53 protein-coding genes, 1 tRNA gene and 1 pseudogene are annotated in these 51,604 nt (G+C 48.9%); 25 read left to right on the plus strand and 30 right to left on the minus strand.

Translation table 11 applies throughout. The annotated features are described in order from the left end of the window. From IQ256_RS12105 to IQ256_RS30390, 3 genes and pseudogenes are all read right to left on the minus strand, one after another. Positions 1-307: pseudogene (locus IQ256_RS12105) on the minus strand (phosphorylase); the annotation flags it as partial. A 113-nt stretch (positions 308-420) separates the two neighbouring features. Beyond that, a complete protein-coding gene (aroC, locus tag IQ256_RS12110) occupies positions 421-1,509 on the minus strand; it encodes a chorismate synthase (protein ID WP_193855806.1) in 1,089 nt (362 codons plus the stop codon). 146 nt (positions 1,510-1,655) lie between these two features. Beyond that, positions 1,656-2,573, minus strand: a complete 918-nt coding sequence (locus IQ256_RS30390) for a M23 family metallopeptidase (protein WP_193855807.1) — start codon at positions 2,571-2,573, stop codon at positions 1,656-1,658. A gap of 396 nt (positions 2,574-2,969) precedes the next feature. Here IQ256_RS30390 and IQ256_RS12120 point away from each other — a divergent pair, with 396 nt between their 5' ends. Then, positions 2,970-3,818 carry an MBL fold metallo-hydrolase gene (locus IQ256_RS12120; protein WP_193855808.1) on the plus strand — a complete coding sequence of 283 codons (849 nt, stop codon included), beginning with the start codon at positions 2,970-2,972 and terminating at the stop codon, positions 3,816-3,818. A gap of 81 nt (positions 3,819-3,899) precedes the next feature. Here the strand turns inward: IQ256_RS12120 and IQ256_RS12125 are convergent, their stop codons facing one another. Then, complete coding sequence (locus IQ256_RS12125; RefSeq protein WP_193855809.1) at positions 3,900-4,352, minus strand: hypothetical protein; 453 nt, start codon at positions 4,350-4,352, stop codon at positions 3,900-3,902. Positions 4,353-4,506: 154 nt separating this feature from the next. On the opposite strand from IQ256_RS12125, the gene IQ256_RS12130 reads away from it, so the two are divergent. Next, positions 4,507-4,995, plus strand: a complete 489-nt coding sequence (locus tag IQ256_RS12130; RefSeq protein ID WP_228024816.1) for a DUF1499 domain-containing protein — start codon at positions 4,507-4,509, stop codon at positions 4,993-4,995. Between the two features lie 29 nt (positions 4,996-5,024). Here IQ256_RS12130 and IQ256_RS12135 read toward each other — a convergent pair whose 3' ends face one another. Both IQ256_RS12135 and recA read right to left on the minus strand, forming a co-directional pair. Next, on the minus strand, positions 5,025-5,837 hold the full coding sequence (locus tag IQ256_RS12135; protein WP_193855810.1) for a tetratricopeptide repeat protein: 813 nt from the start codon (positions 5,835-5,837) through the stop codon (positions 5,025-5,027). 301 nt (positions 5,838-6,138) lie between these two features. Then, positions 6,139-7,275, minus strand: coding sequence for a recombinase RecA (gene recA / locus IQ256_RS12140; RefSeq protein WP_193855811.1), 1,137 nt, complete (start codon positions 7,273-7,275; stop codon positions 6,139-6,141). A 462-nt stretch (positions 7,276-7,737) separates the two neighbouring features. Between recA and IQ256_RS12145 the strand changes: the two genes are divergently transcribed. From IQ256_RS12145 to IQ256_RS12155, 3 genes are read left to right on the plus strand one after another with little or no spacing between them, the layout of a single operon-like run. Beyond that, complete coding sequence (locus IQ256_RS12145; RefSeq protein WP_193855812.1) at positions 7,738-7,932, plus strand: hypothetical protein; 195 nt, start codon at positions 7,738-7,740, stop codon at positions 7,930-7,932. Positions 7,933-7,991: 59 nt separating this feature from the next. Then, positions 7,992-8,222 (plus strand): hypothetical protein, encoded by a 231-nt coding sequence (locus IQ256_RS12150; RefSeq protein ID WP_193855813.1) that lies wholly within the window; start codon positions 7,992-7,994, stop codon positions 8,220-8,222. Beyond that, a complete protein-coding gene (locus tag IQ256_RS12155) occupies positions 8,219-8,488 on the plus strand; it encodes a type II toxin-antitoxin system RelE/ParE family toxin (RefSeq protein ID WP_193855814.1) in 270 nt (89 codons plus the stop codon). The genes IQ256_RS12150 and IQ256_RS12155 overlap by 4 nt, the downstream gene beginning before the upstream one ends. A gap of 150 nt (positions 8,489-8,638) precedes the next feature. Here the strand turns inward: IQ256_RS12155 and IQ256_RS12160 are convergent, their stop codons facing one another. From IQ256_RS12160 to malQ, 5 genes are all read right to left on the minus strand, one after another. Beyond that, a complete protein-coding gene (locus IQ256_RS12160; RefSeq protein WP_193855815.1) occupies positions 8,639-10,534 on the minus strand; it encodes a glycoside hydrolase family 15 protein in 1,896 nt (631 codons plus the stop codon). Between the two features lie 199 nt (positions 10,535-10,733). Beyond that, positions 10,734-12,245 carry a carotenoid oxygenase family protein gene (locus tag IQ256_RS12165; protein WP_193855816.1) on the minus strand — a complete coding sequence of 504 codons (1,512 nt, stop codon included), beginning with the start codon at positions 12,243-12,245 and terminating at the stop codon, positions 10,734-10,736. 9 nt (positions 12,246-12,254) lie between these two features. Then, positions 12,255-13,706, minus strand: coding sequence for an ATP-binding protein (locus IQ256_RS12170; RefSeq protein WP_193855817.1), 1,452 nt, complete (start codon positions 13,704-13,706; stop codon positions 12,255-12,257). A gap of 29 nt (positions 13,707-13,735) precedes the next feature. Continuing rightward, positions 13,736-14,797 (minus strand): DnaJ C-terminal domain-containing protein, encoded by a 1,062-nt coding sequence (locus IQ256_RS12175; RefSeq protein ID WP_193855818.1) that lies wholly within the window; start codon positions 14,795-14,797, stop codon positions 13,736-13,738. A 170-nt stretch (positions 14,798-14,967) separates the two neighbouring features. Further along, positions 14,968-16,482, minus strand: a complete 1,515-nt coding sequence (malQ, locus tag IQ256_RS12180) for a 4-alpha-glucanotransferase (RefSeq protein ID WP_193855819.1) — start codon at positions 16,480-16,482, stop codon at positions 14,968-14,970. An 84-nt stretch (positions 16,483-16,566) separates the two neighbouring features. On the opposite strand from malQ, the gene IQ256_RS12185 reads away from it, so the two are divergent. The 3 genes from IQ256_RS12185 (at position 16,567) to glmU (ending at position 19,110) form a co-directional block, all read left to right on the plus strand. Then, on the plus strand, positions 16,567-17,070 hold the full coding sequence (locus IQ256_RS12185; RefSeq protein WP_370623426.1) for an NUDIX domain-containing protein: 504 nt from the start codon (positions 16,567-16,569) through the stop codon (positions 17,068-17,070). A 189-nt stretch (positions 17,071-17,259) separates the two neighbouring features. Beyond that, complete coding sequence (locus tag IQ256_RS12190) at positions 17,260-17,649, plus strand: RidA family protein (protein WP_193855821.1); 390 nt, start codon at positions 17,260-17,262, stop codon at positions 17,647-17,649. 90 nt (positions 17,650-17,739) lie between these two features. Further along, complete coding sequence (glmU, locus tag IQ256_RS12195; protein ID WP_193855822.1) at positions 17,740-19,110, plus strand: bifunctional UDP-N-acetylglucosamine diphosphorylase/glucosamine-1-phosphate N-acetyltransferase GlmU; 1,371 nt, start codon at positions 17,740-17,742, stop codon at positions 19,108-19,110. Between the two features lie 228 nt (positions 19,111-19,338). Here glmU and IQ256_RS12200 read toward each other — a convergent pair whose 3' ends face one another. The 4 genes from IQ256_RS12200 to IQ256_RS12215 form a co-directional block, all read right to left on the minus strand. Continuing rightward, positions 19,339-19,539: a hypothetical protein gene (locus IQ256_RS12200; protein ID WP_193855823.1), complete on the minus strand. Its 201-nt coding sequence runs from the start codon at positions 19,537-19,539 to the stop codon at positions 19,339-19,341. 87 nt (positions 19,540-19,626) lie between these two features. After that, a complete protein-coding gene (locus IQ256_RS12205; protein WP_193855824.1) occupies positions 19,627-19,971 on the minus strand; it encodes a hypothetical protein in 345 nt (114 codons plus the stop codon). Further along, positions 19,965-20,315 carry a DUF5615 family PIN-like protein gene (locus tag IQ256_RS12210; RefSeq protein WP_193855825.1) on the minus strand — a complete coding sequence of 117 codons (351 nt, stop codon included), beginning with the start codon at positions 20,313-20,315 and terminating at the stop codon, positions 19,965-19,967. Before IQ256_RS12210 ends, IQ256_RS12205 begins: the two co-directional genes overlap by 7 nt. Beyond that, positions 20,309-20,647, minus strand: coding sequence for a DUF433 domain-containing protein (locus IQ256_RS12215; protein ID WP_193855826.1), 339 nt, complete (start codon positions 20,645-20,647; stop codon positions 20,309-20,311). Before IQ256_RS12215 ends, IQ256_RS12210 begins: the two co-directional genes overlap by 7 nt. A 363-nt stretch (positions 20,648-21,010) precedes the next feature. Here IQ256_RS12215 and fbp point away from each other — a divergent pair, with 363 nt between their 5' ends. The 3 genes from fbp (at position 21,011) to opcA (ending at position 25,123) form a co-directional block, all read left to right on the plus strand. Continuing rightward, positions 21,011-22,078 (plus strand): class 1 fructose-bisphosphatase, encoded by a 1,068-nt coding sequence (fbp, locus tag IQ256_RS12220; protein ID WP_193855827.1) that lies wholly within the window; start codon positions 21,011-21,013, stop codon positions 22,076-22,078. A 60-nt stretch (positions 22,079-22,138) separates the two neighbouring features. Further along, positions 22,139-23,674 carry a glucose-6-phosphate dehydrogenase gene (gene zwf, locus IQ256_RS12225; protein ID WP_193855828.1) on the plus strand — a complete coding sequence of 512 codons (1,536 nt, stop codon included), beginning with the start codon at positions 22,139-22,141 and terminating at the stop codon, positions 23,672-23,674. Between the two features lie 123 nt (positions 23,675-23,797). Then, entirely contained in the window at positions 23,798-25,123 is a 1,326-nt protein-coding gene (gene opcA, locus IQ256_RS12230; RefSeq protein ID WP_193855829.1) for a glucose-6-phosphate dehydrogenase assembly protein OpcA, read from the plus strand. A 183-nt stretch (positions 25,124-25,306) separates the two neighbouring features. Here the strand turns inward: opcA and IQ256_RS12235 are convergent, their stop codons facing one another. The 3 genes from IQ256_RS12235 to IQ256_RS12245 all read right to left on the minus strand — a co-directional run bounded on the left by IQ256_RS12235 (position 25,307) and on the right by IQ256_RS12245 (position 26,880). Next, positions 25,307-25,582 (minus strand): metalloregulator ArsR/SmtB family transcription factor, encoded by a 276-nt coding sequence (locus tag IQ256_RS12235; RefSeq protein WP_193855830.1) that lies wholly within the window; start codon positions 25,580-25,582, stop codon positions 25,307-25,309. 136 nt (positions 25,583-25,718) lie between these two features. Continuing rightward, positions 25,719-26,453: a 16S rRNA (uracil(1498)-N(3))-methyltransferase gene (locus IQ256_RS12240; protein WP_193855831.1), complete on the minus strand. Its 735-nt coding sequence runs from the start codon at positions 26,451-26,453 to the stop codon at positions 25,719-25,721. 43 nt (positions 26,454-26,496) lie between these two features. Beyond that, positions 26,497-26,880: a septal ring lytic transglycosylase RlpA family protein gene (locus tag IQ256_RS12245; RefSeq protein ID WP_193855832.1), complete on the minus strand. Its 384-nt coding sequence runs from the start codon at positions 26,878-26,880 to the stop codon at positions 26,497-26,499. A gap of 113 nt (positions 26,881-26,993) precedes the next feature. Here IQ256_RS12245 and hppD point away from each other — a divergent pair, with 113 nt between their 5' ends. After that, the gene (gene hppD, locus IQ256_RS12250) at positions 26,994-28,145 is read left to right on the plus strand and encodes a 4-hydroxyphenylpyruvate dioxygenase (RefSeq protein WP_193855833.1); all 1,152 of its coding nucleotides are present in this window, start codon (positions 26,994-26,996) and stop codon (positions 28,143-28,145) included. 205 nt (positions 28,146-28,350) lie between these two features. Here the strand turns inward: hppD and IQ256_RS12255 are convergent, their stop codons facing one another. Beyond that, positions 28,351-28,995, minus strand: coding sequence for a CPP1-like family protein (locus IQ256_RS12255; RefSeq protein ID WP_193855834.1), 645 nt, complete (start codon positions 28,993-28,995; stop codon positions 28,351-28,353). Between the two features lie 599 nt (positions 28,996-29,594). Here IQ256_RS12255 and IQ256_RS12260 point away from each other — a divergent pair. Continuing rightward, a complete protein-coding gene (locus tag IQ256_RS12260; RefSeq protein WP_193855835.1) occupies positions 29,595-30,302 on the plus strand; it encodes a response regulator transcription factor in 708 nt (235 codons plus the stop codon). Positions 30,303-30,452: 150 nt separating this feature from the next. Here the strand turns inward: IQ256_RS12260 and IQ256_RS12265 are convergent, their stop codons facing one another. Both IQ256_RS12265 and IQ256_RS12270 read right to left on the minus strand, forming a co-directional pair. Then, the gene (locus tag IQ256_RS12265) at positions 30,453-31,910 is read right to left on the minus strand and encodes a hypothetical protein (RefSeq protein ID WP_228024818.1); all 1,458 of its coding nucleotides are present in this window, start codon (positions 31,908-31,910) and stop codon (positions 30,453-30,455) included. Positions 31,911-32,254: 344 nt separating this feature from the next. After that, positions 32,255-32,914: an L-threonylcarbamoyladenylate synthase gene (locus IQ256_RS12270; protein ID WP_193855836.1), complete on the minus strand. Its 660-nt coding sequence runs from the start codon at positions 32,912-32,914 to the stop codon at positions 32,255-32,257. 143 nt (positions 32,915-33,057) lie between these two features. Here IQ256_RS12270 and larC (IQ256_RS12275) point away from each other — a divergent pair, with 143 nt between their 5' ends. Both larC (IQ256_RS12275) and larC (IQ256_RS12280) read left to right on the plus strand, forming a co-directional pair. After that, positions 33,058-33,906, plus strand: a complete 849-nt coding sequence (gene larC, locus IQ256_RS12275) for a nickel pincer cofactor biosynthesis protein LarC (protein WP_193855837.1) — start codon at positions 33,058-33,060, stop codon at positions 33,904-33,906. A 17-nt stretch (positions 33,907-33,923) separates the two neighbouring features. Beyond that, complete coding sequence (gene larC / locus IQ256_RS12280) at positions 33,924-34,445, plus strand: nickel insertion protein (protein WP_193855838.1); 522 nt, start codon at positions 33,924-33,926, stop codon at positions 34,443-34,445. A 20-nt stretch (positions 34,446-34,465) separates the two neighbouring features. Here larC (IQ256_RS12280) and IQ256_RS12285 read toward each other — a convergent pair whose 3' ends face one another. Further along, entirely contained in the window at positions 34,466-35,887 is a 1,422-nt protein-coding gene (locus IQ256_RS12285) for a hypothetical protein (protein ID WP_193855839.1), read from the minus strand. A gap of 126 nt (positions 35,888-36,013) precedes the next feature. Further along, positions 36,014-36,097 (minus strand) — tRNA-Leu (locus tag IQ256_RS12290). A gap of 265 nt (positions 36,098-36,362) precedes the next feature. Here IQ256_RS12290 and ndhL point away from each other — a divergent pair. The 5 genes from ndhL (at position 36,363) to IQ256_RS29625 (ending at position 38,417) form a co-directional block, all read left to right on the plus strand. Further along, positions 36,363-36,599: an NAD(P)H-quinone oxidoreductase subunit L gene (gene ndhL, locus IQ256_RS12295; RefSeq protein WP_193855840.1), complete on the plus strand. Its 237-nt coding sequence runs from the start codon at positions 36,363-36,365 to the stop codon at positions 36,597-36,599. Between the two features lie 60 nt (positions 36,600-36,659). Then, entirely contained in the window at positions 36,660-36,986 is a 327-nt protein-coding gene (locus tag IQ256_RS12300) for a DUF3007 family protein (RefSeq protein WP_193855841.1), read from the plus strand. 15 nt (positions 36,987-37,001) lie between these two features. Further along, positions 37,002-37,796: a tryptophan synthase subunit alpha gene (gene trpA / locus IQ256_RS12305; RefSeq protein WP_193855842.1), complete on the plus strand. Its 795-nt coding sequence runs from the start codon at positions 37,002-37,004 to the stop codon at positions 37,794-37,796. A 71-nt stretch (positions 37,797-37,867) separates the two neighbouring features. Next, positions 37,868-38,125 (plus strand): hypothetical protein, encoded by a 258-nt coding sequence (locus IQ256_RS29620; RefSeq protein ID WP_228024819.1) that lies wholly within the window; start codon positions 37,868-37,870, stop codon positions 38,123-38,125. 28 nt (positions 38,126-38,153) lie between these two features. After that, on the plus strand, positions 38,154-38,417 hold the full coding sequence (locus tag IQ256_RS29625; protein WP_228024820.1) for a hypothetical protein: 264 nt from the start codon (positions 38,154-38,156) through the stop codon (positions 38,415-38,417). 47 nt (positions 38,418-38,464) lie between these two features. On the opposite strand, the gene IQ256_RS12315 is transcribed toward IQ256_RS29625, so the two are convergent. Further along, entirely contained in the window at positions 38,465-38,779 is a 315-nt protein-coding gene (locus IQ256_RS12315; RefSeq protein ID WP_193855843.1) for a HigA family addiction module antitoxin, read from the minus strand. Positions 38,780-38,797: 18 nt separating this feature from the next. Then, positions 38,798-39,091 carry a type II toxin-antitoxin system RelE/ParE family toxin gene (locus tag IQ256_RS12320; protein ID WP_193855844.1) on the minus strand — a complete coding sequence of 98 codons (294 nt, stop codon included), beginning with the start codon at positions 39,089-39,091 and terminating at the stop codon, positions 38,798-38,800. 70 nt (positions 39,092-39,161) lie between these two features. On the opposite strand from IQ256_RS12320, the gene IQ256_RS12325 reads away from it, so the two are divergent. Further along, positions 39,162-41,015, plus strand: coding sequence for a pentapeptide repeat-containing protein (locus IQ256_RS12325; RefSeq protein WP_193855845.1), 1,854 nt, complete (start codon positions 39,162-39,164; stop codon positions 41,013-41,015). A 94-nt stretch (positions 41,016-41,109) separates the two neighbouring features. On the opposite strand, the gene IQ256_RS12330 is transcribed toward IQ256_RS12325, so the two are convergent. From IQ256_RS12330 to IQ256_RS12340, 3 genes are all read right to left on the minus strand, one after another. Continuing rightward, positions 41,110-42,186: a class I fructose-bisphosphate aldolase gene (locus tag IQ256_RS12330; RefSeq protein ID WP_193855846.1), complete on the minus strand. Its 1,077-nt coding sequence runs from the start codon at positions 42,184-42,186 to the stop codon at positions 41,110-41,112. 188 nt (positions 42,187-42,374) lie between these two features. After that, positions 42,375-42,605 (minus strand): DUF6737 family protein, encoded by a 231-nt coding sequence (locus IQ256_RS12335; RefSeq protein ID WP_228024821.1) that lies wholly within the window; start codon positions 42,603-42,605, stop codon positions 42,375-42,377. Positions 42,606-42,697: 92 nt separating this feature from the next. Then, positions 42,698-44,644 carry a S9 family peptidase gene (locus tag IQ256_RS12340; RefSeq protein ID WP_193855847.1) on the minus strand — a complete coding sequence of 649 codons (1,947 nt, stop codon included), beginning with the start codon at positions 44,642-44,644 and terminating at the stop codon, positions 42,698-42,700. Between the two features lie 287 nt (positions 44,645-44,931). Between IQ256_RS12340 and IQ256_RS12345 the strand changes: the two genes are divergently transcribed. After that, entirely contained in the window at positions 44,932-45,681 is a 750-nt protein-coding gene (locus tag IQ256_RS12345) for a COP23 domain-containing protein (RefSeq protein WP_228024822.1), read from the plus strand. A 156-nt stretch (positions 45,682-45,837) separates the two neighbouring features. On the opposite strand, the gene IQ256_RS12350 is transcribed toward IQ256_RS12345, so the two are convergent. Further along, positions 45,838-46,800, minus strand: a complete 963-nt coding sequence (locus tag IQ256_RS12350) for a hypothetical protein (RefSeq protein ID WP_193855848.1) — start codon at positions 46,798-46,800, stop codon at positions 45,838-45,840. A 358-nt stretch (positions 46,801-47,158) separates the two neighbouring features. After that, on the minus strand, positions 47,159-48,295 hold the full coding sequence (locus tag IQ256_RS12355) for a nucleotidyltransferase family protein (RefSeq protein ID WP_193855849.1): 1,137 nt from the start codon (positions 48,293-48,295) through the stop codon (positions 47,159-47,161). Positions 48,296-48,412: 117 nt separating this feature from the next. On the opposite strand from IQ256_RS12355, the gene IQ256_RS12360 reads away from it, so the two are divergent. From IQ256_RS12360 to IQ256_RS12370, 3 genes are all read left to right on the plus strand, one after another. After that, on the plus strand, positions 48,413-49,594 hold the full coding sequence (locus IQ256_RS12360; RefSeq protein ID WP_193855850.1) for a glycosyltransferase family 2 protein: 1,182 nt from the start codon (positions 48,413-48,415) through the stop codon (positions 49,592-49,594). A 34-nt stretch (positions 49,595-49,628) separates the two neighbouring features. Then, positions 49,629-50,822, plus strand: coding sequence for a tetratricopeptide repeat protein (locus IQ256_RS12365; protein ID WP_193855851.1), 1,194 nt, complete (start codon positions 49,629-49,631; stop codon positions 50,820-50,822). Further along, positions 50,819-51,604, plus strand: a 786-nt coding sequence (locus tag IQ256_RS12370; RefSeq protein WP_193855852.1) for a tetratricopeptide repeat protein, incomplete at its 3' end; no start/stop codon positions are given. The genes IQ256_RS12365 and IQ256_RS12370, both read left to right, overlap by 4 nt.

Genomic DNA, 51,604 nt, shown 5'->3' on the forward strand with positions numbered 1-51,604 from the left:
CGTTAAATTTGTTCAACAAACAAACATGCGTTGCGGAAATATCGGTTACATACAAATCCTGTTCGTACGGTAAAAATGGATTGGCGGGCGTCGTCTTCCCTTGCTGTTTTCGAGCTTTCTCTTTTCGAGATAGATTTGCCAGCACCCGTACCAAAAAACGAATGCTCTTTTCTTCTATATACTCGGCATCTGTTTCAATCGACTGTAGCGCCCCCGTATCTAGACCATGCTGAGTCTGTGCCTTCAGCTTTTGCCAAAGACTGCCTGCTTCCCACGCTTGTCTACCAACTGTCTGGTCTACTGGCATCTAGCTCACTTATGTCTGACTCACTTGCGTCTGACTCACTTGCGTCTGACTCCGTGTCTGATCCTACGTCTAAGTCTACTTAGCGAATTACTCAGGCGAATTACCCAAAGGCCTTATAGCGTACCGCACTGCGCCTGCTGTCGCATTAGATGATCGCACAAAACTAGCGCTACCATCGCTTCTACCATAGGAACTGCTCTAGGCAGCACGCAAGGATCATGTCGCCCTTTGCCAGCTAGCGTCGTTTCTTGTCCCGCATTGTCTACGGTTTTTTGTTCTTTGCGAATGGTGGCTGTGGGCTTAAAGGCAACGCGCAGCACAATATTCTCACCGTTGGAGATACCACCTTGGGTGCCGCCTGCCCTGTTCGTGCGGGTGCGAAAAGTGCCGTCTTCGCCGCGATACATTTCATCGTTGTGCTGACTACCGGTTAAAAAAGTGCCAGCAAACCCAGAGCCCATTTCAAAGCCTTTGGTCGCGGGTAAAGACATTGCCGCTTTCGCTAGATCGGCAGTGAGCTTATCAAAGACAGGTTCGCCTAGCCCTTTTGGCACCTGGCGAGCCACACATTCAACCACGCCGCCGATAGAATCTCCTTCTTTGCGAATCTGATCGATTCGCTCAATCATTTGCTCAGCGACATCCTGATTCGGGCAGCGAACGATGTTGCTTTCTACCTGCTCTAAAGTAACTGTGTTCGGATCGAGCGGGGCTTCGATGTCTTGAATGCGCTTAACGTAGCCAATAATTTCTACCCCGGCGGCCTGCTTGAGGATTTTGCGGGCGATCGCACCTGCGGCTACTCGGCCAATCGTTTCCCTAGCTGAAGATCTGCCCCCCCCTTGCCAGTTGCGAATACCATACTTCGCGTCGTAGGTGGCATCTGCATGCGATGGCCGATACTTTTTCGCCATCTCGTCATAATCTTGCGACCTGGCATCTTTATTTCGCACCAAGATTGAAATTGGCGTGCCCGTTGTCTTGCCTTCAAATACGCCAGATAAAATCTCGCAGGTATCTGTTTCTTTTCTAGGTGTCGTGATCCGGCTTTGCCCTGGACGCCGCCGATCGAGATCTTTTTGAATTTCTTCAGCCGAAATTTCTAGCAGCGGCGGGCAGCCATCAATGGTCACCCCTACCCCGCCTCCATGGGATTCGCCAAACGTTGTAATCCGAAAAAGCTGTCCGAAAGAGTTGCCCATAAGCCGCTACTAGGTGGGTGCGATCGCCGCACAGCCGCTGAAAAATCAATTTCGATCCTACCGTATTAAGAGAACAGCAGCCGGGCGATCGCATCAGGACAGCGCCAGCGCCTAATCTTTAGACATAGCGCTGTCCTAGTCAGTCATTAATCGGCTAGTTTCAAGAGCTGGCGCGGATTGATCGGCTGTTCATCTTTATAGAGGCTGTAGTGTAGATGTGGCCCAGAGGAGCGGCCCGTGCTACCGATATAGCCAATCACCTCTCCTCGACGGATGGACTGACCGATCTCGACATCTGCTTTCGACATATGAGCATACAAACTCTCGTAGCCATTCCCATGATCGATAGTTACGACAATGCCATAGCCGCCATTATGACCTGAGAGGGTAACGACCCCGTCGCCCGTTGCCACAATTTCCGCGCCGACAGAACCCACAAAGTCTATGCCCTCGTGCATCTCATAGCCACCGCCGCCGAAGGGGTTACTACGGACCCCATATTCAGAGGAAATGTCCACCTTGCCCAAAACAGGTATGCCACTGGGATAGGCTGCTTCTTTGGCGATCGCCTCTTCCACGGCAGGCTTAATTTGAGAGTCCAGCGTTCGGTCAAGTGTAGGAACCTGCTGACGTACGCTCTTCAATAGCTCAAGCGAATCAATCGCCAAAGCCGGACCGCCTCTAGGTGGCAAATCTTCCTGACTAACTCGGTCTGCATTGCTTCTACTAAGGCTCTGAGCAGCTGACTCTGACTCAGCGCCTGCCCACTCTCGCAAGTCTTCAATTTCCTCACCGAGCGAATCTACTTCTGCTTTGACTTCAGAGGCGATCTTATCTAGTTCCTGATTCTCTTCGTTCAGTTTTAGATTGTTCTTAGCGAGAGACAGACAGACAGCACCTAGAGATACTGTCGGAATGCCAACACACAGCAGCGTTAGAAGAACTCCTTTTAGCGGCGTGACTGTGATTCCCCGGCGAGCGCTGCTGCTGAAAATTCGGGTGTTTCTGATGTTTCTGGTTCGTAGCTTCTGGCGCATGAATGGTTGAGCAACGTCTGTTTGCACAGCGCTGTTACAAAAATACGATCAGCTTTTCTTTTCTTTACAACTCAAAAAGTATACGGGGATCGCGGAGTCAACTGGTTGACACTTTTAGTTTTTTGTATGTCTTGCTACAAACCCATAAGTAAAAGAAAAGACAGTCAAAACCTTCTCAAGATATGCGTTCTCTCTACCTTTCAATATATTTTTAACGATGGAAAATTCTCTGATCCCCAGCTCGTGGCAAATAGACAGAATTTATCCATGTATCTAAAGCTACCTCGTCAGTCGGTATAGGTACTTATTGACAAATCCGCGCTGATACAAAAAATAATTCGCAAAAGCTACCTAAAGAAGCTAGACGGCTCTCATCAAAATTAGTCACACTAAAAGGGTTGCGCTCACGTCCTATAGAAATTTATGAAGCTAACTTGGTTCGATGCAAACACTTGGCTGATCGAAGCGGCTGGTAAACGAGTTCTAATAGATCCTTGGTTTGTAGACGATTTAACTTTTGGTGATTTGCCGTGGCTAGTGCGCGGTATCAAGACCGATCCGCCGCCGATACCGGGCGAGATCGATTTGATCTTGCTGTCACAAGGTTTAGCTGACCATGCCCATCCTCCAACGCTCAAGCAGCTAGACAAGTCAATTCCTGTGATGGCCTCGCCTGATGGTGCCGCTGTTGCCGAGTCGCTAGGATTCAGACAGGTCACTACCCTCACTCATGGAGAGTCAGCCGCATTGTCTGATGGAACGGTGAAGGTTCAGACTTTCATAGGCGCGATTGTCGGTATGAATAAAAAAGAGAATGCCTACGTACTGACTTTCAAGGCGAATGCGTCTAGCTCAACAAATGGCTCTAGCTCAAACGGTGCTCATACAGACGAAGCTGATTCAGACAGAACGCTATATTACGAGCCCCATGGCTACCCTGACACTAAGCATCTGAAAGAGTTAGGCCAAGTTGATGTCGCGATCGCGCCTATGGCCAACATCACACTAATGGGACTAGCGCCTGTCGTTCGAGGTGGAGAGGTCGCCTTGCAGCTCGCTGAGCTGTTGCGGCCCCAAGTAATGCTGCCAACAGCCGAGGCGGGAAAGGTGACTTACGACGGTCTGATCGCAGGGGCAATCAAAGCTGCGGGTGGGGTAGATGAGGTGCGATCGCTACTAGCTGCTAAGGGACTGAAAACGCAGGTGATTCAGCCAGTGTCGGGTGAGGCAGTAGATTTGACATTGCAGCGAACAGTACAGGCGGGAGCGTAGGGTAGATTTGTAACCGCCTTTCAGCAAGACGCCTTTCAGCAAACCGCCATCAAGCAGAAAGATAGATCGAGAATGGTCGCACTAGGGAGTTGGAGATGCGGGGACTTGGGAAGAGTTTGATTCGTCAAGCGGCAGGGGCGAAGCAGTCGGTGCTGGCGATGAAGACAACAACGGCTTTAATTCTGCAATTACCTGATCTTGCTCTTGGCGTAAGGTTTCTAGGCGATTGAGCAATTGATTGATTTGGGCCTGCTTGGTTTCAGGGTTGGTGGTGATCTGTTTCCACAGGCGCTGACTGAGCATTAGCGGCAGCGTCAAGATAAAGCGTAGGCTAGCTTGGATAGTTCTTTTGACCAGGTCAGCGGCTAGTTGAATCAAACCGATGCTCAGCAAGAGAGTAATCACAGCCCAGATAGGATGGGATATGGCTACTGTGATCAGCCGCTGTAGCTGAACAGCCAGGTTTCCTAGGGTCTCTAGAGAATCGGGTAAGTCAATCCACGGCAGTGCTAAAAGCTGTTTTTCTAACCCCATAACCTCATCCGTACGCTTATTTGCAAACGTATAGCAGAATACGCGCAAGAGAATTTATAGTCTTGCAATTGAACACATACCCTATCTTAAGGAGTACGCAGTTATCGTGAGTTTTGTTTTGTCTACTTTTTTTACAATTGCCTTATCGATACTGATGGTTCTAGGCAGTCCGATGGTTACGCAGGCGGCAGCGTTCTCTGATGTGGCCGTATTGCCCGGCTTAAAAGGCGTCTTTACAGGCGATCGCCCCAGCGATATAGGGATCACCAATGGCCAGCTAGCAGACTGTCCGACGACGCCAAACTGTGTGATGAGCCAGAGCGTGGATGAAGAACATGCGATCGCACCTATCACCTACACAGGTGACTTAGAAACTGCAAAGGCAAACATCGTCGATATCCTCAGCGTGGTTCCTCGAACCAAAATCATTGAGGAAACAGAGCGTTATATTTTGGCACAATCTGAAAGCCGACTGATGGGCTTTGTTGACGACACTGAATTCTACTTTCCAGCAGATGAGAACGTGATTCAAGTCCGGGCGGCTGCACGCATGGGTGAATCGGATCTAGGCGTCAATCGTCGTCGGATTGAGCAGATTCGACTTGCCTTAGCTGATCTTGCGCGGCGAAAGTCATCTGATTAATAGTTAGTTCTATTGGTTATTTCTAATAGTTAGTTGGCAGCTGCAGGCGTTTCTATCCTAGCCGCTGCTTGATAGGCTGATTCTGCTGCCGACTGCTGTCCTAGTTTGGTAAGAGCACTGCCCATTCTTCGATAGGCATCAGCGTAATTACTGTCTAGTCGAATGGCAGACTGGTAAGCGGTGATCGCCTCTTCCCAGCGCTCCTGCCGGTCTAGAGCCGCGCCTAATCGATAGTGCCATTCGGGATGATTCGGTTCAAGCTGGGCTGCTGCTTGCAATAGGCCAACTGTATGATCAAACCGATGTAGGGTGCAGATAGAACCCAAACCCAGCTTTTTGGCAAACGCATAGTCTGGATCGATGGTCAGCGCTGTGGCAGCCGCTTCCATAGAAGCCTCGAACTGATACTGTGATTGCAATGTGTTCGACAGGTCGCAGTAGGCGGCTGCATCGTATAGATACAGATCGACGGCGGCACGTAGGATAGTGTCCGCCTCGCTGTGTTTGGCCTGGGCACCTAGAGCGGTGGCTAGATTGTAGTGGGCGATCGCATTTCTTTGATTTAGCTGAATCGATTGCCGATAGGCCGTTTCTGCCTCTGCAAACCGACCCTGCTCTGCTAGCGCCAAACCTAGATAGTAATAGCCAGCCGAATTGTCGGGCACCTGCTGAACCATCTCTCGCCAGATCGATTCAGCTCGCCTAGCGTCAAACACCGCTGCGGCAGTCCCCTGCTGAAATAGTTGATAAACAGATTGAAGCTGGGCCTGATTCTGGGTCTGCGCTCGACTGGCCGAAGAAACCCCGCTCCAGATCAGTAGGGCAAGAACACTAGAAGCCATCAAACGCATGGATAGTAAGGGGAGAACAACTGTTCCCACCCTACTCAGTAGAAATGCGTACGAGAATAGGCTTGCCTAGTCATCAATATCACTTTAGAGATGACTTACAGCTTCTTTATCAGCAATAATTCTTGATAGCAAGATGGCTACCTCATCCATAGGTTAGCTGCGCCTAGGCAGAGCTATCACCAAACTAACCTCAACGCAGCGGTGTGTAATTCTACGTACTATAGCTTTCCGCGCTTTGCTATGTGAACCCATTGCCTTCTACGGGTATCTATAAAGTTACTTCTTCGCCAGGTTACTTCTTTGCTTTGCTGCGGCTGCTTCTCGTTTTAGTAGCCTTCACGGCTTCCGTTTCAGCCTCAGTCGCCTCGGCAGCGACATCGACTTCTTTCGGTGGTACAACCACGCTCTCTACCTCGGGCTCGATGGGAATAGCTTCTGGCTTAATCTTCTCCATCACCTGCGCTTTCACCTTGGCTGCAAACTCAGGATCTTCCTTCATCCGAATAATGGTATTGTCGCGGCCTTGGGCTACGTTATTGCCTTCGTAGCTGTACCAGGCACCTTTACGCACTACAATCTCATGCTCTTCAGCAATATCTAGCAAGCAGCCCAGAATAGAAATACCTTCGCCAAAGATAATATCGAACTCAGCAATGCGAAAAGGCGGTGCTACCTTGTTTTTGGCAACTTTTACCTTTACGCGGATACCAAATTGATCGTTGCCTTTCTTCAGCGTTTGAATTCGGCGAATGTCTAAACGCACGGAGGCATAGAACTTGAGCGCATTACCACCCGTGGTAGTCTCTGGGTTGCCGTAGGTGACGCCGATCTTTAGACGGAGCTGGTTGAGAAAGATAACGGTGCATTTCGATTTGCCAATGTTGCCAGTAATTTTTCGCAGTGCCTGACTCATCAACCGGGCCTGAAGACCCATATGCGAGTCGCCCATTTCACCTTCGATTTCGGCGCGAGGAGTGAGGGCTGCAACCGAATCGACAACGATTAGATCAACTGCTGAAGAGCGCACAAGCTGATCGCAAATTTCTAGGCCCATTTCGCCGGTATCGGGCTGAGAGATCAGCAGATTTTCGACATCGACGCCTAGATTAGCTGCATAGTACGGATCGAGAGCATGTTCTGCATCGACAAAGGCCGCTACCCCACCCTGACGCTGAATTTCGGCGATCGCATGCAAAGCCAGCGTCGTCTTACCCGAACTCTCCGGGCCATATATCTCAATTACTCGGCCCTTGGGCAGGCCACCGCCCAACGCCATATCTAGAGTCAGTGCGCCAGTGGGAATGGTCTCTACCTGCATACGGCTAGCTTCGCCCAACCGCATGATGGAGCCCTTACCAAAGTTGCGCTCAATTTGGCTAAGCACAGAAGTTAGGGCTTTTTGCTTTTCAGAAGAGGCGTTAGCAGCCATAAGGAGTTCCGCAGAGTTGTTTTGATTGAAGTTAAAAAAGTTAGAAGGCTTGTGAAGTTAGCCAGATGTGAACTTAATTTAGGTGAAATTCGTTATACTAATTTTAGTACACCTGAACTAAATTGACATCTCTAAAACATATATCTCTGAAATATATATCGGTGGGTGACGGCTGTGCCGCTCGAAGGTGTCTAAGCCTAACGTAATCTACATCTTTATCGCATAGAGTCAATCTATAGATAAATTCGAGATGAACCCAGGGAGGAAATTGAGGCAGTCAAGCGCTGATCTTGAGATGCTGATGGGATGTTGAGCTTAGCGTAGAGACCTAGAGATCGGGTTTCTGACATTGGGCTTCTACAGATAGGTTCTTGTAGACAGGTTCTGGGTACAGACAGGTTCTAGGTACTAGCTTCTATTCGCGGCGACCTGCGCGACATCAATTTAGGCATCCGTTTAACTATGCAATACTGTCAACTCGTCGATATCTTGACCCAGCCTGATTGGGTAATTGCGATCGCCCGCACGGAACTCGGCTATCGCTGCTGGGTTTTCACCCCAGATTTTACAGTTCTAGACGATGGCGAAGTCCACCCCACCCGAGAAGCCGCCGCCCAATCTGCTCGTGGATTGATCATCGATTCTAGAGAGTATTGATGTCTGTGATAGAGTCGCAGCTATATTAAGTCACAAGTTAACTTTTAGAGCTAGAAAAGATGGTCAGCAATACTATTGAGTACACAAGAGACTCAGAAGGCAAGCTGAGGGCTGTGGTTATCCCGATTGACCTTTGGGTGAAAATTTTCCCTGATGCTGCTAGTTCAGTAGAAGACGTTGCTGAAGGTCTTGAGGACTACTGTTTAGGCAAAGCTATGGACGAAGCCGCTGAAACACCCTTGTTGGGTATAGAGGAAGCGGTGGCCTTTTTGGAGCAAGGCAGCGATTGAAAGTTGCGTATAGAAAGCTTTTCCTAAAGGATCTGCAAAAGCTGAAAAGGCAGCCAGTTTACAAACTTGTCTATAAACTAGCCTTTGAGACTATACCAAAAGCGCAATCGCTTGAGGAACTGCCCAGCATCAAGGCATTAAGTGGGACAACCAATCGATATCGCCTGCGCGTAGGTAGTTATCGGATAGGTATTGAAACTACAGAGCAGGGGGTAGAGCTGTTTAGAGTTTTGCATAGGAGGGAGTTTTATCGTTACTTTCCGTAGCTATCTGAAGATGTTCTATCCGGCGATGAGTACGCCACCGACAGCAATCTGAATCTATCGCCTTGGCTTTTAGACTGCGACAAATTTTCAATTAAGGATGTTGATTAGGTCTGCACTCTCATCAAATACATTTCTGGCTGGACGCCGTGCCTATTGCCCTAGTGCTTCACTAAGGTTCCAGGCGGCGCTGATCAGCGCAATGTGGGTGAAGGCTTGCGGAAAGTTACCGAGACCTTCTCCGCTAGTGCCAGTTTCTTCGGCATATAGTCCTACATGGTTCGCATAGGTAAGCATCTCTTCAAAGATTCTTCTAGCTTCGTTCAGCAAGACGGGATTAGCAGAGCCAGCTCGGGTTAGGGCTTCTACCAACCAGAAAGTACAGAGGTTGAAGGTGCCTTCTTCGCCTTCTAGTCCGTCGCTCGATTCACCGTCAGAATTTAGCGGATTATAGCGATATACCAGGCTGTTTGCGGTCAAACCACCTTCTCTTGGTGGCTTTCTCACTGCTTCGATGGTGCTCAGCATCTTTGGATCGCTAGCCGACATGAAGAACACCAGCGGCATAATTAAGCAGCCTGCGTCTAGGTCTTTTTCACCATAGGCTTGGACAAAAGCGCCTCGTTCTTCATCCCAACCTTTTTCTAGGATCTCTTCAAAGATTTCATCTCTCACGGTTTGCCAGCGCGAGCGATCGGCAGGGAAAGATCGCTCTTCTGCAAGGCGCAGCGCCCGATCAACCGCGACCCAGCACATCAAACGAGAATAGACATGATCTTTCGCACCGCCTCTCGACTCCCAGACGCCTTGATCCTGGCGCTGCCAGTTGTCGCAAACCCAGTTAGTCAAATAGCGCAGATGCGTCCAAAAAGAATAAGAGATAAATTCTCCATACTTGTTGTAGAGATAGACAGAATCCATCAGCTCGCCACAGATATCTAGCTGTAGCTGATCGTAGGCACCGTTGCCGATACGTACAGGACCAGACCCTTTGTATCCTTCTAGATGGTCTAGGTGTTCTTCTTCGAGGTCCAGCTCACCATCTATGCGGTACATAATTTTCAGACTACCGCCCTCTCCTAGCTCCTGACAGCGAGCCTCTAGCCAGCCCATGAAGGCTCTTGCTTCTTCTGTGAATCCAATTCGAATCAGGGCATATACCGTAAAGGCGGCGTCGCGAATCCAGGTGTAGCGATAGTCCCAGTTGCGCTCACCGCCAATCTGTTCTGGCAGGCTGGTGGTAGGGGCGGCGACTATTGCGCCGGTAGGCTCGTAGGTCAATAGCTTTAGTGCCAGCGCCGAACGCTCTACTCGGCGTCTCCAGCGTCCGGTGTAAACGCACTGAGATAGCCAGTTTCTCCAGTAATCTGTCGTTTCATGAAAGAAGGTTTCAGCAGTCTGCTCAAGGTCGTCGAACTGCTCGCTTGAGGCTGCTTGCCCAGCGGGGCGAAAAATGAAGACGGCGTTTTCACCTTCTTTGAGAGTAAATTCGGCAAAAGCCCCTTTATCGTTCTTTTGAAGGGGGACGTCGGTAATCAGCTCAAAGTACTGACATTCGACTTCATCAGAATCATCGTTGGGATCGAGCGGACGAGTGTCTTTGCAGGGGTTGCGATCGCAGACAAAAGTCATCCCGTTATCAATTTCCTTAGTCTGGTGCGTAGCGCGGCCATAGTCAAAGGCCGGATAGCATTCGGCCCTGAAGGTGATTTCTCGGCGAACAGTGCGGACCTGACGAATGATCCAGTTACGCATATGAGAATTGCCAAGCGGCATAAAATCAACCACTTCTCCTACGCCGCAGTCACAGAGAAAGCGAGTAACTAAGATATTGGTCTCAGGGTAGTAAAACTGTTTGTGGTGATCGTTTTCTACTAGCGACTCAATTTTGAAATGGCCTCCCTTTTCAGCATCCAAAATAGAGCCGAAGATGCTAGGAGAATCGTGGCGAGGATGACAGAACCAGTCGATCGATCCATTTAGCCCAATTAACGCAGTAGTCCGCATGTTACCGATCAGGCCGTAGTCTTCGATTGGCTGGTATTTCACTAATTTTTTGCCGACAGCTAGGCTGCCAGAACGCAACTTCGACCTTATACTAAGACAATTTTTGGGCCGACTTTTGAGATTTTTATAAGATCTTCGACAGTTCTGTGACTCGACAGGAGCAAGTTCTGTCTTTGAACATAGCTTCTATAGCGTTTCTCACTTGGCTGAAGTCATAATCTTAGGTTAGAAGCCTGACCGCCTAAGACGATTGCCAAGTGCCATGAAATCCAATTGGAATTACACCTGGTAGAGCCAAGCGACAGACGGGTTCACCGAGCCCCTTAGCCTCAAAAATCCACAGCTCGCTGCGGCTATCTACTGAGTTGTAGACCACCATCAAAAGCCAGCCTTCTGAAGCATTCTCTGCTGTTTGCCCGTCTGCAACATGTAGCGGTTCGCTGCCGTAAATACCAGTGCCTAGATCTGCCTGGGTTAGCTGCTGCGTTTTATAGTCAAATCGACCTACCGCGCCGAACCAGTCTTCGCCAGTTTTGACGCCTTCACGGTGCATCAGCACGTAGGTTTGCTCCCACGGCTGGCCCACCTTGCTATCGGGCACTTGAGGAAATTCACAGTCTCGCTCTACCACGCACTCATGGCTCAATACGCGGCCCGTCTTTGGATCTAGCCGAAGCTGCCAAAGCCTGCCGTATGCCTGGGTTTTCATCCGCCCAGAGGGCACTTCTCTTAGGACTTCGTTGATATGGGTAAAGTCGTCAAACCGAGCATAGTCTAGGCGAATGCTGCCGTCTGCTTCTGTGCAGCCGTTGCCATAGTGCCACTGAAACCACGGATCAGCGTAGCTATCAGAAACAATTTCTAAGCTCTCGCGCGCTACAACGATAATGCGCGTTCCTTGGTTTGGGTCCCATTTCACTGCGTCGGCATAGGCGAGCTGGTTCAACAGCAGCGGCAGCGGGTTCACTTTTACCGGTGAAACCAGAAACACTAGATACGGTCCGGCGATGACAAAGCTGTGGACTAACGGGATGTTTTTGAGCGCGATCGCCTGCTGCTTGATCAGCCCGCCGCTAGCGTCACATCGATAAATCGATAGCTCACACAGAGAATTCACGCCGATACTATAAATTTCACCGCTGATTGGATCTCGTAAAGGGTGAGCAGAGAAGGGCTGAGTGGGCTTCAACCAGCCTAAAGACTCCATGCCGATAGTTTCTAGCGTCTCTAGATCTAGGCTGTGAGGATTACCCGCCTCCCACAGCGCTAGCAGTTTGTCTTCTAAAGCGAGAACAGATGTGTTGGCTGAATTTTTGATGGTGGTGCCGTTGAACAAGCCCAACATGTGCTTCCACAAAGGGCCGGGCGATCGCATCCCATAATTGCCAAATAAAAACCGATCTGCTTTGCTCTCTGCTTTGTATCCCGTTGTTTGCACGTAGCGGTAAGTGGCCTTTGCCCCAGCCGCTGAGAGCTGCACTCGTAAAATTGCGCCATCGCCATCAAACCAGTGGCCCACGGGCTGTCCACCTCGTTCTAATCGCCCGGTACCGTTTTGATAGAACGTTCCTTGCAGTCCTTCAGGAATCCGACCAGCTAGAACTTCTAAATCAGTCGGTGGAAACTCTTTGGCGGGCTTGGCGAAGGCCCCATGCCAAGGCTGCGGTTCGCGCTTATAGACTGTTTCATCGCCGATTGCACTATCAGCCGTCTCGGTAGCGGCAGCCGAACTAGTCAGCGAGGATGAAGTCATAGCGGCAGCTCAAGATTGGGTTGGCAACACCAGTGTAAAAGCTACGAAGCCGGGTTGAGTGCTATCTAGATACAGATCGCCTTTGTGCGCTCTCGCAATTTCTCTAGCCAGGCTTAGCCCTAGACCAAAGCCTTCTCTTTTGCGGTTGCGAGAAAGATCGCCGCGATAGAATCGATCAAAGATGCGATCGCGATCTTCATCAGGAATGCCCCTAGATGAATTGGCCACGTTAATCTCGATTCTCTTTCCTATTTCTTTGCCTGTGATCGCCAGCCATCGGTTGGCTGTACCTTCTGGAAGATTGTATTTGATCGCATTGTCAATCAAATTTTGCAGCACCTGGGTGAGTAGGTCGCGATCGCCCTGCACATTCAGTTCTGTTATTAGATCCACTTTCACTAGCAAATCGGGCGCTAGCAATTCCACATCCTCTAGCAGCAAGGTCAAAATCTTGCCGATTTCTACCCGGTTCTGACGCAGACTCATCTGCCCAGCGTCCGCTAATGACAGCAGCAACAGCTTTCTTACGATCGTACTTAGCCGTGACACCTCATCCATTAGCTGGCTTAAGCTCTGCTGCAGATCAGATCCAGGCTCAGCCTGCTGCATCACCCGCTCTAGCTCACCTCGCAGAATTGCCAGAGGCGTTTTCAGCTCATGCGCCGCATCACCACTAAAGCGAGAAGACTGCTTAAAGCTACGGGCTAAGCGAGTCAGCATTTGGTTGAATACTTCGATTAACTCAACAAATTCCACATCGCTGCTGCCTACCGGAACTTGCTGATCTAGCCCGGTTGCCGTCACCTGCTTGATAGCACCAGTGAGCTTGTTGACTGGCTTCAGAGCGCTACCCGAGAGCACCCAAGCGCCAATCGCAATCAACAGCGTTGTTCCTGGAATCGCCACCAGAAAAATATTGCGAATAACGGTCATGTCTTGATCAATCGTTTGTAGACTGACGGCAATGACACCTCTACCCGCTTCAGAATGCACAACGCCTACTCGCCAGCTACCTGTAGCGGTATTACTTGTCAGCACGGTTTTGGCACTGCTGCTGCGAAAGGTAGCAGCTCCTGCTGCTACGGCTGCGGCGATGTCGTCAGCCAGCCTGCCACCCACCGTCTTTACCAGCTCGTCTGTGTCCAAGGGTTCATCACCCAACTGGGCACCTCTGACAGAATAGTGCTGCGTATTACCCTGCGAATCGGTGGCTAGCAAAATAATAGATGTGCCGCTCTGCGTTTCAATTTCACTGGGCAGCTCTTGGCTAAAGCTTTGAAACCAGTCAGGCGATCGCACCACCGTCATCTGCTGCAGCTGTTCTCTGAGTTTGGCGCTCAAGCTGCCGATCTTGGCCACATAGATCAACCGCCAAGCCACAAAAGTGAAGCCAATCAGCGCGCTACCTGCTAGCGCGACAGAAAGTAGAGCAATGCGAATGCGGAAGGATTGAAGCTGCACCAGAAACCGATGCCTCTACGATTTAATACTTACAGTTTTATATTAGAGATTTCTGCTCTAGGATCGCTTTGGCGGCTGTCTTTGATCTGCTCATACAAAGATCTTTCTTTCTCACTCAATTCTTTAGAAGGCGTGATCACTACTTTGACTAGCTGATCACTGCGGCTAGCACCTTTTTTCTTCGGCCATCCCTTGCCGCGCAGCCGTAGAGACTGACCTGATTTCACCCCAGCTGGGATGCTCACTGTAACGGCACCGTCTGGCGTTGGCACTTCCACCTTAGCCCCTAGAACGGCTTCATCGGGCGCAATCGGCACTTCACACACTAGATTATCACCGTCGAACTGAAAAAAGCTATGGGATGCAATCTCAACGGTTAGATAGACATCTCCACGCTGCTGCGTCTGGGGATTTCTTGCCCCTTTCCCTTTTAGCCGGATCTTACTACCTGGCTTCACACCCGCCGGAATTCGAACCTTTACCGACTCGCTACCAATGCTAAACCGCTTTTCCACACCGTGAAATGCCTCAGACATCGTTAGCTTTAGCTCGGCGGTTTGGTCATACAGTCCTCGGCTAGATGAAGCGCCGCTGGCTGTCCTAGGATCAAAGCCAAAGCCACTGCTGCCAAAGCCACTAGTATCAAAGCCTGCACTGCCAAAGCCACCAGTACCGGGCCTCGCCTGATAGCGCGTCTGTGTCCGCGCACCGCCAGGGCCACCTGCTCCACCAAAGCCGCTTTTACGACCTAGCAGCTCAAAAATAAATTCTTCAAAACTACCATACGAGCCAAAGTCAAATCCGCCCGCACCGCCAGGAACACCGCCCCCTGGAACGCCGCCCCCCGCTCGGCTAGCCTGCTGCCAATACTGTCCAAACTGGTCGTATTTCTTACGCTTGTCCGAATCCGAAAGTACCTCGTAGGCTTCGCTGACTTCCTTGAACTTGGCTTCAGCTGCCTTATTGTCTGGGTTGACATCCGGGTGGTACTTTCTCGCCAGCTTGCGAAACGAACGCTTAATTTCGGCAGCCTCTGCTGTTTTACTAACCCCTAAAATGGCGTAGTAGTCTTTAAAGTCAGTTGCTGCCATACGAATTTTGCTCTCTTGCTCACTAAACTTTCTTCAAGCTCAGCGTAGCAAAGCCCATCCGGTTTAAAGGTTCGGTTTTCTGGTTCGGGTGATCCGGTCTTTCTAACCATCAAGCCAGCTCCATAAAGATAACGCCACGAAAGCAGTACCACCCAAACAGCAAAGAAGACTTAAGCCGAAGGCTGGTCGCGAGCTCGTCCGTAAAGCTCAGTGAGATCTTTCAAATACGTCTTGAGCGTGGGCGTGAGCATTGCTTCTGAATAACGCCAGCCCCAGTTACCTTCACCGACACCAGGCGTATTCATTCGAGCCTGAGAACCTAAGCCCAGGATATCTTGCATGGGCACAATTGCCTGATTCGCAACCGAGCTCATGGCCAAGCGAATAATGCCCCAGTGAACCGAGATCGGATCGAAAGCGCCTAGATAAGTCGCTATTCTTTGTTTCTCAAAGTCGCCGGCTTTTTCGTACCAGCCGACGGTAGTGTCGTTGTCATGAGTGCCTGTATAAATCAGAGAGTTTTGACTGACGTTGTATGGCAAGTAGGGATTGAGATGGTCGGAGCCAAAGGCAAATTGAAGGATCTTCATGCCTGGAAAATCAAAGCGATCGCGCAACGCCTCGACCGCCTCATCAATCAATCCCAAATCTTCTGCCAAAAAAGGCAGTTGACCCAAGTCCGCTTCTACCTTTTCAAAAAACTCTATTCCTGGCGCTTTAACCCATTCACCGTGCATTGCCGTATCTTGTCCTTCAGGTACGGCCCAAAATGCTTCAAACCCTCTGAAGTGATCGATCCGAATCAAATCGACAAAGCCTAGTAGCGACTGAATTCGCCGCATCCACCAGTCAAAGCCATCCGCCTGCATCACTTCCCAGTTGTAAGTAGGGTTGCCCCAGAGCTGACCTGTCTCACTAAAGTAATCTGGCGGCACCCCGGCCATCTGAGAGGGCTGCCGTGTCTCTGGATCTATCATGAACTTTTGGGGATAGGCCCACACATCAGCGCTGTCATGCGCGACGTAGATAGGCATGTCACCTACAATCTGAATACCGCGCTGGTTAGCGTAGGTTTTGATCGCGCACCACTGCCGATAAAACTCGAACTGCATATATTCGTGAAAGAAGATATCGGTCGCCAGATCGACGCGGGCTCGGTTGAGCGCATCAGCATCGCGACCTGCTACAGCATCATTCCACTCAGACCATGGCACTCCACCGTTAGACCCCTTGAGAGCCATGAACAGCGCATAGTCATCTAGCCAGCTAGCCTGCTCTACCCTAAACCGGCTGAATGCTGCCTTCGTCTCCTCACTAGCGGCCTGCTTAAAGCGCTCCGCCGCCTTCCACAGTAGCGATAGCTTGAAAGCACTGACTTGGTCATAATCCACCCTATCAATCGGGAAAAACTGAGACGGCATCAGCTCATCGGTATGCAGCAGTCCTTCCTCTTGCACCCTGTCTAAGCTAATCAGCATGGGATTTCCCGCCATCGCTGAATAAGACATGTAAGGCGAATTCCCATGACCTGTAGGCCCTAGCGGTAGGATCTGCCACAGCGTCTGCTGAGTCGCCTCTAGAAAGTCAACAAATTCATACGCATGTCGGCCTAGATCCCCAATCCCAAATCGGCCTGGGAGCGAGGTAGGATGTAGCAAAATGCCGCTAGCTCTGGGAAAAGACATTAGGTAGTTTGTAAGGATTGCTCAGACTCTATCACGGGTAGATATCAGCGAAACTCTGCTTTTTGAAATAACTGTGAAGGAAGGATGAGAGAATGCTTGAATCCCTATGCAACTGTTCTTACCACTGCGGTTATGGCCTACAGAAATCCTGCGCCTACGGTCGATTTGATCATCGAAATGGTCGATCGTCCTCATCGTCCTATTTTGCTAATTGAACGGCTGAATGAACCTTACGGGTGGGCGCTACCGGGTGGATTTGTAGACTACGGCGAGTCAGTAGAAACTGCCGCTAGGAGAGAGGCTAAAGAAGAAACCGATCTATCCGTCACGCTAATTGAGCAGTTTCAGGTATATTCCGACCCGGCCAGAGACGAACGTCAGCACACACTCAGCATTGTCTTCATCGCGACTGCTACAGGCCAGCCGACCGCCCAAGACGATGCTAAAAGCTTGACGGTTGTCAGCCCCTGGGAAGTACCGTCAGAATTATGCTTCGATCACGGCAAAATTCTGCAAGACTACTGGCGCTACCGTCACTATGGCCATCGGCCTAGATTGCAGAGTGCCTCTAACGATCTAGAGACATGAATAGAGACGACTTGAACAGAGAGATTTGGACGTTAGCCCACTCGATTTTTATGCGGATCGAATTTAGCGCCAAGTAGCGCTCAACCCTATAGAATTGTTCCGTGATTCTGGCCTAATCGAGGATTCTTATCTAACCGAGCTGGCTCCATTAACCCTATTAGTTGGCTGACCCCAAAAGTGCAAAAAACCGTGCGAAAAATCATTCAGACAGACCGAGCGCCTGCCCCTGTCGGGCCTTACAACCAAGGCATCGTAGCTACTGGCGCTATGCTCTTCGTAGCTGGCCAAATTCCGTTAGATGCCAAAACTGGCGGGCTAGTGGGATCGACAGTTGGAGAGCAAACCGAAAAATCTCTACAAAATCTAGCCGCTGTTGTTGAAGCCGCGAATTCAGATTTTTCTCAGGTGGTCAAGACAACCGTGTTCCTGAAAGATATGAACGACTTTGCGGCCATGAACGAAGTCTACGCCAAGCACTTTGATAGTGAGACTGGCCCTGCAAGAGCCTGCGTGGAAGTGGCTAGATTGCCAAAAGATGTGCTGGTAGAAATTGACTGTATCGCTGTAGTGACGGGTTAACTGTCTTTGATGACCGGCCTTGGTTACTGGCTTTGATTGCTGACTTTAATGACTGGCGCTAACTACTAGAGGAAACGTAAGAAGGGAAATATGACTGATTCACTTGCGATCGCAATTCTAGCGGCAGGCAAAGGCACCCGAATGCGCTCGTCCCTGCCCAAAGTGCTGCACCGTCTTAGCGGCCTGACGCTAGTAGAAAACGTCATCGCCAGCACTAGCCTAGTAAACCCTACCCGTAAGATCGCGATTGTGGGCTACGCCGCCGAGCAAGTGAAGACGACCTTAGCCGCTGTTCCCAATCTGGAATTTGCCATGCAAACCGAGCAGCTAGGCACAGGTCACGCCGTGCAGCAGGTGATCCCGTCTTTAGAAGGCTTCACAGGGAACTTGCTGGTGCTCAATGGCGACGTGCCCCTGCTAAAGCCAGAAACCATTAAAAATATGGTTGAGACCCATATAGAACGTGGAAACGCAGCGACTATCTTGACCGCGCAGATAGCAGATCCAACGGGCTATGGCAGAGTGTTCTGTGACGATAGCCTCATCGTTCAAGAGATTATTGAACATCGAGACTGTACAGATGATCAAAGAGAAAATAATCGCATCAACGCAGGTATCTACTGCTTTAGCTGGTCAGCGCTGATGACTATCTTGCCGCATCTCAAGGCAGACAATGACCAGCAAGAGTACTATCTCACTGACGTGATCAAAGACCTCTCTCCTGTGATGGCGGTTGATGCCTCGCCTTCAGAGATTGCAGGTATCAACAACCGCAAGCAGATGGCAGAAGCAGAAGCGGTAATGCAAAAGCGCATCAAAGACGAGCTGTTACTCTCGGGAGTCACGTTAATTAATCCTGAGAGCATCACTATCGACGCCACAGTCACTGTAGAGCCGGATGTAATTATTGAGCCGCAAACTAACTTGCGGGGACATTCCGTGATTAGAACAGGCTGTCGAATTGGACCGGGCAGCCTGATCGAAGACAGCACTATTGGTAAAAATACAACAGTTCTTCATTCTGTTGTAACTGACAGTGAAATAAGGCCGGGTGGCAGAGTTGGGCCGTTTGCTCACCTGCGTGGGCAAGCCCAAATTGGAGAGAATTGTCGAATTGGCAACTTTGTTGAGGTGAAGAAATCGACTGTAGGGGCTAATAGCAACGCTGCACATCTCTCTTATATTGGTGATGCTGAGCTAGGGAGTCAGGTGAACGTAGGAGCGGGAACGATCACGGTGAACTACGACGGCAAAAATAAGCATAAAACGGTGGTGGGCGATCGCGCCAAAACCGGCGCTAACAGCTGCCTAGTTGCCCCCATCACCATCGGCGAAGACGTTACCATTGGCGCAGGCTCAGTGCTCACCAAAGATGTAGACCCTGACTGCCTCGTTTTTACCCGGACTCCGCAAAAATCTATTCCTGGCTGGAAACCAAAATATCTTAGACAAGAATCATAGCCTTGCCGACATTCAACAGCAGACAAAGAGCGTAATGGCCAGCCCACACATTTGCTAGACGATTTTTTCTTTATCCGAAAGACCTCGTCTCCGAAAAACTGCTATTTCTCTGCTAGCTGTGGTAACCAAAGCTAACCACTCTTTACACTCCTTGAGGTCATCGAGTCTCCAAGTGCTTGGAATTTCTTGATAGACACTTTCTAGAAAGTTGTGAAAGCGCTTGATCGCCTACAGCTCTTCAGCGCTGAACACTGGCTCATCATAGAAATCAAAACTATCTTCATCCGTGTAGTCATACCACATCTCGATAAGTTCATCAGTTCCGATTGCTTCAACAGTTCCTTTGTTAGCGAATGCATCAAGAAGCTCAATAAATCGGTTCCTCAGTCTTTGCCTCAGAAGAGTATCAGAAAGCTCGGATTCGATCATAAAAAACTTGCCATGAAAAGCTTCTTATCCAAAAATGTCATCCAATAAGTGAGGCATACATGACTCGAAGACTTCGCTGGTATGATTCTAAATTAATTCAACCTCCGCCCACCGAATTTCAGGCATGAGGAAGATCAATTCGCCAGAATGGTTCCATACCGAGCAATTTGAATTAACCTGAGTCCAACCAGCCTGCGGTTGGGAAACCAAAGTACTATAAACCGACTGCACATCTTCCGAGATATAAAACTCAAAACTAAAGTATTTAGGAATTTTCCAATATTGAGTAGAAGCAGTTCCTACGCAGGATTTGTACTCTAAAAGCTTGCTCAAAAGGTTTCTTTGCAGAATTGTTGCCTGAATTTTATCTTTGCACTTTGCATATAGACGAATATTCAACTTCATTTTTACGCCTTCGCCGTGCTTCACCACGGGAGATACTGGATTTGATCTTCTATCTCTCCCTCCTTACTACACTCTACAAATATGAGAATATCTTCAATGACCCGCCCAACCAGAGCATTTGTGCTGACTTCGATTACTCCTGGCATAGTCTGACGGGCCTTGACTCTGTCGTAGGCATAGCGAGTGATCGTAGTGACATCATGTGTTAACAAGATGCGCCCTTCCTGTGCTGCCCACTCTAAGATGGTTGGATCATCCTTACCCGATAGGCCAACATCTTGTACGCGAACGATATCTAGTATCGAGTTACGGCGAAGTAAGCCTCGAATAATCGTATTGTCAAAGTTCTCATCAGCGAGAAAGCTCAGCATATTTCTTGCTGCGTTTTGCGAGCAAGTAAGCGATCACGTAATCCCTGTGGGTCAAACCGCGCTTGATTCATTGCTCGAATCTCCGTCGATTGCTGCTGCCGCTGTTGCAAATAGGCTTCTACTTCTAGCTGGTGATTCAAGTAAAAGGCAATTGTGGCATAGACATCAGCTAGCTTCAGCGATGGATACCGACAAACAATCTCCTCTGCCGTCGTGCCTTGCTTGAAGACAGCGACTACAGTATCTAATGTAACGCGAGTATTTCCGACAAGAATCACACCATCTTTACTAGTACTTAAAGGAGTAGGCTCAGCCACGATCGTCAGGGTCATAAGCGCCTTCGCATTCACTATCTTGGATTCTAGCAAATATCTATATAGCTCAATTCTATATAGACCAATGACTATTTTAGGCCATGCTATGCAGCAATTGACTCTATCCACAACAACACGACATCAGGCAAAAAGCAATGAACTGTCTTTAGCCATGTATCTCAATGCACAGAAAAATTGCGTGTAATCTTAGAGATTAATGAGTTTATGAGCATTTCTGTAAAGAAAAATATCTATTAAAGACGCTTTCTATAGTTGATCTAAAGGTTGATTCTGAACCCATTTTGTTTTCTTAGTATGTAAGCGGGAAAGCCTACTTAAATAGGCTTGTATATTTGGCTGAAGACGAAAGAGGATGTTTTGATGACAAACGCACAGACTTATCAGCCGACCGTGGACGGTGCAATCGGGCGAGACAGCATGACGCTATCCCAACACGTATTGCAGCAGCTCCAAAGCTTTGGCCCAGACGCGCAGGATCTTAGCGCTTTGATGAATCGAATTGCCTTCGCCGGCAAGCTCGTTGCCCGTAGGCTCACCCGCGCCGGACTAGTAGAAGATGCTTTAGGCTTCACGGGTCGTACAAACGTGCAAGGTGAATCCGTCAAAAAAATGGACGTGTATGCCAACGATGTCTTTGTTTCGGTTTTTCAGCAAAGCGGTCTGGTTTGCCGACTGGTTTCTGAAGAGATGGAAGATATTTACTACATGCCTGAGAACTGCCCCATCGGTCGCTACACGCTGCTCTACGACCCGATTGATGGTTCTTCAAATGTAGATATCAACCTCAACGTTGGCTCTATCTTCGCCGTGCGCCGTCAGATCGGAGACGATCTGGATCAAACCGGTAGCGACTTGCTGACCCATGGCCGCGACCAAATCGCCGCAGGTTACATCCTCTATGGACCTAGCACTGTACTGGTCTACTCTATTGGCAAAGGCGTACATGCCTTCACCCTCGATCCCAGCCTCGGGGAGTTCATTCTAGCCAGCGAGAATATTCAGATTCCTCAGCACGGGTCTAACTACAGCGTCAACGAAGGGAACTTTTGGCAGTGGGATGATCCCTACCGCGACTACATCCGTTACATGCATCGACATGAAGGCTACAGCGGTCGCTATAGCGGTGCGCTTGTAGGTGATTTCCACCGTATCCTGATGCAGGGGGGTGTGTTCCTTTACCCTGGTACCATCAAAAATCCGCAAGGTAAACTCAGACTGCTCTACGAATCTGCGCCTTTAGCTTTCCTGGCCGAACAAGCTGGCGGAAAGGCCACAACTGGTGAGCAAGCGGTTCTAGATTTTGTACCAAATGAACTGCACAAGCGCACACCGCTAATCATCGGCAGTCAAGAAGACGTACAGCTAGTAGAATCTTTCATTCAAGAGCGTAAAATAGAGCGCCCACCTGTTCCTAGTAGCGTCGCCTAGTACCAAATTCCTGACAACCTCTCTTTTACCCACAACTCTTTTATCTCTTCTTAGTTCACTATGGTCTCTCTCCTCGAAAACCCTCTTCGCGTCGGCCTTCAACACGATAAAATTCCTGCTCCTCAGATCCTGACTATCTTCGGTGCTTCGGGCGATCTCACCCAGCGAAAGCTTGTCCCGGCTCTCTTTCAGATGAGGCTAGAGCGCCGCCTACCCCCTGAACTGACCATTGTCGGCGTCGCCAGACGTGAGTGGAGCCATGAATTTTTCAGAGAGCACATGGAAGAAGGCGTGCGAGAGTTCGGTGGTGGCCTTGATGGTAGTAACCAAGCAACCTGGGATAAATTTGCTCAAGGGTTATTCTATTGCCCTGGCAATATCGACAAGCCAGAAGACTATCAAAGACTGAAGCAGTTTCTAGCAGAGCTAGATGAGAAGAGACAAACTCAGGGTAATCGTACTTTCTATTTATCTGTGGCTCCTCGGTTCTTTGCAGAAGCCGCGCAGCAGCTAGGCCACGCGGGCATGCTAGATGACCCTAATAAGCAGAGACTCGTCATTGAGAAACCCTTTGGCCGAGATCTTGCCTCTGCCCAGTCGCTCAACTACAAGGTGCGTAGCGTCTGCAAAGAAGAGCAGATCTATCGGATCGATCACTACCTCGGCAAAGAGACTGTACAAAATCTATTGGTTTTCCGCTTTGCCAACGCTATTTTTGAACCCTTGTGGAACCGTCAGTTTGTCGATCACGTTCAGATCACGGTTGCAGAAACTGTCGGGCTAGAAGGACGAGCTGGCTACTATGAAACAGCAGGTGCGATTCGCGATATGGTGCAAAATCACCTCATGCAGCTCTTCTGTCTGACCGCAATGGAAACCCCAAATTCACTCGATGCAGTCAGCATTCGCAACGAAAAAGTGAAAGTGCTGCAGGCAACTAGGCTAGCCAATGACGCCGACCTATCGCAGTGCGCGATTCGAGGGCAATATTCTTCTGGCTGGATGAAAGGGGAAGAGGTTCCTGGCTATCGCAGCGAAGAGGGTGCGCCTGAAGAGTCTACGAACCACACATTTGCTGCCCTGGAGCTGCGGGTTGATAACTGGCGCTGGCAGGGTGTTCCTTTTTACTTGCGTACGGGTAAGCGTCTGCCTAAGAAAGTCTCAGAGATTTCTATTCACTTCAAGACAGTTCCTCATCTGATGTTTCAGTCGGCTGCCAAACAAATGAATACCAATATCTTAGCGCTGAGGATTCAGCCCAACGAAGGGGTAGCGATGCGATTTGAAGTGAAGACGCCTGGTTCTTCTTTAAGAACGCGCTCTGTAGATATGGACTTCCGGTATGATGCAGCCTTCGGTAAGCCCAGTACGGATGCCTATAGCCGCTTACTCGTGGATGCAATGCTAGGCGATCAAACGCTGTTTACTCGTGGGGACGAAGTAGAACAATCCTGGAGAGTGCTGACACCGCTATTGGAAGTGTGGGATGCCCCAGCCCCACCCGATAGTATTGCCCTGTATGAAGCTGGCACCTGGGGACCGATTGAAGCAGAGCTGCTATTGAACAAGAGTAACCGCCGCTGGAGAAGGCTCTAGCCTTAAATAGATTGAAGAGTTCTTTCTAAAACCACTCCTTTTCTATAATCGCTATTCTAGAGACCTATTTCTAGAGACCTAAGTACGAGACTATTCCTAACACAACCACTTCTTAAAAGACTAATGGCAACTTCTCTTCTAGCGCTACAGAAACCTAAGGACATCTCCCTTGATGAGATTGAAACAGAGCTACGTAATATCTGGCGGGTTCAGGACGATGGCGGCTCTGCGCCAGTTGCCACTAGAGCCACGACTTTCACATTAGTAGTGTATGAGCCAGATGAGATTCAGCAGCTGCTAGCGACGCTGGGTTACTATGATGGTGAAATTGACGGCTCTCACGGCGCTGATACTAGAGAAGCGATCCTAGCGGCACAAAAAGACTTCGATTTGCGAATGAGCGGGCGAGTCGATACCGAAACCCTAGCAAGACTTAGATCAGAAGTTCGTCAATTGCCCGAGGAACGGCTACAGTTCAAAAACGACGATGTTCGCGGCTACAGCTTCAACTCGCTAGCAGCCCAAAATCCCTGTCGAGTGATTACGCTATGTCCTACCTTTGGTGATGATGAGGGCGTTAGCGCTCAAGTCTCAGCCTACTGCCCAGTTCAAAAAAGCCAGAGTAGCAATCTGGTTTGCTGTGAGTACATTACTTTACGGGGCACTAAAGAAGCCTTGGAGCGGGTGAGCGATCTAGTAGAGTCTTTGGTGGTATCAGATCTCCCTAAATTTATTTGGTGGAAGGCAACGCCAAATCCTGAACAAATTCTGTTTCAAAAACTAGCGATTACTAGCAGTTGTTTGATATTGGATTCGAGCTATTACGGTGATGCAGAGTCTGAAATTTTGAAAATTCAGAGCCTGGTGAACGAACAGACGAATATTGCTGATCTAAATTGGTATCGGCTAGCCCCTTGGCAGGAGCTGACGGCGGAAGCGTTTGACCCACCGGAGCGACGCATGGCACTTACAGAAGTTGATCGTGTGGGAATTGATTATGAAAGGGGTAATCCGGCACAGGCGCTTATGTTCTTGGGCTGGCTGGCAAGTAGGTTAGATTGGCAGCCGGTTGCGTACGAGAACGAAGGAGGCGATTACGACCTAAAGCGTATTCGCTTCAAAAGTGAGAGCGGTCGCGAGATTCAAGCGGAGCTAGCGGCGATTCCAGTGGCCAATCCGGGCGAGGTCTTAGGAGATCTAACAGGTGTCCGTCTAGAATCGACTAACCACGATGCCAACTGCAACACTATTTTGTGTTCTGAAACAGCAGGCTGTATGCGGATGGAGTCTGGTGGTAGCGCGCAGAGCAGCCTGGTAGAAGAGGTGACATCGCTTTCTGACCAGCGCTCAGATCTTTTACTAGAGCAGCAGCTACAGAGCTGGGGCGAAGATGTGCTGTTTGAGGAGAGCCTAGCGGTGACCTCTGACATCCTGGAGCTAACAAACTAAGGAACAGCAACTATCAACAAAAGCCCGCGCATCTCGTCTTTTTTAACTAAGATGCGCGGGAACATATATATGCTAGAGCTACAAGATTAAGCACAGGGCTATAGTTGTTGGTCGCTTGACCCGCTATTCTAGCTTACTCCTATAGCTACACCATCCGATTGCAAAGCCGGCAGCAAGCCTTGATCAATGACCGTAGCTGCTGAGGTAGCCCTCAAGAATGTGAAATCTGTCAGTATTGAGGCTATAGTACATCCACCGCCCCTGCTGCCGAGCGTTGACTAGTCCAGCTTCTTTTAGAGTCTTGAGATGAAAAGAGAGTTTGGATTGGGCGATGTTGAGGCGATCGCACATATCGCCGACACAAAACTCTCGCTCTTGCAAAAGCTCGATTACTTGGATACGAATTGGCTCAGACAGAGCGTGAAAACCAGAAAAAACAGGGTCCGATGATTTTGCCATTTTAGATGTAGTGAGTGTGACTTCGAGATAGCTCTTAATCCTCTGCCCAAAAGAAAATTCCTATGTGCCGCTGGATACTAGAAGCTTAAACAAGCGAAATCGGTTTGGCCATCCGAGCTTATACGATGAAATCCAGCTATACCAATAGTTCTCTGGCTGCGGCGACTAGAGATAGTGCGGTCACAGAGGCGGTAACTGCCCGTAAAATTCCTGAGCCCAAAGAGACAATCTTATAGCCGTTTTCGGTGGCAACCGTAATTTCCGCAGATGTCCATCCACCTTCTGGGCCAATGAGCAAAGTAACGTCGGGTGGATCTGCTGATACTAAATCAAGCTGAATTCTCGATAGAAGATGAGAACTGTTCTGCCTAGTCGCACAAATATATCGCATTCCTTGCCAATTGGATTGAACAACAAACTGTTGAAAGTTGGCAGGAGAGAAGATTTCTGGTGCGATCGCCCGCTCGCTTTGTTCAGATGCCTCATGGGCAATGCGATGCCAGCGGGTCAATCGACTAGGGCTAGGTTTGAGCAAGGTGCGATCGCTGAGCAGCGGATAGATATGCGTGACTCCTAGCTCTGTTGCCTGGCGCACTACCTGATCAAAACTGTTGCCCTTAGGCAAGGCCGCAGCCAAGCGTAGCGGACCGTAGCTTGAACGAGCTGTAGGAGAAATAGTTTCTACGATATGTGCTTGACCTATCTGATCGCTTAGTACCGCCAGCCACTGCTTTCCTTTACCGTCTTGAGCAACAAAGCGATCGCCTGCACCTAGCCGCAGCACCCGGCGTAAATAGTGCGTTTGATCAGACCCAAGCAATAGGCAGTTCTCTCGAAGTTGGTTCGCGTCGATCGTTATTCGCTGAACCATAAGAAACTAAAAGAGAGATAGATAATGCTTAACCTTATGAGCTCTACTCTTCGCCCCAACGGACAATTTCAACATCAACAGAGGCGGTTCCAGCCTGATAGGTGCCGAGGTCGCGGGCGGCCTGTTCTGATAGATCTAGCACCCCGCCAGAACGATCATTGATCCTGACGATAACGACTGCACCTGTATTGTAGTTGGTTAGCTCTACAAGCGTACCGAATGGCCAGCTCGGGTGGGCAGCCGTATAGCCGTATCGGTCGAAGATTTCGCCATTGGCTGTGTAGTTGCCATCAAACCCTGGACCGTACCAGCTAACGTGCATTGGTTCAGCCTGAACCCGACCCGCCACAGCTGATAGTAACAGTCCAACGCCGATGCTACCTAAGATATAGCCGCCGAAAGCATTCAGGCGCTTAAAGTAACCCATTGAAACATCCCTTTATCAATTTTCGCGGTTATTATGCCAGGGGATGTAATTCAACGCAACGCAGATCAAACGCCTGCGATAGGTTAGGACGAGATCAACGAGATCAATAGGCTATGTACTTTCACCACCTACACTTCTATGTACAAGACGCTGACGCTTGGAAGGAATGGTTTAGTCAAAAACTGTCATTTGACTTATCTTCGGAAAACTCACCCTTAGCCTGTCAAAAGGGTATTCGGCATAGCTTCGTGCATCCCTATCAAGTATTAAGACAAGGCAATATTGAGGTTCGGCTTTCTGCACCTGCTCGCACTAGCGACCTTGAGCAGGCTGACGAATTTCCCTGTCCAGCGGAACTCTACTTGAGGCAGCATCCGCCAGGACTGGTGGATATCGCCCTCGCTACTGATAAATTCGATGCTGTGCTGAGCCAGGCGCTGGCTGAGGGAGCGATGTTGTTAGAGCCTGTGGCTTTGAATGCGACAGGGCAGCGTCAGTGCCAAATCAGCGGTTGGGCACATCTACGGCACACGCTAGTTGAAGTGTCTAGTCAGTGGATCGAGGCGAAAGAACGCTCACAGCTACCGAATTCAGTGCCACCTTTGGTCTCGGAGCTGACATCAGGATCAACCAGCAAGCCCCAGCTCTTCGATATCGATCACGTCGTGATCAACGTGCCTCAGGGCGAACTGCATATGGCTGCTACCTGGTATCAAAACGTATTGGGTATGGTTCTAGCACAGCAGTTTGATATCCAGACCGCTCGTTCGGGTCTGCATAGCCAGGTGCTAGTTCATCCTGATGGGTCTGTACAGCTACCCATCAACGAGCCTAGTTCCTCCAACTCTCAGATTCAGGAATTTTTGCAGCATAACTGTGGGGCAGGCGTGCAGCATGTGGCTTTGCGGAGTAAAAATGCGGTAGATGCGATCGCCCACTTCAGATCGCAGGGAGTTGAGTTTCTCGATGTGCCTTCCACTTATTACGACAGCCTTCATCAGCGCCGCGATTGCCCGATCAAGGACTTGTCTGCAATCAGCCGCCAGCAGATCCTAATCGACTGGCCTCAAGGCGGAGAGCAAGGTCTGCTGCTACAGACATTCACTCAACCTATTTTCCCCGAGCCCACCTTTTTCTTCGAGATTATTGAGCGCCGTAGCTATGTAGAAGGCGGCCAGCTTAAGGCTGTCAAAGGATTTGGCGAAGGAAATTTTCAGGCACTGTTTGAGGCGATTGAGCGATCGCAGCTACAGCAGGATATATAGCTTTGCCAGATGCATGCTCTAGAAGAATGCCTACAATACAAGCTAGTCAACTGGCCTGCTGTTATAGCTTGTGTCCCTTAGTGGAACAAGCATACAAACACAGAATGCAAAGAGGGCCATCCCTGATAAAAGGCTGATCCTCTTTGCATTCACCAATTTAGCTTTTGACAGACCTCGTAGTTAGCCGATTTGATTATCCCTAAATCTATCTAAGAAAGCCTGTAAAGAACCACAGCACCGCTAACGTAATACTCGTAGACAGAGAGGATACCTGACTAGGGGGTAGCACTGTTCCCTGCCCTCTCAGAATTTGTGCGACTAATAGCCCCAAACACAGCCCGACAATCAGACCCACAGTAGACAAACCTACCGAACGCCACAGCTTCCGGGTCTTCTGATTTAGAAAGTAAACTGACGCCATCAGACCTAGCGCTAGCGCCACAGACGCACCTACCGCTTCGTCCGACTGTAAAAACCATGCTAAGCCGACAAGACTAGCAAAGATGACTGATGGCCATAGCAGCTCACTACTGCTTTCAGGCTGGTCTAGCAAATCTGAAAACCACTGTGGACCTGAACTTTCGCTATTTCCTCCAAACGCAGGCAGTAACGGTTTAGAACGAGTTTGCTTCTCTCCATACCGAATCCTGTCAGGTACTTTGATCTTGCCTTCCTTACGCAGTCTTAGCTGCTCCATCAAAATCGCATCGTAGGCGGTTTCTATCTCCTGTTGTTTCTTCGGATCGTCCTTACACGCTGTTACTAACTGTGCGCGAGCAGACTGCACCTCCTCAAATGAGGATGCTTCCGTCAGTCCTAACGTTTCGTAGTGAACGTTTTGTTCGCTCATGCCCAACCTCCGAATCGGCCTAGTAATCTGTGACTAGTAATCTGTAACCAGTAATCTATAGAAAGTATAGTGGCGAAAATCTAACAGTAGATCATCTAACAGAGCTCCAATCTTCTGAATCTAGTACTAATAACCTGCCGAGAAGACTCCTTGATACCGGGAAATATGCCAAGGAAATATACTTATTACTAAAGTCTATACATAGTTAACAGTGTAGCGGTGGATAGACCGAAATGAATAGCGGCTGACGTTTGGATTGGCCCATCATTTCTATAAAAGTTGTTAAGCGTGCTTGAAGAAGTTGCTTAGGCTGGGTACACAAGCAATTAGAGTAGACAAAAAACTAGATAGGTTGCCGACGTAAATTCGCGCAAACCAAATCAGCAAACGATGATTTTCTTGCTAAGGTGTGGATGCCTGTTTTAAGAAATCTGAAGTTTCACATCCTCCGAACAGAAGAGGTACGTAAGCTTACTGATTCTTTTAATAACAGGCACTCGGTGATTTAAACTTTAAAGTTGAGTGAACCTGGTTATTGCTAGATTCCGTTTTGCCTTTTTATTTGCTTTTTATTTGCTTTAGTACCAGGATTCTAAACTATGGCCGCTGCCAAAATCCTTGTGGTTGATGATGAACCCGCCATCCGTAACCTGATTCATCGCTTTTTAGCCAAGCAAGATTACCAAATGGAGTCGGCTGAGGATGGGAAAACCGCGCTCGCGATTTTTGAGCAGTTTAACCCTGACTTGGTGATTCTAGATGTCAACTTACCTGATGCTAACGGCTATGACCTCTGCAAGGAGATGCAGTCGCGGACGGGTGTATTTGTGCTGATGTTGACGAGTCGTACTGATGAGGCGGATAAGATTCGCGGATTTAATACAGGCGCTGACGACTACATCACCAAGCCCTTCAGCCTAGGCGAATTAGAAGTTAGACTGGGCGCTATCTTGAAGCGACAGCGCCCTGTGACGATTGCTGAGCAACAGTGTCTAACCTTTAACAAGCTCTCGATTGATCCAATTCGCCGTGAAGTGACTTTGGCGAACGATTTAGTACCGCTAACTGCCTTAGAGTTTGATCTGCTACATTTTCTCGCTGGGCATCCGGGCCGAGTATGGCGTCGGGCGGAGCTAATCCAAAAGGTTTGGGACTACGAGTATGTAGGTGACCAGCGGGTAGTCGATGTGCATATTGGTCAGATTAGAAAGAAAATTGAGATAGACACAACTCAACCCACGCTGATCCAGACGGTGCGTGGCGTTGGCTATAAGTTTGAGCCTCCTGAAACGGGAGAAGAGGTATAACAGAAGAGGCCCAACCCCAGTTATGAGTACACTCAAGCTATAAGTACACTCCAAGTACACTTCAAGGCGATTGTATGACTAGCGATCGCGTCAATAGCAAAACAACGGGCCTCCCTTGATATCGTTAGAGAGGCTCCTTTGAGGTTGCTTTCATTCTTTGCCGGATTTAGAGCGCTGATTGCGAATTTTCCAAGCGAGGCTGACAAGGTTAGTCCAGCGGCGAGCTACCTGCTTAGGCGTCCAGGATAGTGCTTGGGCAATCGCCTGTTCAGAAAGGCTATGCTCACCCTCTCGTAGCTGCTGCTGTTTAAGTGCTAGCAATAGAGACTGCTCGTCACTTAGCTGTTCGACGAACGTACGCCATTCGGCTGGAGACAGGCCAAAGTTCTTGTCTAGATCGGCGCTGAGCCACTGGTGAACTAGCTGCCAGCGATGAGATTGAGCGAACCTTTCGACATGGTATTTAAAGCGCTGCTGTAGATAGTCGCGCTGACGAGCGGTGAGTCCTAAAACTTCATCGATTTCGCTAGGAGCCATATCCTGCAAGCGCAGGGCGAGATAGTCGATGCAAGCGCGCTGATCCTGTTCCTCAAAGTACTGAACTAGTTCTTTGAGAATGCGATCGCGCAGTACAGCCGCAGATGGATCGGTGACATCAGAGACCATTTTTGCTCGAATCTGCTGAATGACTGGCGATCGCAAAAATCCGTCCTCATCACCTTTGGGCGAATCAACTGCCCGCTCGATATCTACAGAAGTCTCTGTCGGTAGCCGCCGTGCAAAAGCCTGAGCCCGTAAGACCAATAGCTGCTGGTTGTAGCACCCAGGCAACGAGATGCGCCGCTTGGCATAGTGCTCACCAAAAGCCATGTATTCGGCTAGTTCTAGGCGAGTGCGGGGTGAATAGCGATCGCCCAAATGGTTTTCTCGGCGGAAGGCTTTGAGTACTTCGATATAGAAGCCTTGAAGAAAATCTTCTAAGAGCGTGCAGCGGCCCTGAAATCCAAGCTGAGTGCGGGTAGGCGCAATGTAGCGGTAGGCGATCGCACTCAGCCGACTATGTAGCTCGATTCTGCCCTGACGAGAGCCCAGTAAGTAATAGTCTAGGTACTTCTTAACTCGATTTTGAGCGAGCTGTCTTTGCCAGGTAGCAACTTCGCCCGACGCCTGGATACGAGAGCTTTTACGGCAGATGCGTGTCACTTCGATAGCTAGGCGCGTAGCTACTGCGCTAACAACCTTTTGGCTGGTAGTGATTTTACGGTTGATTTCAGCTATTAGGAAATCGATCAGCTTTTGATTAACTGGGCAAAGCGTCTGCTCGTCGCCGTTTGCTAGCACTGGTTTGCTAGCACTAATAGGATTAACTTCAGAGTCGGTTTCAAGACCCGAATCAGGCACTGACGACGTAGCTTTTGTAGCTTTTGAAAAGCTGGCCTCTGAAGCTTCGGCGGCAGCAGTAGATGGATCAGCGCCTGAAGCTGGTGGTGGAACAGGTGACTCTAGCGAACTAAGGTTTTTAGATAAGGCTTCCGGATGGACGGTAGAAGTGCCAGTAGTATAAAAAGTAACTTGATGCTGATGACCGTCGGTAATAGGGTGAAGCATAGTAGATGAACTCGGTATTCTCTGGTTTGATGCACAAAAGCAGAAGACTGTTTGAACTCTTTCAATCTAGGGAATCGGTATCTAGTTCCTAGGAATTAGTGTGTCAGTAATGCGATTAACTGTCACAAGGCAATTGGCACAGCAGAAAGCGATCTACCGCAATGTCATCGTAGGTAAACCCACAAACCCTTATGGAACAAGCACTTAGTATGAGTTAAATGCCCTAGAGCCCGAACCTAAGCGTCCAACTTTTAAAGAGTAGCTTGCTATGCCAATTGCCCCATCGGTCTCAAGTGGTCATGATAGATAGCGCTCTAGATTGACAACTGATTTTAGAATTGGCTTTAGTCTGCTAGTTCTGCTCCCCATTCGATGGCCTTTTGCCAACCTTGTCCCTGACGAGTTATCTGAGGAAAGCCATCTGTTACATCTACGATGGTCGATACTTGATGTCTGAGTTCGGCCTCGCTATCTACTACTACGTCAACTAATTTCTCCATCCGGTCAAACAGCTCAACCTTTGATAGAGACTCAAGATCAGCCTCCGCAGAATCACTTACAACAGAAATAGCAGAGGTCGAGATAACCGGATTATCTAGCGCTTCTATCAGCGATAGGCATAGGGGACTGTTAGGTACTCGGATGCCCGTTGTCCGCCTTTTTGGATTGATCACCAGCTTGGGTACTGCTTTAGTGGCTGGTAAAAGAAAGGTATAAGGACCTGGAACCAGCCGCTTCATAATTTTGTAAGCAGGGTCAGTGACATGGGCATAGCTGGCTACGTTGGATAGAGAAGCACACAGAAACGTCAGCGGTTTGTCGTTGGAGAGCTGTTTGAGCTGGCGTACTTTTTTAATAGCTGATTTTGAGCCCAAATCGCAGCCGATAGCATAGACCGTATCTGTGGGATAGAGCATGATTGCTCCCTGACGAAGATCATCTCGCAGTGCGTTAATTGTTCTAAGATCGGGCGTGACTGGGTGGACTTCGTACAGGGTAGCCATAGCTAAAAAATTAGAACCAAGGATTGTGGATTAACGACATCGAAATAATGAGAGTTTGATAGACCTATTAAGATCTCGACAGATAGTTCCCTAATATCTCTACCCTGATTTGAGTAAGTAAAGATACTTACCTGCCATTGCTTATGAAAACGTTAGCCTACCTAGACTGTCCGACTGGAATCGCTGGTGATATGTGTCTGGGCGCACTAGTCCATGCGGGTGTACCTACGGACTATCTGAAAGAACAGTTTGCCATGCTAGGTATAGATGATGAGTTTGAGTTGCGATTTGAGTCAGTTTTACGCAATCAGCAAACCGCTACCAAGATCCATATTGAGCTGACGAAGGCTAATCTCTCTACAGAACATCACCATCACAGCGGACGCAAACTGCCTGAAATAAATGAGCTTATTCAGCAGGCTGGTCTACCTGAGCGAGTAACTCAGTGGAGTTTGGCTGTTTTTAGCAAGCTAGCGGCAGCAGAAGCGAGTGTACATGGTATCGCGCCAGAACAGGTTCACTTTCATGAAGTGGGCGCAACGGATGCGGTGATAGATGTGGTGGGAACTTGTTTGGGCCTAGATTGGCTAGGTATTGATCGATTGATCTGTTCACCGCTACCGACGGGGGGAGGGAGGGTGCGCTGCGAGCATGGCCTTCTGCCAGTACCCGCACCAGCGGTACTTGAGATGATGATGATGGCTAGTGTGCCTGTGTATAGCAACGGCATTGAAAAGGAACTGGTTACGCCTACGGGTTGTGCGATCGCAACGACCCTCTCAGAATCATTCGGCCCCCCTCCTAGCTTCACGCTGCAAAAGGTCGGCCTGGGCGCGGGTGGGCGAGATTTACCTATTCCCAACATCCTTCGCCTTTGGATTGGCACCGTTGATGAATCTAGCTCTGATAGATTTAGCCAGCCGCTACATGTTCACCGGTCGCACGTTCACCAGTCGTATGCATATGAGGACGACGCTAAAAAAAAAGACTGAACCCGCTCTTTTCGGCCATGCCAGACTTCGCAGCCACCGAACACACAGCCACCGAGATTATAGAGACTGAGCTTATTGTAGAGCTGCAAACTCAGATAGATGACTGTTCGCCGCAGGCAATTGGATTTGTTTTCGAGCGGCTATTTCTAGCGGGCGCTGTAGATGTGTTTACTCAAGGTGTCGCGATGAAAAAGAATCGGCTAGGCACGCTGCTAACGGTGATATGTCCGGTCTCGCAGGTGGTTGATTGTGAGACTGTTTTGTTTAAAGAAACAACGACCCTAGGAATTCGCCAAACCCGTCAGGAGCGAACAGCCTTGGTCAGAGAAGTGGTCTGCGTCTCCACTATGTACGGAGAGATGAGGGTAAAACTAGGTTGGATAAATGGCAAGATTGTGAACGTGCAGCCAGAGTATGAGGATGTGGCAGCAGGGGCGCGATCGCACAATCTCGCTTGGAAAGCTGTGCATCAGGCCGTCATGAGTGCGGCGGTCGCTCAATATGGCACTGTCCACAAAGCTAGTCTTGATGGTAGCTAATCATCCTATAGCTTCATCTTCTATGCCGACTCGTTGCTAGTTCGCTCAGTTCTGTGCTGTTGAAACGTGCGGCTTGCTTTCTTCTGAGCTGCCCTCAAGCTGCGAGAAAAAATCCGAAAGTCTTCTAGGCTCTCCGGCTCGTAGCGACTTTGATGATGAGTTTGCTGGTTGAGGTCTAGTTCGCTTTGGCCCAGTTGATTTCGAGCTGGCGTAGTCTTTTGTTCTTGTCTAGGATTGACTCGTACCAGGCTATACTCCACGCTGTCGCTGTAAATAGCAAACATGACGTTGCAAATTTCTAGAAACTGGATGACCCCAGTGCATTCAGTCTCTAAATAAGGTTCGTAGTAGTTAACTAGACTAGCCAACCGCGCCTCTAGATAAAGCTGCGAGTTAGGAGAAATTAGCACGATCTTTAGTATCAGTACAGCTATATTCAGCGGATTGCCTTGAGCCAGCAGCTTCTCAAACAGCGGCGTTGGCCGACGGTTGTCTTCGGTTGTTATCCAATCAATCAGTCGATTGCAAGTCCGTAGCGCTAGTGAAGAATTGACATCGACTTCGTTTTTATCTGGATAGAGCTGGGCTAACTGCTGCGGCAAAGTAGTTTCTATGGCCGCCACAAATTCAGGCTGTGCGATTGAAAAGCATAAGTAATCAACCAGACTCTCTTTGTAATCTTGATAAGAGGTATCTATAAGCTGCTGCTGAAAGATCCGCGCTACATTGCGATAGCTAAATTGATCGCGCCGCAACAAAACTGACTTAACCAACCGGAGGACTTCATCGCCTAGTACTGTCGGGTTGGGATACTTGCTGCCTGACTGTGACGAGCCATGAGAAAACGCTGTGTAGAGTGCCAAATCATGCTTGAATTTATTTTTTAGCTTGCTAGCCATTTTCTTGGCCGCATCTTTTTGCTCAAAAGAGTTGCGGTCATCTATAGCTTGAGTGACTAGCCTGTAAACGACATAGCGATTACTCCAATTACCAGCGTTTGCAAGGTTAATTCGCTGAATGGCAAATATCTTCAGCTCCTCAAAGTCCTGGCTGTCCGCAAAGTTTAGTAACCAGTGCCGCAGTCGTTTCATACTTGGTGAAAGCGTTGGCTTATGAAGCGAAGGCTGATGGAACAGTGCCAGTAGCGCCTGAACCATATCACCTTGAGAGCGGCGCTCCCAGTTGTTAATCAAGATATAGCAAGCCCGCTTGAGGGTATTGCGGAACTCCGACTCATCATTTGCAAAAAGAATATGGTAGAGGAAAGGCGAAACCTCTGATTCAAACAAGCTGCTGTGGCCAAAGAACAGAGCTTCAAAGTCGGCGAGCGATTCAACGGGCGGGCGGTTTCTAGCAGATTCTAATAGGTCGTCGTAGAGTGCCTGTTGTGCTGCATTAAATGCCGTAGATTTGTCCGGTTTGTCTTCTTTCCACACACTCATCGCAGCCCGCCTGCCGTAATATAAAAGGTGATTGATACCACCTTTAGACTGCCCGGTGACTGCCTAGACAATCATTTTGGATACAGCCAGCGCCAAGTACATCCATACGCTTTAAAAAGAGCAACATGGGGGCGGAGGGACTTGAACCCTCACGATTTTTACAATCAACGGATTTTAAATCCGCAGCGTCTACCATTCCGCCACGCCCCCTCTTGAGGTTTGTGAGTTAACACTCGATCGATGTTTGCTATCACCTGATCGCGCTCACAGATGTCTATTGCACCACCAAGCGGGCGGATTGGCAACTGGTTTTAGAATTGTTCTAGAAAGAAAGGCGAGCAAGGTCGTTAGGTCTTAGGCAACCCAAGCACATTTCTCATTAAGGATGCGCGAGAATCGCGATCAAGCGTCTACTATGTCGGGAGTCTACTATATAGTGGAATTAACTGGTTTTATTAGGACAACGGCTTTACCGATGACACTTTTTGGTCTTGAATCTTCGGCGTTAGTGGCTTTGGGTTTGTATGTGGCTTTAGGCGGGCTGTATTTAGTGGTGGTGCCTGTGGCACTGATGCTGTATTTAAAGCAGCGTTGGACTGTAGCAGGTTCGATTGAACGATTGATTTTCTACGGACTGATGTTGGTATTTTTCCCAGGCTGCTTGCTAGTCAGTCCGTTTCTAAACTTTCGTCCGTATCGGCGCGAAGTGTAGGGCGATCGCAAACAATCAACTAGAAAAACTTGACTAAAAACACCTGACTAGAAAGACCTGATGAGAAGAATTGACGTTATCGGTATTGGCATCGGCGTCTTCGCGGCAGGTGGCCTGCTATATCTGGTATTTGCCTGGGCTGGGCTAGACGGTTTGTCGGCTGGAATTTGGAGCCAGGTGGTTTTCGTAGCTGGGCTGTTAGGTTGGACGGCAACCTACGTGGTGCGCGCGGCTAGTAAGAAGATGACCTACTACCAACAGCTAGAAGATTACGAAGAGGCGGTGCTACAAAAGCGACTAGAAGAGATGAGCCCAGATGAGCTAGCAGCGCTTCAAGCAGAGGTCGAAAAAGAGCGGTTAGAAGAAGCGCAAGCAGGGGACAAGTAGGAAATAAGTGATCTGATGGTGTCTATTAAAGAAAAGTTTGAGGAACTGCGCGATCGCCATGAGTGTGCGCTTATTCCCTTCATTACAGCAGGCGATCCAGATCTAGCGACTACCGCCAAAGCCTTGCAGGTACTCGACCAAAACGGCGCAGATATTATCGAGCTAGGCATTCCCTATTCCGATCCGCTAGCGGACGGGCCGACGATTCAGGCAGCGGCGACTCGGGCATTGAACCGGGGAGTGACTTTAGAATCCGTTATCGAGTTAGTTGCAGAAGTAACCCCAAAGCTATCGGCTCCGCTAGTGTTGTTCACGTACTACAATCCGATTTTGAATCGGGGCATTGAGAAGTTCTTAAAAGATATCTATGCGGCTGGGGCTCGCGGCCTGCTAGTACCCGATCTGCCCCTAGAAGAGATGGATTTTTTACTAGAGGCAGCGACAGCTATCGGCATCGCGGTGATTTTGCTGGTAGCACCGACTTCTACGGATGAACGGATCAATGCGATCGCTAACCGTTCACAAGGCTTTGTCTACCTAGTCAGCGTTACAGGGGTCACCGGTATCCGGCAAGAAGTAGCGACTCGGGTCGAAGGGCTAATTGCTAGTTTGCACAGCGCTACTAATAAGCCTGTGGGAGTAGGCTTTGGCGTTTCAGAACCCGCGCAAGCTAAACAGATAAAGGACTGGGGCGCGGATGGAGTGATCGTAGGGAGTGCGATCGTCAAGCGGTTAGCAACGGATACACCAGAAGCAGCACTAGCCACAGTTGGCAATTTTTGCACTCAGCTAAAAGCCGCAATCAAGTAGTGCCTTTCTTAGAAGACGACTTTTAAGAATCCAATGTACTGTGTAGATAGCACTATAGGTTCGTTTGAACAATGCTAGTGAAGCTAGCTAATATTCTCGATCCGCAAGCCACTTACACCTTTAGCAAGTACTTCGATCTCAACTACGACTCAGAAGAAATATTTGCGGAACTAGGGTTCGCATTTGAGAATGCAAAACTATCACTCCCTAAGTTTGAAGAACCGATATCATTCGCAGCAGCGTTGTCTCAGCAGTTAGAGTTTGCTATGACACTCACAAATCTTACAACTGAGATTGCCAGACGAGAGACGCTGATCTCGCCTATTTGACTATTTCCCTAGTCCGCGCAATCTTTTAGTGGTCGAAGCCAAAAACGCTGATATTAGTCGGGGCTTCACTCAGCTTGGTGTAGAACTGATTGCACTTGACAGGCTGGTTTCAGCAGACGTTTCGACTCTCTATGGCATCGTTACCACAGGTGACACCTGGAAATTTGGACAGCTTCTGCGCGATCAGCAAAAGATCTTGAGAGATACCGATATCTACGGCGTCCCCACAGACCTAGAAAGGCTGCTCTCAGTGCTGATGGGAATTGTTCAGCCCCTACCTGTTTCAGTTTAGAAGGGCGCTATCTGTCTGATGACGGCTAGTGATCGCACTCTGGAGCGCTAATGAATTTCTCCCAACTGACGCGGCTGGATAGAGCTAAGGTTTTCGGCCTCTGCTTTTTGAGCATGATAGAGATCCCAGCGCAATTGAAGATTCATCCAGAAGTCAGCAGACATTGTGAAGTACTTGGCTAAACGTAGCGCCGTACTAGGTGTCATATCTCGATGCCCGTTGACGACTTCGTTGATACGTTGATCAGGTACCTGAATTGCTTCGGCAAGAGTGCTCTGAGTAATTTCCATAGGAATTAGAAACTCTTCAAGCAGCATTTCTCCAGGATGAGTTGGAACTCGGTGGGTAGGAATTCGAACCATAGTTGAACGCTCCAACGGTTAGTGATAATCGACAATCTCAACATTCTTAGGACCATTTTCGTCCCAGACAAAGCACAGACGGTATTGACTGTTTATACGAATACTGTGCTGCCCTTTACGATCGCCTTTTAGCCTCTCTAGACGGTTACCAAGCGGAATACGCAGCTCGTCTAGAGTGGTAATAGAGTCTAGCTGATCTAGCTTCCGTACCGCTATGCGCCAAAGCGATTCTAGAGAGTTTTTTCTGGCCGCCTTTGTTTGCTGGCCATTAAAGATATCTTCAGTACCTTGATTTTCGAAGTCCTGAATCATCAAGGTACGATAGCACGGACTTTGGGCTACTGATATAGTTCCTAAAGACTTGTGGATATGAGTACGGACAATGAAGGCAAAAGAACTGCTGAGGCGCTACCAACAAGAATGCAAACGAGAATTTCAGGAAGTAGACTTGAGTGGAGAGTCGCTTCAAGGAATGAACCTATCAGGCATCAATTTATCGAGAGCAAACTTAACTGGTGCTAATCTAAAAAGTACGAACCTAACTGATGCCACCTTGGTTGGAACCAAGTTCAGTCAAGCTAGGATGGGAGTAGCCCCACTGCAGGCACTGCCAGCGCTTCTTTTTGTGTCTCTTCTCACAGTGATAGGAGTGGCCTCACTCTATTTACTGGTAGGCCTGTCACTATTTATCGATACTGTTGATTCCGGTTTGCTCGCAGCTTTTAGCCCCGGCCATAATAGACTTCTAGCTTTACTCTGTATAGCTGTTATTGCCGGAATTATCCTTCGCTGTAGCTATAGCACAGCGACAGAGAAGACACTGATTGTATCTTTTGTCTTAGTCGGGTTATTTGTCTCGATAATTCTCTTTTTTGGAAATGAGTTAACGTCCCGACTATTTGCGTATGTAGCAGTTGTTATTCTTATTATTGGAACGGCAACCGCTTTATTTTCCATCTGTACAGCAGTTTCTCTAATTTCTACTGTTCTAACTGCTTTCTTCTGTATCTTACTCATTCAGATAAGTATGGTAGATGTAAGTTTAGCGGCACGATCTGTGGCGGGGATAATAGGCATCGCCATACTTACCTTTATATTCGTTGTTTCACTTACTAGGCAACGAACGCTCTCACCTAACTCACCTGACAAGGCTATGATTCAGAAGGCGTCTGTATGGATTTCTTCCATAGGGGGAACTAAATTTAACAGAGCTAATCTTACGGATGCTGACTTCTCATTCGCGCTGATGGCTTTTGCTCATTTTCGAGACGCAAAGCTTACCCGAACCTACTTTGGAAAAAGCTATCAGCTACATCTATCACGAGTTTATAAGACAATCTTAGACAATCGCATAATCTCTAATCTTCTTTCCAGGCTCGAACCTGAACACGGGAAGTCATATACGGGGCTTAACCTTAAAAATGTGAATCTAGCTGGTGCAGAACTGGATAGAATTGTGCTTACGGAAACTGATCTGAGTGGAGCAATTTTAGAAAATACGCATCTAGAAGCAGCAGATCTTAGAAAAGTACAAGCTCTAGGTACTAATTTCTGTCAAGCGCATCTTACTGGCGCTTGTATAGAGTCTTGGAATATAGACAGTACCACTCGCTTGGAGAGAGTTGACTGCGAGTATATCTATTTATTGCGCGATCAAAGGGAACGCCGACCAAGCAGCGGCAAATTTGATTCAGAAGAGTTTAGTCAAATGTTTGAAGAAGTGTTGAACACTATTGATTTTATCTTCCGCGACGGAATCGACTGGAAAGCTTTTCTTCAAACGCTTCGTACCACTCAGGCAAAGTACGCAGACGCAGATCTAAAGGTTCAGGCCATCGAAGAGAAAAGTAGTAAATCGATGGTTGTCCACCTGAGTACTAGCCTAGATGCTGATAAGGAGGCTATTCATCGGACATTGAATCAAGACTATTTGCAGAATCTAGTTGTGGGCCAGCAGCATAAGATGTTAACGAAAGTTAAGAACCAAAACCTAGTCCAAAGAGATGAAATTATTAAACAGAAGCAACAGGAGAATACTAACCTGATGGAGATTCTTAGGTTATTGGCGCGGCAGCCAATTACTGTAAACGTGCAAGCAACGGCAAGTAGCAAGGCTATAGAAGGAGACGATCAAAGTCGGTCGATTAGTGTGGGCGAGAATGTAGAAGGAACGATTGTAGTAGGCGATCACAATCAAATCCAACCTAACTCAGCTCCCGATACCGACGCATCTTGAAAATATCTGAGGCAACCTTTGACAATCTGAAAGTCGGCGTCTTGGAATGAGCCGGAACAGACTTTCATAGCCAAAGATTGCCTCAAGGCTCTCTCTAAGCAACTGTAATATCAGAAGAGAGATAGACATCTTGAATCAGGTGAAACAGCTTGACCCCTTCTTCCATCGGACGCTGAAAAGTTTTGCGACCAGAGATCAGCCCACAGCCGCCTGCTCTTTTGTTGATAACCGCAGTGCGAACGGCGTCGGCAAAGTCGCTATCACCAGATGAGCCACCAGAGTTAATCAGTCCGGCCCGGCCCGCATAGCAATTGAGTACTTGATAGCGAGTTAGGTCAATCGGATGGTCACTAGAAAGCTCGGTATAGACTTTGGAGTCGGTTCTGCCATAGCTTTCAATTTCGTTGACCGCGCCATAGCCGTTGTTAACGGTCGGCAGCTTTTGTTTAATGATATCGGCTTCAATAGTGACACCGATGTGGTTGGCTTGTCCGGTGAGATCAGCCGCTAGGTGATAGTCTTTGTCTTGCTTAAAGACATCGTTGCGTAGGTAGCACCAGAGAATGGTAGCCATACCCAGCTCGTGAGCACGGGCGAAAGCTTTGCGGACTTCTTGAATCTGTTGATGAGAGCCAGGTGAGCCGAAATAAATAGTCGCACCGACAGCAACAGCGCCTAGGTTCCAAGCTTGCTCTACGGAAGCAAACATAATCTGTTCGCTACTGTTGGGATAGCTCAGCAGTTCATTGTGGTTGAGCTTGACGATGAAGGGGATCTTATGAGCATATTTGCGAGAGTTGAAGCCGAGGACGCCAAGCGTGGTAGCAACAGCATTGCAGCCGCCCTCGATAGCTAGCTTGAGAATGTTCTCGCCATCGAAATAGATAGGATTGGGGGCAAAAGAAGCGGCGGCTGAGTGTTCTAGTCCTTGGTCAACAGGTAGGATGGAAAGATAGCCTGTATTGGCCAGTCGGCCAGTAGAATAGAGCTGCTGCAGGCTGCGGAGTACTTGGGGGTTGCGATCGCTTTGTGCAAAGATCTGCTCGACCCAATCAGAGCTGGGCAAGTGTAGTAAATTTTTAGAGACTTTGGCCTCGTGCTGAAGTAAAGAATCGGCTTCTTTGCCTAGTAGATCGACGATAGAATCAGGTCGAGAAAGCGTCGTTACCATAGAGAACTCCTGTAGCGGGTTGATACGTTTCAAGATCAAGTGTGTACGATTTTTGAATAGGTGACTGGGAGCCTTCTAAGAATCCTCACAAAGGCTGATTTGCCTGTTTTTTCTTAGCTGTTTCTCCCAGCCGTTTCCCCCTAGCCGTTTCCCCTAGATGATGCTTTCTTCTAATCTGCTGCGTGGGCTTAAAGCTCCACAGCTCCGTCTGCCATCGATTCTCTAGCCGCAGCGGCATATTGAGCGGGTACTAGAACCAAAAATAATAGCCACCAGAGCGCGATCGCCCCCGTTATTGGCAGCGTAATCCACAGCCGATGTAGCCATAACCAGGAGACGGTGGGGATCGCTACGCCAGTGAGCACAATAGACCACGGCTGACACCACCATGGCTTTGTTTGCCAAATAGAAGTGGGCATCGGTTCAGACATTGACTGTTGATTCAAACCAGCTATCTCCTTAGCTATCTTCGCGTATTACTCCGATCTTTTTAGTCAGCGACTGATCTTGCCTAGTTATCTAACCCAGCAATGTCTACGGGGTCAATATCATCGGCTAGCTCGAAGCCAAAGATTTGAGCATAGAAAGAAAGCTCTGCATCTAGCGCCCGTTTAATATTTTCCGCTTTTCTAAAGCCATGCTGTTCCCCTTCAAACAGCAGATAAGCGACCGGAATTTCTTTTTGCTTCAGCGCGTTGACCATGGTTTCTGCCTGATTTGGTGGCACAATTTTGTCCTCGCTGCCCTGGAAGAAAATGATGGGACAAGAAAGCTGATCGACTGCGTTGATTGGCGATCGCGCTTCATACACAGCTTTCTCTTCTGGGTACGGCCCGACCAAGCTATCTAGGTAGCGAGACTCGAACTTGTGTGTCTCCGCCGCTAGGCTAGTCATGTCGCTCACGCCATAGTAGCTAGCGCCCGCTCTAAACACATCGCGAAACGTGAGGGCAGCTAGCGTCGTGTAGCCACCTGCGCTGCCGCCATCTATTGCTAGGCGATCGCGATCTGCTTTTCCCTGTTCTACTAGATACAGTGCGCCGTTGACCGCATCATCAACATCGACAATGCCCCACTTTTTTTGCAGGCGATTGCGATAGGCCCGTCCATAGCCACTGCTGCCGCCGTAGTTGACATCTAGCACTGCAAACCCACGGCTAGTCCAGTACTGAATAGATGGGTTGAGAGCGCTAGAGGCGGCGGCAGTCGGGCCACCGTGCGTTTTTACCAGCAGCGGCGGACGCTCGGTTACTGGCGCTTCAAAGTTTTTGTTCTGTGGGCGATAGTAGATGCCATAGGCATTGAATCCACCTGTGGTAGGAAAGGAAATAACAGTGGGCTCCGATAGATAGCCTGGATCGATTTCTAAACTGCTAGATCGCCGAATTTCTATAGCCTGTCTGGTTTCTAGATTGAGCCGTACCAGCGCAGCAGGTTTATCCGTACTAGCCGCCAAAAAAACGGCGTATCCCCGACCGACTTGTAGGCCGCCAATGCCTGAGTAAGCCACATCAATTTCGTCCATTGAGCGGGCTAGGGTATTGAGCTCAGCTAATTTGGTTTCACCTTGATACTGATAGGTGCAGAGGATATGGCGATTGTCTACAAAGCCATAGCTGCTTTGGCCAAAGCTCCACTGCGGTCCAGCAAATTCTGCCTCCATTGGAAATAGCGGCTCTCCTCGTTCCCCCTCCCATCGGTACAGGTTCCACCAACCAGTAGCATCGCTGATAAAGTGCAGCGTTCCGGCTGGCGACCATCTGGGCTGACAGACAGACTCTTTTTCGTTGCCGACTAGACGGTGGGGGCGGCTAAGGCTGCCATCTTCGGTGACATCTGCTAGCCACAGTTCAGTCCCATCCCAGGGCATCTGCGGATGGTTCCAAGTGATCCAGGCCAGCGCGGTGCCATCGGGGCTGAGGCGAGGGGCAGCGTAGAAGTCGTTGCCACTGATAATGATCTTTGGCAGACCGCCTGCTAGCGGGATCGTAGCGATCGCGTTGATCGCTTCTCCAGGCTGACGATGATCTTCTACCACGCAAATGAGGCGCTCTCTGCTAGCATCGACCACCATATCGGCAAAGCGCAAGCCTGCTGCGGGGGTGACAGGCGGTGTCAGGGCGACGGGCTCTTCCCCCGCTTTTTGGCAGTACAGCCTTTGGTCTACAAAGTTAGAAAAGTAGACCGTTCCCCGATGGATGACGTACGCGCCGCCGCCATATTCATGGACTCGCGTCCGCACATTCATCGTTGCAGGCGTAATGTCTGTGACGCTGCCCAACGGATCTTCTGGGCCGTAGCGCACTAGACGCTGCTGGCCGCCTTCGGTTGGCCGTAGCTCGCTCCAATAGATATCTGGGCCATCTAGCCTAGCAGCGCCCAGGCGGATAGAACTAGAGACGATCAGATCTGACGTAATTGGCGATTTCCAAGAGCCATGGGTCGTCGTTTGAACCATAATTTGCAGCTTGCACAACGTCTTTGAGCTTAGCGCTGTGAGCCAACCAATAGCCAAAACCAATTATGAAAGTTGATGTGGACTGTCCACTTCAGATCTGAAAAGAAAGCCCGTTAAGCTAGGCTGGGCACATCTTTGACTTCTATAGCAATCCGCACTTAGCTCGAACTTTATTTAGACGCTGTAGTCCCTATCGCAGATAGCGCTAAGTGCATAGCAATCCACTAATGCATCAGCGGATTGCTATACAAACTGAACTGTAAACTGACCCATAGAGAACTTCAGCTATGCTCGATTCTTGCACCTCCACAGGTCGTGGCTATTTAAGCCAGTCTCTTTTGATCGCAGGTACGCTTTTGAGTGCGATCGCGACGACTGCCCTACCTAGCCATGCCCAGGTTCCACCGCCTCCTTTGCCCGATGTCGAACCCCAAGGACAGGAAACGCCTAACCCAACCAATGATCCTCGGTTTGAGTGCCAGGTCGTAGACGGTGAATACACAGTCATGTATCTGCCTGAAAACCAACCTGATCGCGCCTACAAGTGGGCTACGCCTACTAGAATGGGTGACGGCTGGACGGCTGAAAGGCGCTGTTTTGCTATTAGCGATCGCCTAGAATCCTATCGACCCGAAGGACTCGCTGAATTACAGGTGGGGATGGAAAACGGCTACGACATTGTCTGCGCCACTACCGAACAATCTCCTGGACAGTGCAAGATAGTCTTTACGGTACCCAGAGGTCAAAATCCAGTGGTGACTCGCGATCGCGTCTTTGACAATCTCACCGTCGCTGACTCAGGCACCGAAACGACCGTGGTCACGACCTTTACCGGCACCGATAACAACGATTTACTCGGTGAGATCGGAAGTATCGTCGGCAATTTTCCTGCGGGTGGTTCGCCCTCAACAGCGTCTGCTAGCAGTAGTGGTATTAACCTGAAGCCGTTTCTCTCGCCTGCAGATGGTGGCACGGGTAGCGCCCTCACTCAGCCATCTGCCCCTAGCCGTTCGCTTAATCCCGATAACTTCCGATAGATCTGAGTAAATATCTACTCTGACTCTCTAGATAGACAGAGATCGGCCAAAAAAATAAGCCCCTCTCAAATTACGTGGTTTGAGAGGGGCTTGTGATAGCCGCTGTAAGTTTTAGGTGTCGGTCTATGGTTCGATGCGTAACAGATAACTCGACACTTATGCCTCAGCAGATGTTGATCGATCGCCTTGTTGCTTCAATCGCTTGCCGATGAAACCCAGCATCAATAGACCACCGATTGCAGAAGGCTCGGGAACCTCTTGAGGCACCTCAACCTTGCCCCATTCCAGACCAGAGATAGCTCCACTACCCGGATAGCTGAAGCGAACGTCCGTCAAATATGCGTCGTCCACGTCGAATCTAAACATAGAGTTGTCACCCTGTAGATAGCCAACTTGGGTCATGGTAACGCCGCCGCTGGTGACAGAGGTTCCCCTAGTAGCGGAACCTTCTGTGGTGCCATTTTCTGTATGGTGCTGAGCCATCAGCGCGTCGATATCGATATTGAGGATGCTACCGTCTGATCTCATCCCTTCAACCATGATGCCGCCGCCATTGTCGTCAATGTCTAACAGCGAGAAGCTTCTAAAATCAACGGCTTCCTTGAAATCGAAGACAATATCGCCTCCTCTCGCTTCGTCATCAGCGGTGTAGACGCCGTTTCTAAAGCTACCGCCATTGGATTCTTCTTGGATGATCAAAGCACCCCCCTGCTTTTGAACACCAGTGTCAAGCGTTCCGTTTCTTGATTTGACTGTTTTGGTGTTTCCGTGGCGGTCTATTACGCTTTTTCCGTTAAATACGCCTGTCGTTAGATCAATGTCTCTATCTACACTGTTGTTTCCACCATATACGTCTGTATTGTATATGTTGAGTTTTGCCTGACCGCCGTCTATGTTGTTTCTTTCCTTGTAGTTGTTGATACCAGTGATGTCTTCAAGACCCCAGCTATCCCACTGAGTGGTCAGTAAAGTGCCATCACTGTTATAGAGAATGCTGCTGCCATCTGCGCTAGTCCTAAAATCAAGCGTGTAAGTTGCGGCCTTGGCAGAGCCGGCCATTGCATTGGCGGTGGCGAGGGTAATACCTGCCGTTAAAGCGAGTAGTTTGGTTGTGTTCATGGTGTTTGTATTTGAAGTGTTCGTTTTATTTAGGATGTATGGCATGCATGTGGTATTCGCTACAGCTATATTGAACCAAATACATAGAAGATCAGCCCGTGATCTCCCCGCTTTTAGCTAAAAAAATACAATAAGGCCCCTAATCTTAAAAGACTTAAGGGGGTTTAGGCTATTAAACAATGCGAGATTAAAAACACAGGAAAAATCTAAGTACATTCACTTAGAAATTAGTATTAATATCAGTCTTAAAAGAGGGTTATTCAGTAAAATCATTTATGAATTTACAATCTATATAGTGAATATACGAGAAACTTTTGAAGCTTCTATTCATAGGGCCTAGATTTTGAAGTGTATTCACTTAGGATGAGAGAATTTCAGGAATAGTTTTGATGATTTGGTAGACATGTTGAAATCGCTCGGCCCGTCGTTCTCTTAGTCTGAAGTAAAAGATGAGCTGTCGGGTTCTAGCACGAATGTCTGAGTAGCGAGTGCGAGGATCAGAAAAATCTTCGTCATATTCTCCGAAAAGATGGCGACAAACCTGCTTTGAAAGTGCTGTGAGTGTAGGCGTGTCTTGAATCTGGAAGATTATCTGCTCCGGTAGGTCTGCCTCTAGTAGGCTATGCGCTAAACAAAGTCCAAACAAGACAATTCGATGAATGTTTAATTCGTTGGCTTGAGAAAGCACTTTGTCCCAATTTAAATCCTTGGCGGTATAGATCAGTGAGGCAATATCACAGACCTTTGCTAGATTCTCAATATGCTGCCTACGCTCCCAGCAGTCTTTGGCAATTTGAATACAAAGAATAAGTAGCAGATCTTCGTTAGAGAAACTTTTGATAGAGGTTGCGTTGAGAGAGATCTTCTGCCGATTGTTCCACAGCCGATCAAAAGAGAGATTAACAGGAAAGTAAAAAGGCGTTACGCCCCAGTGCAAATCAACTTCTACTTCACGCTCATCATGAAAAAAACTTTGTTCTCGATCAAAGCTCTCCGTGACTCGAAAACCATCAGCTATGAGCGCCGTGCGACTTTTAACAACGTCTTTTTCGTGAACTAAGAAGTCTATGTCCCATACCTGGCGCAGAGAAATCTTACCGTAAGCAGAGGCGGCAAGTATCATGCCTTTATAGGGAATAGCTGAAATGGTCTGAGCTTCAAAGAAGTCCAACAGATGCAATAGCTCTTGGGTGAGGCGAAGATTTCGCTGCGCGTTTTTGAAAAACCGTCGTCGAAAGTCTTGATATATCTCGGTTGGTATTGTGGCAATTTGGGCGCTGCTTAGATTTCGATAGAGAGAAGGAATAACGCGATGCTTTTCAGCGGTATGAAGTAGATAGTACCAATCGATTGGGCTTGATGCCCCTGATGCTAAATGCTGAATTTCAGCTCGTGTCTCTTCGTTTTGATCTGGTCGAATACAGGCGAGCAGCAGTGCCGCTTCGGGGCGAAAATTGGGGATTAGCGCTGATAGCGACAGTGGATAAGAAGACACCGGATGACACCACCTCTCTATAATTGTGTAGTTATTAATTGTGTGGTTGGCACTGTATAGCGTGGCTAGCATTATAGGGGTTTATGGCAGTATCTAGTCGGAGGTGGGCTGTTGGGTATGCATCAAGCTCTTGATGGAGCAACAGCGCTGAAGCTGGCTAAGCTTTGGTGGCAAAAAGGAAAGTTAGAAAGGGCGCTAGCTGGCTATAGACAGGTACTGGCTATTCAACCTGGCAATGCTGAAGCGCATAAGCAGCATATCGACCTGATGGAGGAGATGTCAGGGTTGGAGTCGGCATTTGCCCATTATGGTTTGAGATCTTGTGGTTTGAGATCTTGTGGCTTGAAGTCTCGTGACCTGTCATCCTATGGCTTGAAACGCGATGCGCTAGCTTGTGGTGAGGACTGGCCAGTAGAGGTCGCAACGACGGACGTTTTGTGTTGCAGTGTTGTTCGTGATGAATCTGTGCGGCTGCCCTATTTCTTGGACTATTATCGCAGTCAGGGCGTGACTAAATTCTTGGTGGTTGATAATGGCTCGACCGACGGGTCGCTAGAGATTTTGCTGGCTCAATCAGATGTCTATGTCTGGCAGACTGACTTTTCGTTTAATCTGGCCAACTTTGGCTCAGTCTGGTTTGAACTACTGCTGCGAAAGTATGGACTAGATCGCTGGTGTGTGATCGCGGATGCGGATGAGCTGTTCTACTATCCAGACTGTGAGAGTAAGTCAATCTCTGAGCTTTGCGAGGAGCTAGATCGGCGTGACAAGATGGCTTACCTGGCGATTTTATTAGATATGTACTCTGAGCGGGCGATCGCACAAACCACATACCAAGCAGGCCAATCTTTCCAAGCGATCTGTCCTTACTTTGATCGCACTGCCTACCACAGAGCCTGCCAGAATTCGACCCCCTATCACAACCAAACTATCTATGCTGGCGGTGTCAGAGAGCGGGTGTTTGGTTCTGCTGGAGACTATTACCTCAGCAAGGTGCCGCTGCTGAAATACACAAAGACTTGCGTACTAGCAGGGGGGCAGCATTGGACTAGCTATCCTACTGATAAAATTGCTAAAGGGCGCGGTGCAGTGCTTCATTTTAAATATTTTGATAGCTTTATAAGCTATGCGTTGCGAGAGCAGCGCCGCAAAGAACACTATGGCGAGGCTGTTCAATATGACCAGTACGTAAAGGCCTTAGCAGCACAGCCAATGCTGACGCTCTACAGTCAGCAGCACTCTGTGCGGCTCAAAAGCTCTGAGCAACTGGTAGAGTTGGGCGTGATGCAGCGCAATTGAGAGATCGCAACTGAGAGATCGCAACAAAAAGATGATGACAACCCCTGATTCTGAACAGGAAAGATTAGCTGATGCCAAATTTAAGCTGTCTTGGGTATGGCTGGCGAAAGGTAAGCCGGAACGAGCTATTGCAGGCTTGCGAGAAGTGCTGCAGATATGTCCTACGCACAAGCAGGCTCCTTTTTACTTAGAGTACCTCCTGCAGCAGCAGCAGGATAAGGCGCAAAGAAAGCACAACCCCGAGGGCAAGATCTCGCTGGTTCACCAGAAGTGGTTTGCAACGCATCGCTCTGGCTGGCGGTTTGCACTACAGGCGCTAGAGCCACTACACAGCGACCAGGGTGTTTTGTTTGACGGCTGTTTAGAAAATAGTTTTCTATGGAATGGCTATCAGTATGGTCAGACTAAGGCACCTTATAAACAGCCTTGGGTAGGCTTCTTGCACAATCCGCCTAATATGCCAGCGTGGTTCTATGGGAAAGACTCGCCTCAGGTGCTGTTAGAGAAAGAGCACTGGCAAGAGAGCTTAGAGTACTGTGTCGGTCTGTTTTGTCTGTCAGAATATTTCGCCGACTGGCTGCGATCGCGCCTTCAAAAACCCATATCAGCGCTCATCCACCCGACAGAAATTCCGGCAGTACAGTTTGACTTTGATCAGTTTGTTGCCAATGGCCATAAAAAGGTTGTGCAGTTGGGATGGTGGCTGCGTAAGCTAAATGCAATCTATCAGCTACCCATCGCCAAAGGCAATGCGCTGGGCTACGAAAAAATCAAGCTGAATCCCGCCTTTGCCTTTGATGCGGAAAGGCAACTGGTGATGCTAGGAGAAAGAGAAAAGAAAGCTGAAGGGCTGGTTTTCGATCCTAGCTTAGTTGCTAACACAAGAGAGATAGCACATGTGTCTAATCAAGACTACGATCGGCTGCTCTCGGAAAATATTGGATTTATTTCTTTATACGATACCAGCGCCAACAACGCGCTGATTGAATGCATTGCTAGAGCGACACCGCTGTTGATCAATCCGCTGCCAGCAGTGGTTGAATATTTGGGAAAAGACTATCCAATGTATTTTCAGTCGCTGTCAGAAGCGGCTAAGAAGGCAGAAGATTTAGCCTTAATCAAGGCAACTCATGAGTATCTAAAAAGCTGTGACACGCGATCAAAGCTCTCGCCTGACTATTTTTGCCAAAGCTTTGAGGCGAGTGAAGTCTACCAGTGCATTCCATGAGCAAAGGCTGCTATACCCTCACTTGCGAGCAGGCTGATAAACAGTATAGGCTGGCTGCTTTTTGGCAGGCTAAAGGCAGACTTTATCGAGCGATTGCCAGCTATCAACAGGCTATCCAGCTACAGCCTAACTTTGTACCCGGCTATCTAAGGCTGGGCCATTTGCTAGAAGAAACCGAACAAATAGACCAAGCCGTCAACCTCTATAAGCAGGCGGTAGGATTGGGGGCAACAGAAGCTTGGCTACCTGAGCAAATTGAGTATCTCAGCCTGAATTTTGCTGACCTAAGTCAAGTTAAAGAGACCTTTGAGCGACTAGGCGGCTGCATCAGATCACCGGATGAACGACCTCATATTCTTTTGTACACAAACTGCTCAAGAACGTATGGTGCAGAACAGGTTAGCCATGTACTGATGTGCCACCTGGTGAACATAGGCTATCGCGTCAGCTATGTTCAGGGCTTTGCGAAGCATCATTTAGTTGATGAGCGAGAAGCGCTAGGCATTGAACATATCTGGCTGCAAAAAGATCCGCATGATTTTGTTTACAGTGCGACGAATGCGGTAGAAGCGACTCGGATATTTGCGAAGGCTCGGCCCGATCTGATTATTTTTTCTAATGGTGAGCCTGTGTCGAACTTAGCGGCTAGACAGGTGGCCACGCGACTACAGCTTCCTTTTATCGAGATTGTTCATTGCCTGAATGTGGAATGGGCAGAGAAATTTGCGGCCTACTTGCGCTTTTTGCCCCGGATTTATCGGGCGGCAGCGGCAGTGGTGTGT

Source organism: cf. Phormidesmis sp. LEGE 11477 (genome assembly GCF_015207105.1).
Taxonomy (GTDB): Bacteria; Cyanobacteriota; Cyanobacteriia; order Phormidesmidales; family Phormidesmidaceae; genus Phormidesmis.

Bases quoted from the DNA above. Each gene is read 5' to 3' on its own strand.
- aroC (WP_193855806.1), bottom strand. From the start codon at position 1,509: ATGGGCAACTCTTTCGGACAGCTTTTTCGGATTACAACGTTTGGCGAA.
- IQ256_RS12120 (WP_193855808.1), top strand. From the start codon at position 2,970: ATGAAGCTAACTTGGTTCGATGCAAACACTTGGCTGATCGAAGCGGCT.
- IQ256_RS12125 (WP_193855809.1), bottom strand. From the start codon at position 4,352: ATGGGGTTAGAAAAACAGCTTTTAGCACTGCCGTGGATTGACTTACCC.
- IQ256_RS12130 (WP_228024816.1), top strand. From the start codon at position 4,507: ATGGTTCTAGGCAGTCCGATGGTTACGCAGGCGGCAGCGTTCTCTGAT.
- IQ256_RS12135 (WP_193855810.1), bottom strand. From the start codon at position 5,837: ATGGCTTCTAGTGTTCTTGCCCTACTGATCTGGAGCGGGGTTTCTTCG.
- recA (WP_193855811.1), bottom strand. From the start codon at position 7,275: ATGGCTGCTAACGCCTCTTCTGAAAAGCAAAAAGCCCTAACTTCTGTG.
- IQ256_RS12145 (WP_193855812.1), top strand. From the start codon at position 7,738: ATGCAATACTGTCAACTCGTCGATATCTTGACCCAGCCTGATTGGGTA.
- IQ256_RS12150 (WP_193855813.1), top strand. From the start codon at position 7,992: ATGGTCAGCAATACTATTGAGTACACAAGAGACTCAGAAGGCAAGCTG.
- IQ256_RS12165 (WP_193855816.1), bottom strand. From the start codon at position 12,245: ATGACTTCATCCTCGCTGACTAGTTCGGCTGCCGCTACCGAGACGGCT.
- IQ256_RS12175 (WP_193855818.1), bottom strand. From the start codon at position 14,797: ATGGCAGCAACTGACTTTAAAGACTACTACGCCATTTTAGGGGTTAGT.
- malQ (WP_193855819.1), bottom strand. From the start codon at position 16,482: ATGTCTTTTCCCAGAGCTAGCGGCATTTTGCTACATCCTACCTCGCTC.
- IQ256_RS12185 (WP_370623426.1), top strand. From the start codon at position 16,567: ATGAGAGAATGCTTGAATCCCTATGCAACTGTTCTTACCACTGCGGTT.
- glmU (WP_193855822.1), top strand. From the start codon at position 17,740: ATGACTGATTCACTTGCGATCGCAATTCTAGCGGCAGGCAAAGGCACC.
- IQ256_RS12200 (WP_193855823.1), bottom strand. From the start codon at position 19,539: ATGATCGAATCCGAGCTTTCTGATACTCTTCTGAGGCAAAGACTGAGG.
- IQ256_RS12210 (WP_193855825.1), bottom strand. From the start codon at position 20,315: ATGCTGAGCTTTCTCGCTGATGAGAACTTTGACAATACGATTATTCGA.
- IQ256_RS12215 (WP_193855826.1), bottom strand. From the start codon at position 20,647: ATGACCCTGACGATCGTGGCTGAGCCTACTCCTTTAAGTACTAGTAAA.
- fbp (WP_193855827.1), top strand. From the start codon at position 21,011: ATGACAAACGCACAGACTTATCAGCCGACCGTGGACGGTGCAATCGGG.
- zwf (WP_193855828.1), top strand. From the start codon at position 22,139: ATGGTCTCTCTCCTCGAAAACCCTCTTCGCGTCGGCCTTCAACACGAT.
- opcA (WP_193855829.1), top strand. From the start codon at position 23,798: ATGGCAACTTCTCTTCTAGCGCTACAGAAACCTAAGGACATCTCCCTT.
- IQ256_RS12235 (WP_193855830.1), bottom strand. From the start codon at position 25,582: ATGGCAAAATCATCGGACCCTGTTTTTTCTGGTTTTCACGCTCTGTCT.
- IQ256_RS12240 (WP_193855831.1), bottom strand. From the start codon at position 26,453: ATGGTTCAGCGAATAACGATCGACGCGAACCAACTTCGAGAGAACTGC.
- IQ256_RS12245 (WP_193855832.1), bottom strand. From the start codon at position 26,880: ATGGGTTACTTTAAGCGCCTGAATGCTTTCGGCGGCTATATCTTAGGT.
- hppD (WP_193855833.1), top strand. From the start codon at position 26,994: ATGTACTTTCACCACCTACACTTCTATGTACAAGACGCTGACGCTTGG.
- IQ256_RS12255 (WP_193855834.1), bottom strand. From the start codon at position 28,995: ATGAGCGAACAAAACGTTCACTACGAAACGTTAGGACTGACGGAAGCA.
- IQ256_RS12260 (WP_193855835.1), top strand. From the start codon at position 29,595: ATGGCCGCTGCCAAAATCCTTGTGGTTGATGATGAACCCGCCATCCGT.
- IQ256_RS12265 (WP_228024818.1), bottom strand. From the start codon at position 31,910: ATGCTTCACCCTATTACCGACGGTCATCAGCATCAAGTTACTTTTTAT.
- IQ256_RS12270 (WP_193855836.1), bottom strand. From the start codon at position 32,914: ATGGCTACCCTGTACGAAGTCCACCCAGTCACGCCCGATCTTAGAACA.
- larC (WP_193855837.1), top strand. From the start codon at position 33,058: ATGAAAACGTTAGCCTACCTAGACTGTCCGACTGGAATCGCTGGTGAT.
- larC (WP_193855838.1), top strand. From the start codon at position 33,924: ATGCCAGACTTCGCAGCCACCGAACACACAGCCACCGAGATTATAGAG.
- IQ256_RS12285 (WP_193855839.1), bottom strand. From the start codon at position 35,887: ATGAGTGTGTGGAAAGAAGACAAACCGGACAAATCTACGGCATTTAAT.
- ndhL (WP_193855840.1), top strand. From the start codon at position 36,363: ATGACACTTTTTGGTCTTGAATCTTCGGCGTTAGTGGCTTTGGGTTTG.
- IQ256_RS12300 (WP_193855841.1), top strand. From the start codon at position 36,660: ATGAGAAGAATTGACGTTATCGGTATTGGCATCGGCGTCTTCGCGGCA.
- trpA (WP_193855842.1), top strand. From the start codon at position 37,002: ATGGTGTCTATTAAAGAAAAGTTTGAGGAACTGCGCGATCGCCATGAG.
- IQ256_RS29620 (WP_228024819.1), top strand. From the start codon at position 37,868: ATGCTAGTGAAGCTAGCTAATATTCTCGATCCGCAAGCCACTTACACC.
- IQ256_RS12315 (WP_193855843.1), bottom strand. From the start codon at position 38,779: ATGGTTCGAATTCCTACCCACCGAGTTCCAACTCATCCTGGAGAAATG.
- IQ256_RS12320 (WP_193855844.1), bottom strand. From the start codon at position 39,091: ATGATTCAGGACTTCGAAAATCAAGGTACTGAAGATATCTTTAATGGC.
- IQ256_RS12325 (WP_193855845.1), top strand. From the start codon at position 39,162: ATGAAGGCAAAAGAACTGCTGAGGCGCTACCAACAAGAATGCAAACGA.
- IQ256_RS12330 (WP_193855846.1), bottom strand. From the start codon at position 42,186: ATGGTAACGACGCTTTCTCGACCTGATTCTATCGTCGATCTACTAGGC.
- IQ256_RS12335 (WP_228024821.1), bottom strand. From the start codon at position 42,605: ATGCCCACTTCTATTTGGCAAACAAAGCCATGGTGGTGTCAGCCGTGG.
- IQ256_RS12340 (WP_193855847.1), bottom strand. From the start codon at position 44,644: ATGGTTCAAACGACGACCCATGGCTCTTGGAAATCGCCAATTACGTCA.
- IQ256_RS12345 (WP_228024822.1), top strand. From the start codon at position 44,932: ATGCTCGATTCTTGCACCTCCACAGGTCGTGGCTATTTAAGCCAGTCT.
- IQ256_RS12350 (WP_193855848.1), bottom strand. From the start codon at position 46,800: ATGAACACAACCAAACTACTCGCTTTAACGGCAGGTATTACCCTCGCC.
- IQ256_RS12360 (WP_193855850.1), top strand. From the start codon at position 48,413: ATGCATCAAGCTCTTGATGGAGCAACAGCGCTGAAGCTGGCTAAGCTT.
- IQ256_RS12365 (WP_193855851.1), top strand. From the start codon at position 49,629: ATGACAACCCCTGATTCTGAACAGGAAAGATTAGCTGATGCCAAATTT.